The organism is Geodermatophilus sp. SYSU D00814 (genome assembly GCF_054050055.1).
On sequence record NZ_JBJGYP010000011.1, the window covers coordinates 113,680 to 160,975 of the forward strand.

At 74.8% G+C, this 47,296-nt stretch carries 51 protein-coding genes, 1 other RNA gene and 1 riboswitch (1 of these 53 cut by a window edge); of the genes, 36 read left to right on the plus strand and 16 right to left on the minus strand.

The features are described from left to right. Positions 1-485, minus strand: partial view of an ABC transporter substrate-binding protein gene (locus ACI780_RS10785; protein ID WP_456870267.1) — the 5' portion only. The gene continues 394 nt to the left of window position 1, outside the view; only the first 485 of its 879 coding nucleotides appear in the window; the start codon lies at positions 483-485; its stop codon lies off the left edge, out of view. Positions 486-630: 145 nt separating this feature from the next. Here ACI780_RS10785 and ACI780_RS10790 point away from each other — a divergent pair, with 145 nt between their 5' ends. Both ACI780_RS10790 and nadA read left to right on the plus strand, forming a co-directional pair. Then, positions 631-1,221 (plus strand): dihydrofolate reductase family protein, encoded by a 591-nt coding sequence (locus ACI780_RS10790; RefSeq protein ID WP_457002835.1) that lies wholly within the window; start codon positions 631-633, stop codon positions 1,219-1,221. Positions 1,222-1,324: 103 nt separating this feature from the next. Continuing rightward, positions 1,325-2,356: a quinolinate synthase NadA gene (gene nadA / locus ACI780_RS10795; RefSeq protein WP_457002837.1), complete on the plus strand. Its 1,032-nt coding sequence runs from the start codon at positions 1,325-1,327 to the stop codon at positions 2,354-2,356. A 68-nt stretch (positions 2,357-2,424) separates the two neighbouring features. On the opposite strand, the gene ACI780_RS10800 is transcribed toward nadA, so the two are convergent. Next, positions 2,425-2,715: an ArsB/NhaD family transporter gene (locus tag ACI780_RS10800; protein WP_456870270.1), complete on the minus strand. Its 291-nt coding sequence runs from the start codon at positions 2,713-2,715 to the stop codon at positions 2,425-2,427. Positions 2,716-2,735: 20 nt separating this feature from the next. After that, positions 2,736-3,491 carry a sulfite exporter TauE/SafE family protein gene (locus tag ACI780_RS10805; protein WP_457002839.1) on the minus strand — a complete coding sequence of 252 codons (756 nt, stop codon included), beginning with the start codon at positions 3,489-3,491 and terminating at the stop codon, positions 2,736-2,738. A gap of 24 nt (positions 3,492-3,515) precedes the next feature. On the opposite strand from ACI780_RS10805, the gene ACI780_RS10810 reads away from it, so the two are divergent. The 3 genes from ACI780_RS10810 (at position 3,516) to ACI780_RS10820 (ending at position 5,221) form a co-directional block, all read left to right on the plus strand. Next, on the plus strand, positions 3,516-3,875 hold the full coding sequence (locus tag ACI780_RS10810) for a DoxX family protein (protein ID WP_457002841.1): 360 nt from the start codon (positions 3,516-3,518) through the stop codon (positions 3,873-3,875). 73 nt (positions 3,876-3,948) lie between these two features. After that, positions 3,949-4,449 carry a DUF1203 domain-containing protein gene (locus ACI780_RS10815; RefSeq protein WP_456870273.1) on the plus strand — a complete coding sequence of 167 codons (501 nt, stop codon included), beginning with the start codon at positions 3,949-3,951 and terminating at the stop codon, positions 4,447-4,449. A 49-nt stretch (positions 4,450-4,498) separates the two neighbouring features. Next, on the plus strand, positions 4,499-5,221 hold the full coding sequence (locus ACI780_RS10820) for a PIG-L deacetylase family protein (RefSeq protein ID WP_456870274.1): 723 nt from the start codon (positions 4,499-4,501) through the stop codon (positions 5,219-5,221). Between the two features lie 76 nt (positions 5,222-5,297). Here the strand turns inward: ACI780_RS10820 and ACI780_RS10825 are convergent, their stop codons facing one another. Continuing rightward, a complete protein-coding gene (locus ACI780_RS10825) occupies positions 5,298-5,930 on the minus strand; it encodes a hypothetical protein (RefSeq protein WP_456870275.1) in 633 nt (210 codons plus the stop codon). Positions 5,931-6,204: 274 nt separating this feature from the next. Continuing rightward, positions 6,205-6,365, minus strand: a riboswitch (cyclic di-AMP (ydaO/yuaA leader). A gap of 203 nt (positions 6,366-6,568) precedes the next feature. On the opposite strand from ACI780_RS10825, the gene rnpB reads away from it, so the two are divergent. After that, positions 6,569-6,978, plus strand: an RNA gene (gene rnpB, locus ACI780_RS10830) — RNase P RNA component class A. A 120-nt stretch (positions 6,979-7,098) separates the two neighbouring features. On the opposite strand, the gene ACI780_RS10835 is transcribed toward rnpB, so the two are convergent. Together ACI780_RS10835 and ACI780_RS10840 are read right to left on the minus strand one after the other, a co-directional pair. Continuing rightward, a complete protein-coding gene (locus tag ACI780_RS10835; protein ID WP_457002844.1) occupies positions 7,099-8,712 on the minus strand; it encodes a S1 family peptidase in 1,614 nt (537 codons plus the stop codon). Positions 8,713-8,726: 14 nt separating this feature from the next. After that, positions 8,727-9,038, minus strand: a complete 312-nt coding sequence (locus ACI780_RS10840; RefSeq protein ID WP_457002846.1) for a trypco2 family protein — start codon at positions 9,036-9,038, stop codon at positions 8,727-8,729. A 390-nt stretch (positions 9,039-9,428) separates the two neighbouring features. Between ACI780_RS10840 and ACI780_RS10845 the strand changes: the two genes are divergently transcribed. The 11 genes from ACI780_RS10845 (at position 9,429) to ACI780_RS10895 (ending at position 20,281) form a co-directional block, all read left to right on the plus strand. Next, positions 9,429-9,596 carry a hypothetical protein gene (locus tag ACI780_RS10845; protein WP_457002848.1) on the plus strand — a complete coding sequence of 56 codons (168 nt, stop codon included), beginning with the start codon at positions 9,429-9,431 and terminating at the stop codon, positions 9,594-9,596. A gap of 205 nt (positions 9,597-9,801) precedes the next feature. After that, a complete protein-coding gene (locus ACI780_RS10850) occupies positions 9,802-10,365 on the plus strand; it encodes a dihydrofolate reductase family protein (protein ID WP_457002850.1) in 564 nt (187 codons plus the stop codon). A gap of 222 nt (positions 10,366-10,587) precedes the next feature. Then, positions 10,588-11,046 (plus strand): hypothetical protein, encoded by a 459-nt coding sequence (locus tag ACI780_RS10855; protein ID WP_456872491.1) that lies wholly within the window; start codon positions 10,588-10,590, stop codon positions 11,044-11,046. Positions 11,047-11,398: 352 nt separating this feature from the next. Beyond that, the gene (locus tag ACI780_RS10860) at positions 11,399-11,932 is read left to right on the plus strand and encodes a class F sortase (protein WP_457002852.1); all 534 of its coding nucleotides are present in this window, start codon (positions 11,399-11,401) and stop codon (positions 11,930-11,932) included. A gap of 90 nt (positions 11,933-12,022) precedes the next feature. Beyond that, complete coding sequence (locus ACI780_RS10865) at positions 12,023-12,607, plus strand: dihydrofolate reductase family protein (protein ID WP_457002854.1); 585 nt, start codon at positions 12,023-12,025, stop codon at positions 12,605-12,607. Between the two features lie 246 nt (positions 12,608-12,853). Continuing rightward, positions 12,854-14,122, plus strand: a complete 1,269-nt coding sequence (locus tag ACI780_RS10870; protein WP_457002856.1) for a hypothetical protein — start codon at positions 12,854-12,856, stop codon at positions 14,120-14,122. Between the two features lie 83 nt (positions 14,123-14,205). Then, entirely contained in the window at positions 14,206-14,730 is a 525-nt protein-coding gene (locus tag ACI780_RS10875; RefSeq protein ID WP_457002858.1) for a hypothetical protein, read from the plus strand. 181 nt (positions 14,731-14,911) lie between these two features. Beyond that, positions 14,912-17,131, plus strand: a complete 2,220-nt coding sequence (gene helR, locus ACI780_RS10880; RefSeq protein ID WP_457002860.1) for an RNA polymerase recycling motor ATPase HelR — start codon at positions 14,912-14,914, stop codon at positions 17,129-17,131. Between the two features lie 101 nt (positions 17,132-17,232). Next, the gene (locus ACI780_RS10885; RefSeq protein WP_456872497.1) at positions 17,233-18,684 is read left to right on the plus strand and encodes a family 14 glycosylhydrolase; all 1,452 of its coding nucleotides are present in this window, start codon (positions 17,233-17,235) and stop codon (positions 18,682-18,684) included. Between the two features lie 70 nt (positions 18,685-18,754). Continuing rightward, the gene (locus ACI780_RS10890) at positions 18,755-19,639 is read left to right on the plus strand and encodes an alpha/beta fold hydrolase (RefSeq protein WP_457002862.1); all 885 of its coding nucleotides are present in this window, start codon (positions 18,755-18,757) and stop codon (positions 19,637-19,639) included. 9 nt (positions 19,640-19,648) lie between these two features. Next, the gene (locus ACI780_RS10895) at positions 19,649-20,281 is read left to right on the plus strand and encodes a hypothetical protein (RefSeq protein ID WP_457002864.1); all 633 of its coding nucleotides are present in this window, start codon (positions 19,649-19,651) and stop codon (positions 20,279-20,281) included. Between the two features lie 69 nt (positions 20,282-20,350). Here the strand turns inward: ACI780_RS10895 and ACI780_RS10900 are convergent, their stop codons facing one another. Further along, positions 20,351-20,710: a hypothetical protein gene (locus ACI780_RS10900; RefSeq protein ID WP_457002866.1), complete on the minus strand. Its 360-nt coding sequence runs from the start codon at positions 20,708-20,710 to the stop codon at positions 20,351-20,353. Between the two features lie 112 nt (positions 20,711-20,822). Further along, on the minus strand, positions 20,823-22,220 hold the full coding sequence (locus ACI780_RS10905) for an amino acid permease (RefSeq protein ID WP_456872501.1): 1,398 nt from the start codon (positions 22,218-22,220) through the stop codon (positions 20,823-20,825). A gap of 242 nt (positions 22,221-22,462) precedes the next feature. Between ACI780_RS10905 and ACI780_RS10910 the strand changes: the two genes are divergently transcribed. Further along, positions 22,463-23,863: a TonB-dependent receptor gene (locus tag ACI780_RS10910; protein ID WP_456872502.1), complete on the plus strand. Its 1,401-nt coding sequence runs from the start codon at positions 22,463-22,465 to the stop codon at positions 23,861-23,863. 58 nt (positions 23,864-23,921) lie between these two features. Beyond that, positions 23,922-25,142: a serine hydrolase domain-containing protein gene (locus tag ACI780_RS10915; protein WP_457002869.1), complete on the plus strand. Its 1,221-nt coding sequence runs from the start codon at positions 23,922-23,924 to the stop codon at positions 25,140-25,142. Between the two features lie 9 nt (positions 25,143-25,151). Here the strand turns inward: ACI780_RS10915 and ACI780_RS10920 are convergent, their stop codons facing one another. Further along, positions 25,152-25,916, minus strand: coding sequence for a helix-turn-helix domain-containing protein (locus ACI780_RS10920; protein ID WP_456872504.1), 765 nt, complete (start codon positions 25,914-25,916; stop codon positions 25,152-25,154). A 182-nt stretch (positions 25,917-26,098) separates the two neighbouring features. Here ACI780_RS10920 and ACI780_RS10925 point away from each other — a divergent pair, with 182 nt between their 5' ends. From ACI780_RS10925 to ppk2, 5 genes are all read left to right on the plus strand, one after another. Continuing rightward, positions 26,099-26,935, plus strand: a complete 837-nt coding sequence (locus ACI780_RS10925) for an alpha/beta hydrolase (protein ID WP_456872505.1) — start codon at positions 26,099-26,101, stop codon at positions 26,933-26,935. 63 nt (positions 26,936-26,998) lie between these two features. Next, complete coding sequence (locus ACI780_RS10930; protein ID WP_456872506.1) at positions 26,999-27,394, plus strand: hypothetical protein; 396 nt, start codon at positions 26,999-27,001, stop codon at positions 27,392-27,394. A 35-nt stretch (positions 27,395-27,429) separates the two neighbouring features. Beyond that, complete coding sequence (locus ACI780_RS10935; RefSeq protein ID WP_457002872.1) at positions 27,430-28,887, plus strand: protein adenylyltransferase SelO; 1,458 nt, start codon at positions 27,430-27,432, stop codon at positions 28,885-28,887. Between the two features lie 25 nt (positions 28,888-28,912). Beyond that, positions 28,913-29,230, plus strand: coding sequence for a TfoX/Sxy family protein (locus tag ACI780_RS10940; RefSeq protein ID WP_457002874.1), 318 nt, complete (start codon positions 28,913-28,915; stop codon positions 29,228-29,230). A gap of 91 nt (positions 29,231-29,321) precedes the next feature. Continuing rightward, on the plus strand, positions 29,322-30,149 hold the full coding sequence (ppk2, locus tag ACI780_RS10945; RefSeq protein ID WP_457002876.1) for a polyphosphate kinase 2: 828 nt from the start codon (positions 29,322-29,324) through the stop codon (positions 30,147-30,149). A gap of 26 nt (positions 30,150-30,175) precedes the next feature. On the opposite strand, the gene ACI780_RS10950 is transcribed toward ppk2, so the two are convergent. Then, on the minus strand, positions 30,176-30,571 hold the full coding sequence (locus tag ACI780_RS10950; RefSeq protein WP_456872510.1) for a hypothetical protein: 396 nt from the start codon (positions 30,569-30,571) through the stop codon (positions 30,176-30,178). After that, entirely contained in the window at positions 30,564-31,526 is a 963-nt protein-coding gene (locus ACI780_RS10955; RefSeq protein ID WP_457002878.1) for an ABC transporter substrate-binding protein, read from the minus strand. Before ACI780_RS10955 ends, ACI780_RS10950 begins: the two co-directional genes overlap by 8 nt. Positions 31,527-31,676: 150 nt before the next feature. Between ACI780_RS10955 and ACI780_RS10960 the strand changes: the two genes are divergently transcribed. The 3 genes from ACI780_RS10960 to ACI780_RS10970 all read left to right on the plus strand — a co-directional run bounded on the left by ACI780_RS10960 (position 31,677) and on the right by ACI780_RS10970 (position 33,693). Next, a complete protein-coding gene (locus ACI780_RS10960) occupies positions 31,677-32,168 on the plus strand; it encodes a hypothetical protein (RefSeq protein ID WP_457002880.1) in 492 nt (163 codons plus the stop codon). Further along, a complete protein-coding gene (locus ACI780_RS10965; protein ID WP_457002882.1) occupies positions 32,165-32,806 on the plus strand; it encodes an SIMPL domain-containing protein in 642 nt (213 codons plus the stop codon). Before ACI780_RS10960 ends, ACI780_RS10965 begins: the two co-directional genes overlap by 4 nt. A gap of 155 nt (positions 32,807-32,961) precedes the next feature. Beyond that, on the plus strand, positions 32,962-33,693 hold the full coding sequence (locus tag ACI780_RS10970; protein WP_457002884.1) for a hypothetical protein: 732 nt from the start codon (positions 32,962-32,964) through the stop codon (positions 33,691-33,693). 20 nt (positions 33,694-33,713) lie between these two features. Here ACI780_RS10970 and ACI780_RS10975 read toward each other — a convergent pair whose 3' ends face one another. The 5 genes from ACI780_RS10975 to ACI780_RS10995 form a co-directional block, all read right to left on the minus strand. Continuing rightward, positions 33,714-35,204, minus strand: coding sequence for a DUF222 domain-containing protein (locus tag ACI780_RS10975; protein ID WP_457002886.1), 1,491 nt, complete (start codon positions 35,202-35,204; stop codon positions 33,714-33,716). A gap of 63 nt (positions 35,205-35,267) precedes the next feature. Then, the gene (locus ACI780_RS10980; RefSeq protein ID WP_456872516.1) at positions 35,268-35,534 is read right to left on the minus strand and encodes a DUF1905 domain-containing protein; all 267 of its coding nucleotides are present in this window, start codon (positions 35,532-35,534) and stop codon (positions 35,268-35,270) included. Between the two features lie 29 nt (positions 35,535-35,563). Next, complete coding sequence (locus ACI780_RS10985) at positions 35,564-35,896, minus strand: hypothetical protein (protein WP_456872517.1); 333 nt, start codon at positions 35,894-35,896, stop codon at positions 35,564-35,566. 13 nt (positions 35,897-35,909) lie between these two features. Continuing rightward, positions 35,910-38,204, minus strand: coding sequence for a putative bifunctional diguanylate cyclase/phosphodiesterase (locus tag ACI780_RS10990; protein WP_457002889.1), 2,295 nt, complete (start codon positions 38,202-38,204; stop codon positions 35,910-35,912). Between the two features lie 74 nt (positions 38,205-38,278). Then, a complete protein-coding gene (locus ACI780_RS10995; RefSeq protein WP_457002891.1) occupies positions 38,279-39,136 on the minus strand; it encodes an alpha/beta fold hydrolase in 858 nt (285 codons plus the stop codon). 146 nt (positions 39,137-39,282) lie between these two features. On the opposite strand from ACI780_RS10995, the gene ACI780_RS11000 reads away from it, so the two are divergent. The 9 genes from ACI780_RS11000 (at position 39,283) to ACI780_RS11040 (ending at position 47,240) form a co-directional block, all read left to right on the plus strand. After that, positions 39,283-39,951, plus strand: a complete 669-nt coding sequence (locus ACI780_RS11000) for a prepilin peptidase (protein ID WP_456872520.1) — start codon at positions 39,283-39,285, stop codon at positions 39,949-39,951. A gap of 184 nt (positions 39,952-40,135) precedes the next feature. After that, the gene (locus ACI780_RS11005; RefSeq protein WP_456872521.1) at positions 40,136-40,363 is read left to right on the plus strand and encodes a Flp family type IVb pilin; all 228 of its coding nucleotides are present in this window, start codon (positions 40,136-40,138) and stop codon (positions 40,361-40,363) included. An 83-nt stretch (positions 40,364-40,446) separates the two neighbouring features. After that, complete coding sequence (locus tag ACI780_RS11010) at positions 40,447-40,842, plus strand: TadE/TadG family type IV pilus assembly protein (protein ID WP_456872522.1); 396 nt, start codon at positions 40,447-40,449, stop codon at positions 40,840-40,842. Positions 40,843-41,027: 185 nt separating this feature from the next. Further along, a complete protein-coding gene (locus ACI780_RS11015) occupies positions 41,028-41,939 on the plus strand; it encodes a pilus assembly protein TadG-related protein (RefSeq protein ID WP_457002894.1) in 912 nt (303 codons plus the stop codon). A gap of 10 nt (positions 41,940-41,949) precedes the next feature. Further along, complete coding sequence (gene cpaB / locus ACI780_RS11020) at positions 41,950-42,762, plus strand: Flp pilus assembly protein CpaB (protein ID WP_457002896.1); 813 nt, start codon at positions 41,950-41,952, stop codon at positions 42,760-42,762. After that, entirely contained in the window at positions 42,759-43,949 is a 1,191-nt protein-coding gene (locus tag ACI780_RS11025) for an AAA family ATPase (protein ID WP_457002898.1), read from the plus strand. Before cpaB ends, ACI780_RS11025 begins: the two co-directional genes overlap by 4 nt. Continuing rightward, positions 43,946-45,370, plus strand: a complete 1,425-nt coding sequence (locus ACI780_RS11030) for a CpaF family protein (RefSeq protein WP_457002900.1) — start codon at positions 43,946-43,948, stop codon at positions 45,368-45,370. Before ACI780_RS11025 ends, ACI780_RS11030 begins: the two co-directional genes overlap by 4 nt. Then, positions 45,370-46,341, plus strand: a complete 972-nt coding sequence (locus ACI780_RS11035) for a type II secretion system F family protein (protein WP_457002902.1) — start codon at positions 45,370-45,372, stop codon at positions 46,339-46,341. Before ACI780_RS11030 ends, ACI780_RS11035 begins: the two co-directional genes overlap by 1 nt. After that, positions 46,341-47,240 carry a type II secretion system F family protein gene (locus ACI780_RS11040; protein WP_456872528.1) on the plus strand — a complete coding sequence of 300 codons (900 nt, stop codon included), beginning with the start codon at positions 46,341-46,343 and terminating at the stop codon, positions 47,238-47,240. The genes ACI780_RS11035 and ACI780_RS11040 overlap by 1 nt, the downstream gene beginning before the upstream one ends. Positions 47,241-47,296: the final 56 nt, after the last annotated feature.

Consider the following 47,296-nt stretch of genomic DNA (forward strand, 5'->3'; position numbering starts at 1 on the left):
AGGCTCGTGGCGCCGTCGGCCGCGGAGCCCGCCGTCGTGATGACCGCCTGGCTGACGGTGTAGTACGGCGAGGAGAAGTCGACGGCCTGCCGGCGCTCCTCGGTGATGGAGAACTGGTTGATGTCGAAGTCGAACGGCCGCGGGCCGGGCTGGATCGCGGCGGTGAACGGCACGCGGGTCCAGGTGACGTCGTCCTCGGCGTAGCCGAGCTGCTCGGCGACGGCGTAGGCGACGGCGGACTCGAAGCCCTCCCCGTTCTCCGGGGTGTCGTCGACGACCCAGGGCTCGTAGGCGGGCTGGTCGGTGGCGACGGTCAGCGTCCCCGGCTCGAGGGTGTCGAGCTCGTCGGGGGTGCAGGCGCCGGTCGCCGCCGACCCGCCGCCGCTGGTGGACCCGGCGTCGGTGGACTCCTCCTGCGGGGCGCAGGCCGCCAGCGCCAGCGTGGTGGCGGCGGCCAGGACGAGGGGGAGCGGACGACGGCGCATCGGGGGTCCCTTGACTCGGGGTGGGGTCGGCGCGCAGATCCTAGGGCGCCTCCCTTGCAGGACGGCCGGGTCCGGTCGTCAACCGATGAGTTGAGCAGCCGCCGGCGGTCCTCCCTGCACGCACGGACCAGGAGGAGGGATCGCGATGGGCAGGGTGGTCGTGTTCGCGGCGGTGTCGCTGGACGGGTACGTCGGCAGGGACGACGACATGCCCGGCCCGCTGTTCGACTGGTACGGCAACGGCGACGTCGAGGTGCCCCTCAGCGACCCGGACCGGCCCTTCCGGGTCACCGAGCCGACGGCGCGGTTCCTGCGGGAGCACGTGGCGAGGACGGCCGCGATGGTCTGCGGCCGCCGGCTGTTCGACCTCACCAACGGGTGGGAGGGCGTGCCGCCCGGCGGCGAGCACGTCTTCGTCGTCACCCACCGGCCGGCCGACGACTGGCCGCACGCCGGCACGGCGCCGTTCACGTTCGTGCCCGACGTGGCGACGGCGGTCGAGCGGGCCAGGGCGTTCGCCGGCGACCGGGACGTCACGGTGACCGCCGGGGACGTCGGTGGGCAGGCGCTGCGGGCCGGCCTGGTCGACCGCGTGGTGTTCGCCCTCGTCCCGGTCGTCCTGGGGTCGGGCAGGCCGTACTTCGGCACCGGCGGGCCGCCGGAGATCGCGTTCGAGGACCCGGTGGTGGTCCAGGGGTCACGGGTGACCCACCTGGTCTACGACGTCCGCCGCTGACGGGAAGCCGGCCGGGGCGCCGGGCGTTGCACCGGGCACCCCGCCGTCGCGGCCGGCGACGCCGCAGGGAGCATGAGAGCCCCGTCCCCCCGCGAGGAGCCCCGTGACCGCGACCACCGCGCCCGCCCCCACCGCCGCCGTCGGCGACGAGCGCACCCTGTCGCCCGCCGAGTTCGAGACCTGGGCCGCCGAGGTGCGCCGGCTGGCCGACGAGCGCGGCGCGGTCGTGCTCGCGCACAACTACCAGGTGCCCGAGATCCAGGACGTCGCGCACTTCACCGGCGACTCCCTCTACCTGTCCCGCGTCGCCGCGCAGACCGACGCCCGCGAGATCGTGTTCTGCGGCGTCCACTTCATGGCCGAGACGGCGAAGATCCTCTCGCCGGACAAGACGGTGCTGCTGCCCGACCACGCCGCCGGGTGCTCCCTCGCCGACTCGATCACCGCCGCGCAGCTGCGCGAGTGGAAGGCGGAGCACCCCGGCGCCGTCGTCGTCAGCTACGTCAACACCACCGCCGCGGTGAAGGCCGAGACCGACATCTGCTGCACCTCGTCCAACGCCGCCGACGTCATCCGGTCGATCCCCGAGGACCGCGAGATCCTCTTCTGCCCCGACCAGTTCCTCGGCGCGCACGTCAAGCGCGTCACCGGGCGGGACGACATCCACGTGTGGGCGGGGGAGTGCCACGTGCACGCCGGCATCAGCCCGGCCGACGTGCGCGCCCGGGTCGCCGCGCACCCCGACGCGGAGATCCTCGTGCACCCCGAGTGCGGCTGCACCACCTCCGTGCTCGACCTGGTCAGCCACGGTGACCTGCCGGCCGACCGCACCCGCGTGCTGTCCACCGGCGGGATGGTCGAGGCGGCGGCGCGCACGACGTCGGGCCAGGTCCTGGTGGCCACCGAGGTGGGCATCCTGCACCAGCTGCGCTCGCTCAACTCCGGGACGGCGTTCATCCCGATGAACGACCGCGCCGCCTGCCGCTACATGAAGATGATCACGCCGGAGAAGCTGCTGCACACGCTGCGCACCGGCGAGGGCGCGATCGACGTCGACCCCGACACCGCCGCCCGCGCCCGCCGCGCCGTCGAGGCGATGATCGCCATCGGCGAGCCCGGCCGCGGCGGCGAGTGAAGGACCCCGCTGCCCCCCATCGCTCGCAGGCTCGCGATCGGACCCTGCAGCGGGGCCGTTACAGCACCTCACCACTGGAGGGCGAGCCAGAGGGCGAGGGTGGCCGCGGTCAGGGTCAGCGGCACGGTCGCCAGGCCGACCGCGGCGAACCGGCCCGCGGTCGGTGCACCGGCCCCCAGCACCCGGCGCCACAGCAGGTCGGCCAGCGACCCGGTGTAGGTCAGGTTCGGGCCGACGTCCACGCCGATCAGCACGGCCAGCACCGCACCCGGGCCGACGGCGGCGGCCACCGGCAGCAGCGCCAGGGTCGCCGGCAGGTTGTCGACCAGGTTGGCCAGCACCGCGGTGACCACCGCCACGGTGAGCAGCGCGACCGGGGTCAGATCCGGGTGAACAGGTAGACCGACACCCCGACGCCGAAGACGACGATCAGCACGCGCAGCGGCGTCGCGGGGATGCGCTCGGCGATCCGGGCGCCGGCGAAGCCGCCCACCAGGCTGGCCGGGGCCGCGACGGCGACCACGGGCCAGGCGACCGGCCCGAAGAGCCCGAAGACGACGAGGGTCACCGTCGCGGTCACCGCGGACAGCGCCGACTTGAGCGCGTTGGCCAGTTGCAACCGGTGCAGCGCGGTCCCGAGGACGCCGACGAGGATCACCCCGAGCGCCCCGCCGAAGTAGCCGCCGTAGACGGTGGCGAGGAACAGCGCCACGTACAGCCACCACGGGTCGCGCGCGGCGGCGTCGTCGTCGCGGTCGGGCAGCCGCCGGGTGAGCAGCGGCTGCACCGCCAGCAGCAGGCTGGCCAGCAGCACCAGCACCGGGACGACGACGTCGAAGGCCTCGCTCGGCGTGGTCAACAGGAGCACGCTGCCCGCCGCCCCGCCGAGCACCGACACCGCGCCGAGGCGGGCCATCCGCCGGCCCTGGCCGGTGTACTCGCGGCGGAACCCGGCCATCCCGCCGAGGTAGCCCGGCCACTGCGCCACCGAGTTGGTCACGTTGGCCGCGACCGTCGGCAGCCCCAGCGCCACCAGCGTGGGGAACAGCACCAGGGAGCCGCCGCCGGCGATGGAGTTGATCACGCCGGCGCTCAGGGCGACCGCCGCGGCGATGAGGAGGTCGGCGGCGGACACGGAGCCGGAGCCTACGGTGACCCCGTGCGACCGCCCGCCCCCGCGACCTGGCTCGCCGCCGCCCTGGGCGGGTCCGGCGTGCTGCACCTCCTGCGGCCGCGGACCTACGAGTGGCTGGTCCCGCCCGAGCTCGGGGACGCCCGTGCCTGGGTGCTCGCGAGCGGCGTCGCCGAGCGGGCCGCCGCGGCGCTGCTCACCGCGCCGCCCACCCGGCGCGTCGGCGGCTGGGTGGCCGCCGCGCTGCTGACGTCCTTCGTGCCCGCGCACCTGCACCACCTGCGGGTGGCCCGCGGCCGGCCGGCCCTGCTGGCCGCCGGGCTCGTGCGGCTGCCGCTGCAGGTGCCACTGGTCGGTGCGGCGCTGCGCGTGGCCCGCGGGCGCTGACACCGGCGCCGGAGGTCCCTGCGGTGTCCGATTCCCGCCGGACCACGGGCCCGGCGACGACGACCGTGGAGGCATGACGACGACGCCCGTGCAGCCCGCTCCCGTGCTCACCGTGCACGCCATCGACCCCGCGGAGCTCGACGGGATCCGGCGCAGCGGGCGGGACACCGAGGGCAACGTCCCGGTGCCGTGGCCCGACGCGGCGGGGGTCCCGCTGCGGTGCTGCCTGCGCCGCGCCCGCCCGGACGACGAGGTCTGGCTCGTCGCCCACGCCCCGCTGCGCGGGCGGTCCCCGTGGCGGGAGGTGGGTCCGGTGTTCGTGCACGCCCGGCCGTGCGAGGGGTGGGCCGAGACCTCCGGACTGCCCCCGGAGTTGCGGCAGGGGCCGCGCGTGCTGCGCGGGTACCGGGAGGACGGGTCGCTGGACTACTCGGCGATCCGGGTCGTCCCCGAGGGCGAGGACGTCGAGGACTCCCTCCAGGAGCTGCTCGCCGACCCGGTGGTGCACGAGGTCCACGTGCGCGCCCTGGCCGAGCAGTGCTTCACCTACCGGGTGCGCGCGGCCGGCCGCTGACCCCCGCGCGCGTCGCCCCGGCCGCGGTCGACCCGGGCAGACTGCCGGGATGGTCGAACCGCTGCCCGACGACTGGGAACGCGCGCTGGTCGTCGTCGCCCACCCCGACGACGTCGAGTACGGCTGCGCGGCCGCCGTCGCCGCCTGGACCGCCGCCGGGCGCGACGTCCGCTACGTGCTGGCCACCAGCGGGGAGGCCGGCATCGCCGGGCTGCCGCCGGAGGCCGCCGGGCCCCTGCGCGAGCGGGAGCAGCGGGCGGCCGCGGCGGCGGTGGGGGTGTCGGTGGTGGAGTTCCTCGGCCACCCCGACGGACGGCTCACCGAGGGGCTGGACCTGCGGCGGTCGCTGGCCGCGGCGGTCCGCCGGCACCGCCCGGAGCTGGTGGTCACCCTGCACTTCGGGGAGACGTGGACGCCGCCGGGCGTGGCCCCTGCCTACTGGAACAGCGCCGACCACCGCGCGCTGGGCCGCTCGGCCGTCGACGCCGTGGGCGACGCGGCGAACGAGTGGATCTTCCCCGAGCTCGCCGACCCGGAGCCGTGGCGGGGCGTGCGGTGGACCGCCGTCTCCACGCCGGTGGGGGTGACGCACACCGTCGACGTCACCGGCGTCGTCGACCGGGCGGTGGCCTCGCTCGCCGAGCACCGCCGCTACCTGCAGGCGCTGTCGGACGACCCGGTCGAGGAGCAGGCGCGGCGGCAGGTCGAGTCGGCGACCCCGGCCGACGACGCCGGGCGCCGGCTGACCGGGTTCACGCTCTACGCCGGCTGACCGTCGTCGGGGCTCTCGCCGCACGGGGAGGACGAGGACGCGGCCCCGGGGGGCTCGGGGCCGCGTCCTGCGCCGGTCAGGGGTTGAAGCTGACGTGCACGTGGTCGTAGTGGTTGGCGGTGATCGACCCGCGGTCCTCCATCGCCTGCCAGCCGGAGCCGCCGATGATGAAGATCCGCTGCTTCCAGATGACGTACTCGACGCCGAACTGCTCGGCGTTGTCGATCACGTACTGGGCGACGGCGTCACCCTTGGCGGAGTCGGCGTAGACCATGAAGTCCGCGGCGAGCTGCTGGGTGGGGGAGTGGCCGGGCCGGGTGAGGACCGTGGAGACCCCGTGGGTCGCGGTGACGTCGGCGACGACGGGGCGGACGTGCTCGGCCCACGCGCTGTACGCGGTCGAGGTCGGGGTCGGCTTGCCGCTCAGGTCGGTCGAGACGGGCAGCGAGACGGCCGGCGCCGGCGCCGCCGCCCCTGCCGGGACCGCGGGAGCGGGGGCCGGGGCGGGAGCCGCCTCGGGTGCGGGGGCCTCGGCCTGGGCGGTGGCCGCCGTCCGGTCCCAGCGGTCCCAGCCGCGGTCCCAGTCCCGGCCCCGGTCCCAGTCCTGGGCCTGGGCGACGGACTGCCCGGCGAGGCCGAAGACGACGGCGAAGGCGCCGACGGTCAGGGTCCGGCGGACGCCGGTGCGGCGGTGGGTGTTCGAGGGCATGGTGAAGAGAACTCCTGACGATGGTCCGCGGGGACGCCGCTGGGACGCGGCGGGACCCCGTCGCGGATGAGGGGGAACCGGGGGGGACGGACAGGCGCCGTCGGGCCCCACGTGGAGGCCGTGCCCCGGAGGGCAGGGCCGACGCGGGAACCGTCGGGTCCGTGCTCGTCCACGCGGCGACCGGCCGGCGTGCGGGCGGGTCGCGGCGGTGGTGTCTGGAGGGCGAGGCGCGCGAGGGCGAGGCGCCACTGCGGCGCACCTCGGTGCAGATCTCCCTTTCTCCCGTGGCCGCCTACCGGGTCAGCTGACGGGTTCGGGCGGGGATGCGCCCTACCCGCCCCCGAGCGGGGCTCGGGAGGCGGGACTCACCCCAGTGGTGCGGTGGGTCCCCGGTTCGGGTCCACGGGCGTGGCCCCGACTCGGCGGCATCCGGCGCGGTTCCCCCGGTCGGGGGACTCGACGACCGGCCGGACGCGGCAAACCGTAGAGGGCTTGTGCACTCGTGCCAACTCCAGGGCGGTGAACTGGAGGAGTTGGCAGGTGGCCGACGGCGTGTCGCGTCGCGCTGCGCGTGTCGGTGGCAACGGGACGTCGCGGAACCCCGTCGGGTGGCCCCGTAGACTGACCGGCACGACGGACGAGTCGGCCGGGCGGTCGCGTCGGCGGGGGAGACCCCGTCGCCGAGGAACGTCCGGGCTCCATAGGGCAGGGTGGTCGCCAACAGCGACCCGGGGTGACCCGCGGGACAGTGCCACAGAGAACAGACCGCCAGCGTTCGCGCTGGTAAGGGTGAAACGGCGGTGTAAGAGACCACCGCACACCGGGTGACCGGTGTGGCTCGGTAAACCCCACCCGGAGCAAGGTCGAGAAGGGACGGCGGACGGGTGACCGGCCGGCGTCCCGCGCAGGCGTTCGAGGGCTGCCCGCCCGAGGCCTGCGGGTGGACCGCTCGAGCCCGCCGGCAACGGCGGGCCTAGATGGATGACCGCCCATCGGGAGGCCGCGAGGCGCCCGAGGACAGAACCCGGCGTACAGGCCGACTCGTCCGTCGTCCTCCGCTACGCCCTGGACGCACTATGAGTACGTTGACTGCAGCTCCCGGATGACAAGCCAGGCGCAGAGTGGCTCGTTCTCATTGGAGCACTCCGCGTCACGTCGATCTCGTCATTCAGATGTCGTTCAAGCCAGCGCGCCCGACCTGTGTGAGGGTCAGGCGGTAGTCGCGTGCCCAGCGGGCCCAGCCTTCGGTGATGAGAGCATTGACGAGATCGTAAGTCTTCGCCTGGATCTCTGGCACCGCACCCGTGAAGTCGGGATGGTGGAGGTCCACTTCGCCGGATTGCAGCATCTTCAGCATCGTCCGTTCGAATGGGCCGAGATTCGTGAGGATCGTCCCCAAGCCGGGGTCAAGGTGTTCTTGCAGTGTCGCATAGTCGCGAAATCCGAGCAGTGTCATGGCGATGTCCCGCTCCTCGTCGGTTCGCTCGTCGGCCGGCAGCGACAGTCCTTGCTCGCGCAATTTGCTTCTAACGGCGTAGGCGCGGTGGAAAGCATACTTGGAGGTCTGGCGCACCTCCTCTGACCGTGTAGCGTCCTGGTCGGCGAGTTTCCTGCGTATCCACGAGCGCTCGGTAGCGAGACATTCGGCCGCCCCTGCCAAGCCCTGATCGATCATCGAGGCGACCATCGAGTGATCGGCGAGTCGGGTCGCGGCTCGCAGTCGACGAAGACCGTCCTCGCAGATCTTCGCTGCCCGTAATGCGGTACTCGGGCTTCCCATGGCGCGTACCCGCTCTAGGACTTGGATGACGGTCTCGTACCCCGACGCCAAGTCCACATCTTCTGGGCCCTCGACGAGGATGGAACGAGTGAGTGTGCGCTCATCTCTCTCGCCGCCGCTTGCCTCGACAAGGAGTCTGCCCGAGGTCCCCACCTGATCGGCGTCCACGAAAGCGGCATGGATCTCGACCTGCGGAGTAGCCGAGGCGGATCCGTGTTGCGGCTGGCTGTTGCGGACACCAGAGAACGAGTAGCTGAGTGTTGGCCAACCGTCCACTCTGACGATAAATGTGGCTGTGGACAGCAAGGGCACACGTGATGGCCCATGCAACTCCAGTCGGCTGCGTGTCGTCGTGCCCACCCGCCTCGGAGCCCATTGCTGATCCAGCAAGATGCCTGCGTCCGTGGTCAGACTGGCGAAGGTGGGATCATCAAATAGGGGTGCGAGGGGTCTTGCCTCGATCGAACTCGCGTCGTCCGGATTCAACAGGCGGCGCTGCACCGCCACGAGTCGGTCAAGGCTGAAAACCGCTGCCCCAGACATCCCAGTCCAGCCAGACCGTATGTTGCCGCCCATTCGAGTTGGCTGTAGTACGAGGTTGTTGTCCGGTGACGTGTCCGACGGTTCAAACGTGCCGCGTACCAGTCGGCCGCCCTCCAGAAGAGCGCCATCGGTTCCCCGCTCAGTTGACCACAGTGGCCAGCCGTACATCTCGAAAGTCATGCTGTCGCGGCCGACCGGCTCCACCAGGCCGATCGTCACAGGAGGCAGTTCCCCCAGATCCTCGCAGTGCAGGATGGCGACATCGGCGCTCGGGAATCGTTCGACCAGAGTCGCGGGTCGTGTGAGCGACGACGTGCGCGGTCGGATGGCAAGCTCACCGGTTCTCAGGAAGTGCTCGCACGTCAGGATCAATCGTGCGCCCAGTGCGTAGCCGCTCGCGCGCTGCTTGCCGCCCTGCAACACTGCGACGGCTCGGTCCGGGTCGAAGGGTGCCTCCAACCATGACATGGCAACTAGTCCCGGCCGGTGAGCAATGGACCACCACCAGGAGTCCGCGGAGTCAAGGGAACGAGAATGCGATGCGTGGCCGAGCGATTGGATGTTGCATTCGCCTCGGCGTTGACGACCCAAAACTTGACTCCGCCTGACGCGCCGATCTCACGCTCCACCGTTACGGAGAACTCGACTTCGATCTCGCCGACCTCGAATCGGATGCCCTCGTCTTGGGCGCTCAAGACGGATGCAGCCAGTTCACGTCTGAGTTCGCCGATGGCCTCGTTCAAGGTCACAGGCGCAAGGAATCCACGGGCGTCCTCGGTGGTCATGGTCAAGGTTACCGCCCAGCAACGCGCCAGTAAATGCCCGCGTGAGCGGAAGAATCCGCCGCGGTCGGCCCACTGATCAGCGAGGAGCCTCGGGATCGCTGGCCCGTGGCAGGTCCTCGAGCACGCAACTCCGCTGAGAGGTGGTGACCTCAACCTCGTCGGTTCCGACGTTGCTGGTTGACGATGTCTTGGGGAGGACGACGCGCCCGCGGCAGCAGCAACAAGCACCGGTCGACACGGCGAGTCATTCCGAGGTGCCGGCCGACTCGGCCGTCGTCCCTTTCATCCGCCTGCTGCCTCGAGTGGCGTGGAAATGCCCGCCCCGCCGACCCCGCTCGACGCCGCAACCTCCGCCCGGTCACCCCGCCGGTGTGGCGGCTGCGCTACGGCATGACCCCCTGGCGCACCAGCACCGGAGCCGACTTCTACGACCTCGCCGTACTGGCCGACGTGCTGACGCGGCGGGTCGACGACGACTCCGGCGAGGCGACCCGTCAGCCGTGGCGCACCGATGGGGCACGTCAGGGGCACATGACGTCGAAACCAGCCGAGGGCTGATGACAGCCGTCAGAAGGTGCTTACGCAGGTCAGAGGATGTACGGCTCAACCGGCCAGGTCGCAAGCCCGGCGAACGCCGACCTGCGCTTTGAGGTGGCGCCGGCATACGCTTGGCCGAGTCGTGCCCAGGTGCGGCCCGACCGATGAGTCGTCCGCGCCGTGCCGGTCCGTACCGCGGGAGGCCGACTCACGGGAGGCTGGCAGCGTGCGGCGACTGACCTTCGGCATGAACGTGAGCCTGGACGGCTACACCGCCGCGCCCGGCGACGACCTCGGCTGGAGCGTGCCGAGCGACGAGCTGTTCCAGTTCTGGTCCGACCGGGTGGGGGCGACGGGCACGGCGCTGTACGGACGCCGACTGTGGGAGGCGATGAGCTCCCACTGGCCGACCGCCGACCAGCAGCCGGGTGTCACAGCGGCGCAGGTCCAGTTCGCCCACCGCTGGCGGGACATGCCGAAGGTGGTGTTCTCGTCGACGATCAGCGCGGTCGACGGGAACGCCCGCCTGGTCACCGGCGACGCGGTCACGGAGATCACTCGGCTCAAAGCCGAGGACGGTGGCCCGATGGACATCGGCGGCGCCACCCTCGCCGCGGCGGCCATGCGGGCCGGGCTGGTGGACGAGTACGTGCTCGTCACCCACCCGGTCCTCGTGGGCGGCGGCAGACCGTTCTTCACGGCCCTGGACAACTGGGTGGACCTGAGCCTCGTGGAGACCCGGACGTTCCCCGACGGCGTGCTCCTGACGAGGTACGAGACCAGGCGCTGAGCACGCCGACCTCGAGTCGGCCCGGGCTCCGGTCACCCGAGGGCACGAAGCGATGTGGTGCTGCTCCTGGGACGCCTGGGACTGGCGTGTCCGCGCCTGGCGAGAGTCGCCGGACCTCGAGCCAATCACTGGCACAAGTGCTTCCAGAACACGCCGTATCGGAACGGTTTCGCCGTGTGAGGGTGGCATCCACCTCGCCCCACAGCTCTTGGAGTCTCGATCATGCGTCGTACCACCACCGCCGCCGCTGGTGTCCTGTTCACCGCGGCCCTGTCCTTCGGCTTCGCCGGCACGGCCCAGGCCGCCGACCTGAACTGCCTGGAGGACTTCCAGTACCAGGAGGACGCCCAGGCCGTCTACGACCAGGACCCGAGTGACCCCAATGGCCTCGACGGGGACGACAACGATGGCCGCGCCTGCGAGAGCCTCCCGTCGAGGGGGACGAGCACCACGACCGGTGCCACGACCGGTGCCACGACGGGCGCAACGACGGGCGCCGCGACCGGTGGCGCGACCGGTGGCGCTCAGGTCGCGACCCGCCCGGCGGGCGCCGTTGCCGCCGGCGACGGCAGCGCGTCCGACGAGGCCAGCGCCCTGCCCTACGTCCTGGGCGGCGTCGCCCTGACCGCGGCCGGTGGGGCTGCCTTCGCTGCCCGGCGCAGCTCCCGCGCGACCGTCTGACCTCCGCGACGTGCGGCACCGCGCACCCGACACCCGCCCCGGCCACACGGTGGCCGGGGCGGGTGTCGCGGTGCGCATCGTCGCGGCGTACCCGCCACCGCCTCCGCCACCGCCTCCGCCACCGGTCGCGGGGACGTCGACCTCCGACGCTGAGCTGCAGGCTCTCCTCGCCCGGCCGCCTCGGGTCACCCGCTACGGACGGCCCCGTGGCCGCACGGTCCGGACCGCCCGGCCCCGCGCGGCCCGGGCCTGGGCGGGCACCTCCGCGGTGCTCGCGGCCGCGGGTGTCGCTGCGATCGTCGTCCTGCCCCAGGACGCGAGCGACCCCGTCCGACTCGACGTCCCCCTCGCCGTGGACGCCCCGACCGCGACCGCGACCTCCTCCGCGCCTGCTGCCGAGGCGATCAGTCCTGCGGCCAGCGCAGGACAGCTGCCGGCCAGCACTCCCCGGCGGGTCCAGATCCCGGCCCTGGGGGTGACGTCCCGGATCATGCAACTCGGCCTGGAGCGGGACGGCTCCATGGAGGTCCCGCCGGGTGCCTATCCGGTCGGTTGGTACGACGGCAGTCCCACGCCCGGCCAGCTCGGGCCCGCGGTCCTCGCCGGTCACGTCGACTGGGACGGCGAGCCGGGGGCCTTCTCCGGGCTGCGGGAGCTGCGCCGCGGGGACACCGTCGTCGTCGACCGAGCCGACGGCAGCGTCGCCACCTTCCGGGTCGACCGCGTCGAGGAGCACCCCAAGGACGACTTCCCGACGGAGGAGGTCTACGGCGACATCGACCACGCCGGCCTGCGCCTGATCACCTGCGGCGGGACGTTCGACGAGGACACGGGCGACTACCGGGACAACGTCATCGTGTTCGCCAGCCTCGCGGCCGTCGGCTGACAGTGCGCGCAGCGGGCTGTGCGCGATGAGTCGGGCCGGGGTCGCCGGTCTGCACCCCGACACCGACCGCCGGCGCCCGAGGAGACAGCCGTGACCGCCGTCTACACCTTCGACGTCCTCTGCACTCTCGACGGCTTCGGCTCCTACGGCGAGGGCGGCGACTGGGGCGGCTTCTGGGGCAAGCAGGGCCCCGAGTTCCTCGACCACCGCCTCGCGCAGTACCGGCAGGAGCAGCGGCTGGTCCTCGGAGGCAACACCTACCGGGAGTTCGTGGCGCTGCTGGACCCGCTCACCGAGGAGTCCGCGGCGAAGGACCCGCTGAACACCCGGATGCGGACCCTGCCGACGACGGTGGTCTCCTCGACGCTCGAGGGTGCGCTCGACTGGCCGGACGCGACCCTGGTGAGCGGGGACGCCGTCGACGTCGTCGCCCGGCTCAAGGAGGAGTCGGACGTGCCGCTGCGCTCGCACGGCAGTCTGTCGATGAACCGCTCGCTGATGGCCGCCGGGCTGGTCGACCGCGTGCAGGTGACCGTCTTCCCGGTGATCTCCGGCCGCACCGGGACGGACCCGGTCTTCGCCGGCGCGGCCGACTTCGACCTCGAGCTGCTGGAGAGCCGCACGCTCGACGGCCGCACCCTGGAGCTCGTCTACCGGCCCACACTGCACGGCTGACCCCCCTGCGTCACCACGCCGTCACTGCGGGCAACCCGCGCGCCACGGCTGCCGACCGCGTACCGCTCCGGGGGCCGTGCCGGCCGGGCGACCGGCATCCTGCCGCTGTCACCGGCCGTGCCGGTGCGTGGACCTGCTGGGGGACGGATGCCTGCGGCACCGAGATCGTCGCCGGGCGGCTCCTCGGGCCGCGGCGTCGCGTCGCGCCGCTCCCGCGGGACCCGTGCCGCCCGGCGCGGGTGGCACGTGCCCGACCGCGTCCCCCGGCGCCTGCCCCTCGTCGACCGTTTCCTCGCGGAGTTCGCCTCCGGCGAGCGTCCGTTGGCCCACCACGCCGCCCTGTTGGTCCAGCACCAGATGGGCACCGTGGTCCCGATGGTGGCCGGCCTGCTCACCCTCGGCCTGCGGGCGCGTGACGTCTGGTGGGTCGACGTCCCCTACAGCGCCAACCGGACGGTGCAGCGACACCTGGCCGCACTGGGGATCCCGGAGCCACACTTCGCGTCCCCCACCCACAGCCTCCTTGAGCCGTACCGGCCGGGTCAGGTCCGGCGGGTCGCCGCAGCACTGGTCGACGCCGACGCCGTGCTCCCGCCGGGGGTGCCGCTGCTCGTCCTGGACGACGGCGCCTACGTCCTGCAGGCACTCGCCGCCGGGCTGGTCGGCGTCCAGCGGCCGCTGTGCATCGTCGAACAGACGACCCGCGGGGTCATGCACGTCCGGGAGGAGTCGTCGGTCGCCGCGGTCGCCGCCACGGTGCCGGTCGTCGACGTCGCCGAGTCGCTCCCCAAGCGTGCGCTCGAGGGGCCCTGCATCGGACGCTCTGTCTGGGAGAGCCTGCACCGCAGGCTCCGGGAACGGTCGACGCTCACGGACCGCTCCCGGGTCCTGGTCGTCGGTGCCGGGGTCGTCGGCCGCTCCGTGGCCCAGGCCCTCGTGCAGGTGGCCGGTCTGCGGCGCGACCAGGTCGCGATCGCGGACCCCGCTCCGGGACCGCGCGCCTGGGCGCAGGCGGCGGGGCTGCCCGTCTGGGATCGTCGCTCGTCGGACGGCGGCCCCAGCCGGCACGGTCTCGACGTGGTCGTCGGCTGCTCCGGCCATCCCTCCTTCGGGCCGGCCGACGTCGACGAGGTGGAGGACGGCGCGGTCCTGGCGAGCGCCTCGTCGGGGGACGAGGAGTTCTCGAGGCAGGAGCTCCTCGCGGCAGCCGACTCGGTGACGACGAGAGGGAGCGAGCCCGACGCCGCGTCCGTGCACGACGACCTCGTGCTGACCTTCGCGGACCGGACGGTCACGCTGCTGAACTCCGGGTTCCCCGTGAACTTCGACGGGCGCGTCAACACGGTCCCTCCCCGCTACATGCAGGCGACCCGCATCGCGATGATCGGTGCGGCCGTGCAGGCGGTGTCGTCCGGCGAGCCGGGACTGCAGCCGCTCGACGAGGCCGTCGTCCGCTGGCTCATGGCGCACTGTCCGCCCACGTCCCACCTGCTGGCGCCCGGGGGACAGGGGTAGCCGTGCCGATCCGGTCCCGTCGAGCTACCCCTCCACCCCCGCTCCCGGGCGGTGCGGTCGAGGAGCGACAGCTGATCTGGTCGATGATCGTGGAGATCGGGCTGTACGAGCGGCACTTCAACCAGATGCAGTCCACCTACCGGACGCTCGCCTCGACCTGGCTCCTCGGACTGTTCGCCGCCGCCGGGTTCCTCCTCGGCAAGGAGGGAGCCGAACTCCCCCTCGACCCCAGCGCCGTCCTCGCGCTGCTGGGCGTGCTGGCCGCCGTGGGGATCACCCTCCTGTGGCTGCTCGACCTCCGGGTGTACGCGGCGCTCCTGCGGACGTACTTCGACGCCGGTGTGGAGCTGGAGAGCCAGCACCCCTGGCTGCCGGCCGTGCGGACCACCATGCTGCGGGAGCGGCTGAGCCCCGGGCCGAAGGTGGCCCGCTACTACACGGCGGGCGCCACCGCGTGTCTGGTCGTCTCGTCGATCGGCGCGCTGGGCGCACTGGGATCGCCGGCGGTCCGGCTGCTGGTGGCCGGTGGCTACGTCCTGGCCGGCGCCGCCGTCGTCATCGGCTTCGGGACGATGTCGGGCCGGGCCCGGAGGCAGTCCCAGAGGTAGCCCGGGACGGCGGTTGCGGAGGAGGGGACACCCGCTCCCCTCACCTCCAAGCTATAGCGCACCCGGGGGCTTGCGGCAAGACCCGGGTCGGGGCGCACACTCGCCGGCCGAGGCCCTGACCTGCGAGAACGTCCGCCTGCCGAGCGGCGGGACGGGGTCGGGCCCGGACGGGAGTCCCCACGTGCGTCCCCTGACCACCACCGCCTTCGACCTGCCCGACCACCTCTCCGCCAAGGCCGACCCGGCGCTGATCGCCGACGACGAGGCCTTCTTCGCCGACGTCGCCGAGAGCCTCGAGCGCACCGTCGCCGACCTGTCCGCCCGGCTCGACGCCGAGCGCCGGGCACCCGGCGGGCACGGGCAGGCCGCCCTCGACCGGGACCTGGAGGTCCACCGGCTGACCGCCCGGCTGCGCACCCTGCGCCGCTTCGGCCTCGACCTCTGCCTCGGCCGCATCGTCCGGACCGACGGCTCCGAGCCGGTGTACGTCGGACGGCTCGGCCTCACCGACGGCGCCGGCCGCCGCCTGTTGGTCGACTGGCGCTCACCGGCCGCCGAGCCCTTCTTCGGCGCCACCCACGCCGACCCGATGGGGCTGGCCAGCCGCCGCCGCTACCGCTGGACCCGCGGCAGGGTCACCGACTACTGGGACGAGGTGTTCACCCCGGACGGGCTGGAGGGGCACGCCGCGCTCGACGACCAGTCGGCGTTCATCGCCAGCCTGGGCAGCACCCGCTCGGCCCACATGCGCGACGTGCTCGGCACCATCCAGGCCGACCAGGACGCGATCATCCGCGCCGGGTCGGCCGGCGCCCTCGTCGTCGACGGCGGTCCGGGGACGGGCAAGACCGTGGTCGCCCTGCACCGCACCGCCTACCTGCTCTACTCCGATCCGCACCTCGGTGCCCACCGCGGCCGCGTGCTCTTCGTGGGACCGAGCGAGCCGTACCTCGCCTACGTCTCGGACGTCCTGCCGAGCCTGGGGGAGGAGGGCGTGCAGACCTGCACCGTGCCGGGCCTGGTCCCCCAGGGCGCCAGCGCGGGCCCCGAGACCGACCCGGCGGTGGCCCGCCTCAAGGCCGACGCCCGCATGGTTCGGGCGATCGAGCCGGCGGTGCGGCTGTACGAACAGCCACCCACGGACGGCACGGAGGTGGTGACACCCTGGGCCACCGTCGCGCTGGACGCGGACGACTGGGCCGAGGCGTTCGACGCCCGCGACCCCGCTGCGCCGCACAACGAGGCCCGCGACCAGGTCTGGGACGCCCTGCTGCGCATCCTGGTGGACAAGCTCAGGGACGAGCTCGGCGAGGACGACGGCGAGGACGACGACGGAGCCGAGGAGGAGTTCGACGCCTACGGGCTGGCTCCGGAGGACCCGGACGCCGCGTACCGGCGGGCCCTGGCCGCGAACCGCGAGCTGGTGCGCGCCTTCGGCCGGGCCTGGCCGCTGCTGGAGGCGACCGACCTGGTCGGGGACCTGTGGTCGGTGCCCGCCTACCTCCGCCGGTGCGCGCCGTGGCTCACCGCCGGCGAGGTCGCGGTCCTGCAGCGCGCGGACCCGCACGCCTGGACGCTCGCCGACCTGCCGCTGCTCGACGCCGCCCGGCAGCGCCTCGGCGACCCGGAGACCTCCCGGCGCCGCCGGCGACAGGAGGCCGCGGTCGCCGCCGACCGGCTGCGCATGGCCGACGTGATGGCCGACCTGATCGCCACGGACGACTCGGACATGAAGGTGATGTCCATGCTCCGCGGCCAGGACCTGCGGGGAGCCCTGGTCGACGACGCCGCGGCGCCCTCCTCCGACCCGGACCTGCTGGCCGGACCGTTCGCGCACGTCGTCGTCGACGAGGCGCAGGAGCTGACCGATGCCGAGTGGCAGATGCTGCTGCTCCGCTGCCCGTCCGGCAGCTTCACCGTCGTCGGCGACCGCGCCCAGGCCCGGCACGGCTTCCCCGAGTCGTGGGAGGAGCGGCTGCGGCGGGTCGGCCTCGACCGGGTCCGCACCGCCTCGCTGACCGTCAACTACCGGACGCCGGTGGAGGTCATGGCCGAGGCCGAGCCGGTCATCCGGGCCGCGCTGCCCGACGCCAACGTGCCCACCTCCGTCCGCAGCACCGGCGTCCCCGTCGTCCACGGCCCGGTCGCACGGCTGCGGCCGCTCCTCGACGCCTGGCTCGCCGCGCACGGCGAGGGGACCGCCTGCGTCATCGGGGACCCGACGTTCGCGCCGACGCCGCGGGTCCGGTCGCTGACGCCGGTGCTGGCCAAGGGGCTGGAGTTCGACCTGGTCGTCCTCGTCGACCCCGACCGCTTCGGCGACGGCGTCGAGGGGGCGGTCGACCGCTACGTCGCGATGACCCGCGCGACCCAGCAGCTCGTCGTCCTCACCGGCGGCTGAGCGGGGCGCCGGGCGCGTCGTGGCGGGACACGCCGGGGGGACGACAACGACCGGAAACCCCCCTGTGACCGGACCGTGACCGGCTGGCAGCATGCCGGGCCGTGAGACGAACCACAGTGATGCTCGCCGCCCTCGGACTGGTCGTCGCCGGCGCCGGGACCGCCCAGGCCGCGCCCGCGGACGGTCCCGTGCCGCCGGGGCCCGTCGCCCTGGACAACCCGGAGTTCACCGCCAACGTCATGGCGCCGCTGAAGGTGACCGACTGGGCGGACTTCGAGTCCGACCTGGAGGCCGTCGCCGCCTACGGCGTGGATGCCGTCAGCGTCGACGTCTGGTGGGGCGACGTCGAGGCCGCCGGCGACAACCAGTTCGACTGGACCTACTACGACCGGGTCTTCGACGTCATCACGTCGAAGGGTCTCGACCTCGCGCCGATCCTGTCCTTCCACCAGTGCGGCGGGAACGTCGGCGACGACTACACCAGCCTGCTGCCGTCGTGGCTGTGGCCGAAGTACGAGGGCCGCAGCTACCAGGGCATCAAGCTCGGCCCCAACGGCCTGCAGCACAGGAGCGAGCAGGGCAACTACAGCCCCGAGACCGTGCAGGGCTGGGCCGACCAGGTCGTCATGAACGAGTACCGGGACTTCACCCGGGCGTTCCAGCAGCGCTACGGCGACGTCTACGCCGACGAGGTCGTGGAGATCAACGTCTCCCTCGGCCCGTCCGGTGAGCTGCGCTACCCCTCCTACAACAGCCACGACGTCGGCACCGGCTACCCGACCCGCGGCGCGCTGCAGTCGTACTCCCCGCTGGCGATCCGCGACTTCCAGAAGTCGATGGTCAAGCAGTATGGGTCGCTGCGGGCGGTCAACCGCGCCTGGGGCACGGACCTGCGGTCGGTGGACCAGATCGCCCCGCCGGCCGACGCCGAGACGTTCTTCACCAGCAAGGCCTACTCCGACACGCAGTACGGCCGCGACTTCGTCGACTGGTACAACGGCTCGCTCGTCGACCACGGCGAGCGGGTGCTGACCACGGTCATCCGCACGCTGGGGAACGAGTTCCCGCAGGCGGACATCGGCTACAAGGTCCCGGGCATCCACTGGACGATGACCAACCCGCTGCACCCGCGGGCGACCGAGGTGACCACCGGGCTGATCCAGACCAGCGTCGACGAGAACTCGTGGGCGACCGGCCACGGCTACGCGCGGATCATCGAGCTGGCCAACCGCTTCGACGGCGGCCCGCGCGAGGTGGTCATGCACTTCACCGCGCTGGAGATGGACGACCAGGACTACCCGCCGCAGTACTCGCTGGCCCAGACCCTGGTCCAGTGGATCGGTGACTACGCGTTCCGCGTCGGCGTCGAGCTCAAGGGCGAGAACGCGCTCAGCGGCGGGGTCACCTGGGACGGCGGCTGGGACAACATCAACGAGGCCTTCGACGGGTGGGGCTACCTCGGCCTCACCGTGCTGCGGATGAACGACGTGGCCGGGGGGACCGGGGCCACCCGGTACGCCCAGTTCATCCAGAAGTACAGCCCCAACCGCTGACGGCTGCGAGGTCGGGGCGTCCGCGTCGCCGCGGACGCCCCGGCCCCGCCCCGGGACCGAGGGGAGCGACGTGACCGGGACCGCGCACGCCCGCGGACCGAGGACCGGGTACGCGCCGGTCAACGGGCTGCGGATCTACCACGAGGTCCACGGCCCCGACCAGGACGCCGACCCGGACCCCGACACCAGTCCGGTCCTGCTGCTGCACGGCGCGTACATGACCACCGGCGATCTCGGGCCGCTGGTGTCGGCGCTGGCGGCCACCCGTCGCGTCGTCGTGCCGGACCTGCAGGCCCACGGCCGCACCGCCGACGTCGACCGGCCGATCACCTACGAGGGGCTCGCCGACGACGCCACGGGCCTGCTGGCGCACCTGGGCATCGAGCGCGCCGACGTCATGGGTTTCAGCATGGGCGGGGCGGCCGCACTGCAGGTGGCGATCCGCCACCCGGAGGTCGTCCGCACGCTCGCCGTCGTCTCGGCGTCGCACGCGAGCGCCGGCATGCAGCCGGAACTGCTCGCGATGATCCCGGGCATCACCCCGGAGGTGTTCGCCGGGTCGCCGATGGAGGCCACCTACCGAGCCGTCGCCCCCGACCCCGGGCACTTCCCGGTCCTGGTCGAGAAGCTCAAGACCCTGGACGAGACCCCCTTCGACTGGCCGGCCGAGGACGTCGGGCGCATCACCGCGCCGACCCTCCTCGTCGCCGGGGACGCCGACGCGATCCGCCTCGAGCACGTCGTCGAGCTCTTCCGCCTCCTCGGCGGGGGCGCGATGGGCGACCTGTCCGGCCTCCCGCGGGCGCGGCTGGCGATCCTGCCGGGGACCACCCACTTCATGCCCCCGGGCAGCGGTGTGCTGGACCGCCTCGACTGGCTGGTGCCCATGCTCCTCGCGCTGTTCGACGCGCCACAGGAGGGACCCGAGGGGGTCACCCCCGGCCCCGCCGGGTAGCCGCGGGGCATGGACCTGCTCGCCCTGCCCCGTGCCGTCACCGCCTCCGCTCTCGCGCTGGGGACCGCAGTGCGCGGCGCACGGGTCTTCCACCCCCGGGGGCGGGCCTCCACCGGCACCGTCGAGACCGACGGCGGCGGCACCTGGGGCGCGCGGCTGCTCGACGAGGCGGCCCGCCACGACGTCGTCGTCCGCCTCTCCCGCGGGGCCGGGCTGCCCGAGCCGCTGCCCGACGTCGTCGGCCTCGCCGTCCGCTTCGACGGGCAGGGGAGGGGCGGCGGCCCGCTCGACGTGCTGGTCAACACCGCCGGCGGCCCGCCGGTGCTGCGGCACCTCTTCCTGCCGCAGCCCCTGGGGCGCACCTTCTCCTCCGTGCTGCCGTACCGCACCGGGAGCGGCCGGCTGGTCCTGCTCGGGGCGCGCGACGACGGCAGCGGGCAGGGGTGGGAGCTGCTCGCCGCCACGCTGGCCGGCGGCTGGACCCGGTGGGGACACCTGCGGCTCGGTCCGGCGGTGCCCGCCCCGGCGTCCGAGGAGCTCCGGTTCGTCCCGACCCTGGGCGCCGACGACCTGCAGCCGGTCGCGCTCTTCCGCGCCGTGCGCGACCTGTCCTACCGGGAGAGCCAGGCGCTGCGCCGCTGAGGTCGGCGCCCGGCCCGGGTCCGACTCCCGGAGGCCGCACTCCGGACGCGGACCCGCGTCGTGGTGACGTCAGCCGAGGGTGCCGCGCTCGGTGATCCGGCCCGACGGCGTCACGACGAGGGTGCTCGATGCACCTCGGAGCACGAGGGTCCGCTCGGCGGAGTACTCGGCGGGGGCCTGGCCCTGGATCACGTAGCGCACCTGGCCGGACGGGGTGAGCACCACCACGCAGGTGTCAGCGGTGATCGGTTGGGTGATGCCCGTACCCGGGATGCTCTCCGTCTCCCCGCTCTCCGGGTCCGGCGCCCAGCCGCACTCCGGCCGGAGGACCTCCGCCGGCTCGGCGGAGGCGGGTGGTGCGGTCCCGAGCACGGCGACCGAGGCCACGCCGACCACCAGTCCCAGCCGTGCCGTTCGACGAGCGCGCATCGGTCCTCCCCTCAGCACCGGGCACGGGGCGCCGACCCCGCGGTCCGATGATGGGCACGTCCGCGGGGGCTGACAAGCGGTCCCCGCGTGGGGAGGGGCGGCCCGGGCCGCCTCAGACGTCGGCCTGCCGCCGGTGGTGCGGGCTGTCGGGGTCCAGCAGCGAGTGCCGGCGGCCGTAGCCGACGTAGATGACCAGGCCGATGAGCAGCCAGACCCCGAAGCGCAGCCACGTCTCCCAGTGCAGCTGGGCGATGAGGAACACCGAGGCCACCACCCCGAACGCCGGCACCAGCGGCATGAGCGGCAGCCGGAACGTGCGGGGGGCGTCGGGCCGGGTGTAGCGGAAGACGATCACGGCCACGCACACGACGACGAACGCGGACAGGATCCCGATGTTGGTCAGGTCCGCCACGGCACGGATGGGGAAGACGCCGGCGAGCACGGCCGCCGCGATCCCGGCGATCCAGGTCACCCGCTGCGGGGTGCCGCTGCGGTCGACCCGCGCGAACCACCGCGGCAGCAGCCCGTCGCGGCTCATGGAGAACCAGACGCGGGTGACACCGAGCAGGAACGTCAGCATCACGGTCATGATCGACAGCACGGCGAACACGGAGATGATGCTGGCGATCACCGGCAGGCCCACGCCCTCGAACGCCGAGGCGAACCCGGCGGTGGGATCGATGTCCCGGTAGTCCTGCATGCCGGTGAGCACCAGGGTGGCGGCCACGTAGAGCAGCATCGCGATCACCAGGGACAGGATGATCGCCTTGGGCATGTGCTTCTTGCCGTCCTCGGCCTCCTCGGCGGCGGTGCTCATCGCGTCGTAGCCGAACACCGCGAAGAACACGGTGGCCGCGCCGGTGAGCACCGGGCCGAAGCCCGAGGGCATGAACGGGTCGTAGTTGCCGACGTCGATGTAGAACACACCCAGCCCGATGATGAACAGGATCAGCAGGATCTTGATCCCGACGGCGATGAGCTCGAACCGGCCGAAGGCCCGCGTGCCGCGGCTGAGGATGAACGTGACGAGCAGGCAGATCAGGACGGCGGGGACGTTGACGACGCCGCCCTCCTCGGCCGACGCGGTGACCGCCGTCGGCAGGCTGAGCCCGAGGCCGTCGAGCAGCGCCTCCAGGTAGCCGGAGATGCCGATCGCCACGACCGCGACGATGGCGATGTACTCCAGCAGCAGGTCCCAGCCGATGAACCACCCGATGAGCTCGCCGAGGGCCACGTACCCGTAGGTGTAGGCCGACCCGGCCCGCGGGATCATGCCGGCGAACTCCGCGTACGACAGCGCGGCCGCCGCGGACGCCAGTCCGGCGATCAGGAAGGCGACGAGCACCGCCGGGCCGACGCCGGGGTTGTCGGCGTCGCCGTGGGCCACCAGCCCGGCGAGGGAGAAGATCCCGACGCCGATGATGCCGCCGACGCCGATCGCGGTCAGCTGCCACAGGCCCAGGCTCTTCGCGAGCGCCCCGCCGCCGCCCTCCGCCTCGATCTCCTCCATGCGGTCCACCGGCATGCGCCGCCAGACCGATCGACTCGTGGACTGCCTGGCCGAAGTGCTCATGGGGCTCCTCGTCGTCGCCGGGTCCCGGGCGCGCGGGTGACGCAGGTGGCCGCCCAGGTTCCCCACACTCCCGGGCGGTGCGCAAAACGAGGGACCGGGCGCGGGCCGTCCGCGCGCGGGTGCCGCGCCGTGGACCAGCGACTACGCTCGCCGCCACCCTGGCGAGGACGGAGCCCGCGATGGACGCCGGCGTGGACACCCTGCAGAAGGCCCTGCGGATCAACCTCGACCCCCGCTGGTACGGCACCATCGCCGAGATCGGTGCCGGCCAGGAGGTCGCCCGGTGGTTCTTCCGGGCCGGCGGCGCGGCCGGCACCGTGGCCAAGACGATGTCGGCCTACGACATGGCGGTCAGCGACGCCGTCTACGGCAAGAGCGACCGCTACGTCTCCAAGGGCCGGCTGCAGGCGATGCTGGACCACGAGTACCAGCTCAACATCGACCGGCTGGGTGACCAGCGCGGCGACGACACCGCCTTCTTCGCCTTCGCCGACACGGTGGTGGCCCGCAGCTACCGCGGCGGCAACGAGTGCCACGGCTGGATGGGCGTGAAGTTCCAGTCCCACCCGCGCGACGAGCCCAGCCAGGTCGTCGTCCACGTGCGGATGCTCGACGACGAGGCGCCGCAGCAGCAGGAGGCGCTGGGCGTGGTGGGCGTGAACCTGCTGCACGCGGCCTTCTTCCAGCACCACGAGCCCGAGAAGCTGCTCGCGAGCCTGCTCGACCAGCTCGGCACCGGCCGCATCGAGATCGACATGGTCGAGATGAGCGGCATCGAGTTCCGCACGGTCGACAACCGGGTCATGGCGCTCACGTTGGTCCAGCTGGGCCTGAGCGGGGCGGCGATGTTCGGCCCCGACCGGCGGGTCCTGCAGCCCAGCGAGGTGCTGCGCAAGAAGGCGATCCTGGTCGAGCGGGGCAGCTTCCGCCCGCCGACGGTGGTCAACATCGACATGCTCGAGGCCGCGCGGGCCGAGTTCGAGTGCGACCCCGCCGTCGCCGGCCGCGACGTCCTGGTGCTCACCGAGCTGACGATGGCCAACCTGCGCGCCGGCGGGGACGTCGTCGACCGCCGGGACTTCCTCGCCCGCGCCGATCTGCTGGCCGCCTGCGGGATGACCGTGCTCATCTCCGACTACGTGGCCTACCACCGGCTCGCCGCCTACCTGGCCTGGCGCACCGACGGGCGGATCGGCATGGTCATGGGCGTCCCGAGCCTGCTGGACCTCTTCGACGAGTCCAGCCACGCCGACCTGCCCGGCGGCATCCTCGAGAGCTTCGGCCGGCTGTTCAAGAACGACCTGCGGCTGTTCGTGCACCCGATGCTGCGCGACGGCGAGGTGACCACCGTCGACACCGTCTCGGTGGGGGAGCAGCTGCAGCCGCTCTACGACTACCTGGCGCGGCGGGGGAGCTTCGTCCACCTGGACCGCTACAAGCCCGAGCACCTGCCGATCCTGAGCCGGGACGTGCTCAAGCGGATCCCCACCGACGACCGGAGCTGGGAGTCGATGGTCCCGCCGGAGGTCTGCGAGCTGATCAAGCAGCGCGGCTTCTTCGGCTACCGGCGCGACCGCTGACCCCGCACGACCGCCGGCGTCACCGGCGCCGGCGTCCCGTCCCAGAAGGAGGACAGCCATGACCCACACCACCGGGGACCAGCGCCTCGACGCGCGCTTCGCCGCCGACGCCGACGGGGTCCTCGACCGCACCGTGCACGCCGAGGCGCCCGTCGCCGGGGTGGTCGCCTTCGTCACCGACCGCGACGGCGACGTCTACGAGGGCGTGGCCGGCGAGCGCAGCCTCGGGTCCGGCGTGGCGATGACCCCCGACACGGTCTTCGCGCTCTTCTCCACGACCAAGGCCGTCACCGCGACCGCCGCGCTGCAACTGGTCGAGGACGGCCGGCTCGACCTCGACGCCCCGGCGCGCACGTACGCCCCGGCCCTCGGCGAGGTGAAGGTCCTCGACGGGTTCGACGCCGACGGCTCGCCGCGGCTGCGCGACCCCCGGCGCGAGGTGACCACCCGGATGCTGCTGACCCACACCGCCGGGTTCGGCTACGACTTCTTCAACGAGCACTACCGGCGCATGGCCGAGGAGCACGGCCAGCCCAGCGTCATCACCGCCTCCAAGGCGGCGCTGGCCACCCCGCTGCTGGCCGACCCGGGGGAGCGGTGGGAGTACGGCAGCAACATCGACTGGGTGGGGCAGGTGGTGGAGGGCATCACCGGGGAGCGCCTCGGGGACGTCTTCGCCTCCCGCGTCTTCGCGCCCCTGGGCATGCACGACACGACCTTCGAGCTGACCGACGCGCTGCGGACCCGGCTGGCCGGCATGCACACCCGCGGCGAGGACGGGTCGCTCACCCCGATCGAGTTCGAGCTGCCCTCGTCGCCGGAGGTGCACATGGGCGGCCACGGCCTCTACGGCACGGTCGGCGACTACACGCGGTTCATGCGCATGTGGCTCAACGACGGCCGCGGCGAGCACGGCGTCGTCCTGCAGCCGGAGACGGTGCGGATGGCGGTGCAGAACCACTGCGGCGACCTCAAGGTGACCGCGCTCCCGGGTGTCATCCCGTCGCTGTCCAACGACGCGGAGTTCTTCCCCGGGGTGTCCAAGTCGTGGTCGCTGCCGTTCATGGTCAACGACGAGCCGGCCCCCACCGGCCGGCCCGCCGGCGGGCTCGGCTGGGCGGGCCTGGGCAACCTCTTCTACTGGATCGACCGGGACAACGGGTACGGCGGCTTCTGGGCCACCCAGGTGCTCCCGTTCGGGGACGCGACGTCCTTCGGCGGCTACCTGGAGTTCGAGACGGCGCTGTACCGGTCGCTGGAGGCGCGCCCGGTGCCGTGACGGGAGCCGTCAGCGGGGCGCGGCCGCGCGCCGCCATTCGCGCGGGCTCGTCCCGTAGGCGGCGCGGAACCGCCGGGCGAAGTGGCTGGGGTCGGCGAACCCGCAGGCGCGGGCGGTGGCGGCGATGGACCGCTGCCGCCCGGCGGGGGAGGCCAGCCGGGCCCGCGCGGCCTCCAGCCGCTGGGCGATCACCTCCTGCTCGAGGCTCGCGCCGGCCGCGGCGAAGGCCTTGTAGAGCTGGCGGACCGAGACGCCGTGCGCCCGCGCGACGGCGGCCGGGGTGAGGCCCGGGTCGGTCAGGTGCCGGGCGACGTGCGCCCGCACCCGGACCACGAGCGTGTCCGGCCGCACGGGGGGGCCGGACCCGCTCCCGCCGGCCGCGGACACGAGCAGCGCGCGGACCAGCTCGACGGTGGCCGCGCCCAGAGCCGCCGCGCCCGGGTCGGCCGACAGCCCGGCGGCGTCGTCGGCGATCCGCTGCAGGTGCGCCCGCACCAGCCCGTGCAGCGGGCTGGCCCGCAGCCGGGGCGCCGCGCGGCGCACGACGTCGGCGGGCAGGCCGAGCCGGTCGAGGGGGACCAGCAGCGCCCTGGAGGCGCCGCCGCGGTGCGGGAAGGCCAGCGCGACCAGCGGCGCCCCGTCCCGCGCCCCCGGCCGACGGGACCGGCCCGCGCGGGACTGCGCCGCGTCGGTGGCCAGCAGCACCGCCGTCCCGTAGGGGAAGGTCCCGTCGGCGTCGGCGCCGGCGAGCCGGGCAGTGTCGCTGAGCAGCATCGCGCCGTCCTGGGCCTCGACCGGCTGACGTCCCCCGCGGACGCCGCCGAGCCTGGCAGAGCCGGGCCGCCACCGGAACCCGCCGGTGTGCAGGCAGGAGCCGCAGTCGTGCACGCAGGGCCGCCCCGGCGGACCGGCCCGCTGCCAGGCTCCGGCTGACCGGCCACCACCGAGGGAGCGACGTGACCACTCCGACCGCACCGGACACCATCGTCCTGATCCACGGCTTCTGGGTGACCCCGCGCAGCTGGGAGAACTGGAAGGCGCACTACGAGCAGCGCGGCTTCCGCGTGCTCACCCCGACCTACCCCGGCTTCGAGGTCGAGGTCGAGGCGCTCAACGCCGACCCGACGCCGATCGCCGAGGTCACGCTGCCGGCCATCGTCGACTCCGTCTCCGACGTCGTCCGCGGGCTGGACCGGCCGCCGGTGCTCATCGGCCACTCCGCCGGCGGCACCATCACCCAGCTGGTGCTCGACCGCGGCCTGGGCGCCGTGGGGGTGGCGCTCAACTCGGCGCCGACCGAGGGGGTCAAGCTGCTGCCGCTGTCGCAGCTGCGCTCGACCTGGACGGTGTTCAAGAACCCGGCCAACCGGCACCGCGCCGTCGGGCTGACCGAGGAGCAGTGGCACTACGCGTTCACCAACACCTTCAGCGAGGAGGAGTCGCGCGCGCTGTACCGGCGGTACCACGTCCCCGCCTCGGGCCGGATCCTGTGGAACTCGGTGCTGGCCAACCTGATGCCCGGCCCGCAGGACGCGCACGTCGACTACGGCAACCCGGCCCGGCCGCCGCTGCTGTTCGTCTCCGGCGGGGAGGACCACATCATGCCGCCGTCGATCCAGCGCTCGAACGCCGCGCACTACCACGGCACCGCCGTGACCGAGATCCGCGAGTACCCGGGCTACGCCCACCTGCTGCCCGCGCAGGAGGGGTGGGAGCGCATCGCCGACGAGGTGCTGGACTGGGCGCTGGCGCACGCGACGGGGTCGCGGCCGGAGGTGGCCGGCGCGCAGTGACGCGCGGCCGACGCGGCGCCGCACCTGCTGGCGGTCCGGGCCCCGGTCGTCGATCATCCCGGGATGACGGTGATCGCACTGCCGAAGCCGGGCCGGTGGGTGTGGGACGCCCGCGACCGCACGCGCGCGCTGCGCGTCTCCCCGCACCCGGAGCAGGGCCTGCTCAACCTGAGCCTGTGGCGCGACGACGTCTGCGTGGGCACCGTCAAGCTGCGCCCGGACGAGGTGTCCGGGCTGGTGGCGGCGCTGTCGGACGGGCTGGCCCGGCTCGCCGCCCCGCCCGCGCCGCCGGTGCCCTCGGGGCGCGACGCCGATGTCGTCGCCGACGTCGTCGCGCTGGAGACCCGGCTGGCCGCCGTCGAGTCCCGGCTGGCCACCGACCGGCTCCCCGTCGGCCGGCTCGTGCGCTCCCTGGCCGGGCAGGCGCAGCAGCGGATCTCGGGGCTGCTCCGCGGCTGACGCAGCCGCCCCGCCCCGCTCGTACGCTGACGAGGGTGAGTGTCGCCCCCGCCCTGACCGTCGCCCTCGGCGACCGCTTCGCCCGCGAGCTGCCGGAGATGGCGGTCCCCTGGCAGGCGGCCGAGACGCCCGCCCCGCGGCTGCTCGCCCTCGACGAGGAGCTCGCCGCCGAGGTGGGCCTCGACCCCGCCGCGCTGCGCGGCCCCGAGGGCATCGGCCTGCTCACCGGCACCGTCGTCCCCGAGGGCGCGCGCCCGGTGGCGCAGGCCTACTCCGGCCACCAGTTCGGCTACTACAACCCGCGCCTGGGCGACGGGCGGGCGCTGCTGCTCGGCGAGCTCGTCGACACCGCCGGCCGGCTGCGCGACCTGCACCTCAAGGGCTCCGGCCGCACCCCGTTCTCCCGGGGCGGCGACGGGCTGGCCGCGGTCGGGCCGATGCTGCGCGAGCACGTGGTCAGCCGCGCGATGCACGCCCTCGGGATCCCGACCACCCGCTCGCTCGCCGTCGTGGCCACCGGCCGGCCCGTCCGGCGGGAGATGCTGCTGCCCGGCGCCGTCCTGGCCCGGGTCGCCGCCAGCCACCTGCGGGTCGGCAGCTTCCAGTACGCGCGGGCCACCGGGGACGACGGCCTGCTGCGCCGGCTGGCCGACCACGCCATCGCCCGGCACCACCCCGCCGCGGCCGACGCCGGCAACCGGTACCTCGCACTGTTCGAGGCCGTCGTCGCCGCACAGGCGTCGCTGGTGGCGCGGTGGATGCTCGTGGGCTTCGTGCACGGCGTCATGAACACCGACAACGTGACGATCTCCGGCGAGACGATCGACTTCGGGCCCTGCGCGTTCCTGGAGCGCTACGACGAGGACACCTGGTACAGCTCGGTCGACCAGGGCGGGCGCTACCGCTACGGCAACCAGCCGCTGGTGGCCGAGTGGGACCTCGCCCGGCTGGCCGAGGCGCTGCTGCCGCTGCTGGCCGACGAGCAGGAGCCGGCGGTCGAGCTCGCCGTCGAGGCGCTGCACCGGTTCCGCCCGGCCTACGACGCCGCCCTGCTGGCCGGCTGGCGGGCCAAGCTCGGCCTGCCCGCGGGTCTCGACGACGACGTCGTCCGCGGCCTGGTCGACGACCTGCTGGCGCTGCTCCGGGCCAACGAGGTCGATCTGACCGGCTTCGCGCGGCGGCTGTCGGCGGCCGCACGGGGCGACGCCGAGCCCGCGCGCGGCCTGGTGCTCGACCTCGCCGCCGCCGACGCCTGGCTGCAGCGGTGGCGGGCGCTGGGTCCCGACGCCGACGCGATGGACCGGGTCAACCCGGTCTACGTCCCGCGCAACCACCTCGTCGAGGAGGCGCTCGCCGCGGCGACCGCCGGGGACACCGGGCCGTTCGAGCGGCTGGTCGAGGTGGTCAGCCGCCCGTTCGAGGAGCGCCCCGGGCTGGAGCGCTACGCCGAGCCCGGCCCGGCCGGCCCGTACGTGACCTTCTGCGGCACCTGACCGACGCGCGGCCGGGACCCCAGCCGTGCCCCACGACGCCGTGACCGCCGAGCGGGTCCGCCGGCTGCTGCCCGGCGCCGTGGAGAAGCGGATGGTCGGCGGCGGCCTGTCGTTCAACGTCGGCGGTCACCTGGTCTGCGGCGTCACGGCGACCGCGCTGGTGGTCCGGGTCGGCGCCGACGCCGTCCCGGCCGCGCTGGCCGAGCCGCACGTCGAGCCGATGGTGCTCGGCGGTCGTCGGGTGCGGGCGTTCGTCCTCGTCGGGCCCGCCGGTTTCGCCGACGACGCCGACCTCGAGCGGTGGGTGCGGCGCGGCCTGGCGTTCGCCTCCGGGCTCGGCTGACGGTGCGGCCGGCCGGCCCGTACACGGCCTCCTGCGGCACCTGACCGCCCGCTGCGGTTGCCCCGCCGGGGCGGCGGGTCGATGCTGCGGCATGGCCAAGCCCAAGGCCTCGGTCGAGGAGGCCCCCCAGGCGACCCGCAAGGTCGACAGCGCGTTCTACGAGAAGGAGATCGCCCGGCTGCAGGTGGAACTGGTCAAGCAGCAGGAGTACGTCCGCGCGAAGGGCCTGCGCGTCGTCGTCGTGTTCGAGGGCCGCGACGCCGCCGGCAAGGGCGGCGCCATCCAGCGGATCACCGAGACGGTGAACCCGCGGGCCACCCGGGTGGTGGCGCTGCCGGCGCCGACCGAGCGCGAGCGCGGGCAGTGGTACTTCCAGCGCTACGTCGAGCACCTGCCCACCCGCGGCGAGATGGTCCTGTTCGACCGGTCCTGGTACAACCGCGCCGGCGTCGAGCGGGTCATGGGCTTCTGCACCGACGAGGAGTACGAGGAGTTCCTCCGGTCCTGTCCCGAGTTCGAGCGGATGCTCGTCCGCAGCGGGATCACCGTGCTCAAGTACTGGTTCTCGGTCAGCGACACCGAGCAGGAGAAGCGGTTCCAGGCGCGGCTGCACGACCCGACCAAGCGCTGGAAGCTCAGCCCGATGGACCTCGAGGCCCGCAACCGCTGGGTCGAGTTCTCGAAGGCGAAGGACGCGATGTTCGCCGCCACGGACATCCCCGAGGCGCCGTGGTGGGTGGTCGAGGCCGACGTGAAGAAGCGGGCGCGGATCAACGTCATCGCCCACCTGCTCGACCAGGTGCCCTACGAGGACCTCACTCCCGAACCACCGGAGCTGCCGCCGCGCCCGCCCGTCGACGAGCACTACGTGCGCCCGCCGATGGACAGCCAGCGGTTCGTGCCCGACGTCGTCCCCTGACGGCGTGCGGGCCGCCGGGAGGGCGCTCAGCCGCTGCGGGCGGCGGAGAGCGCGGCGCGCACCCAGGTGAGGGCGGCCTCCGGGTCGGCGAAGGTGCGCTGCGGGTAGCCCGGCCCGTGGCCCGCCGCCTCGCCGTCCCGGGTGAGCGAGCGGTACCGGCGCTCGTCGAAGACGTCGGCCCAGGCGGCGATCGCGGGTACGCGCGCGGGCAGGTCCTCCGCGGCCCAGCGCTCCAGCGCCGCCCGGCCCTCGGCGGTCGGGGCGCCGAGCCGGCGGCGGTCGAGGACCACCCCGAAGCGGTCGCCCGCCGAGCCCACCGCGGTCGCGACCAGCTCGACGTCGGCCGCCGTCAGCCGGCCGACCAGGGCCACGTGCAGCACGCCGTCGTCCCACCGCGCGGTCGAGGTCACCGGCTCAGGCACCGGTGAACTCCGCGAAGCGGGCCGCGGCCTCCCCGGTGGTGGCCGGCTCGCCCTCGCCGAGCAGCGCGGCGCGCAGGTCGCCGAGCACCCAGTCCACCGAGAAGGCCGACGCCGACAGCCAGACCTCGCCGCTGACCTCGTGCACCGCCCCACCCTGGACGGCCCGCAGGCCGGGCCACAGCGGCGAGCCGGTGAGGCCCTCGGTCCGGTAGGGGCCGCCGGAGAGCAGGAACAGCTCGTCGCCGTCGTGGTCGGGCAGCGTCTCGGCGGTGAAGAGGGCGAACGGGCTGGCCGGGTCGCCCGGCTGCTGCTGCGCGGGAGGGCGCGCCAGGCCGGCCTCGGTGAGCAGCGAGCCGACGGCGGTGGCGGTGGGCGGGGAGAAGAAGCCGCCGTTGTCGCCGACGACGGAGGTCACCGCGCCCGCCAGCCCGGCGGCGTCGAGGTCCGCGGCGAGGGCGGCGGTCTCCTCCGCCAGCCGCTCCCGCAGGCCGGCGGCCTCGTCCTCGCGGCCGAGCGCCGCGGCCACGGTGGACAGCTGCTCCTCCCAGCCGGCGGTGTAGTCGACGACCGTGGTGGGGGCGACGGCCTCGAGCTGCTCCCGGGCCGAGACCGTCGTCGGGATGGAGACGCCGATGACGACGTCCGGGTCGGCGGCGGCCACCGCCTCGAGGTCGAGCTCGGACCCGTACGGCTGCGTGGCCACGCCCAGGTCGTCGAACACCGCCGACGTCGACTCGTACTCGAACACCTCGAGCACGAGGTCCGGCTCGACGCCGAGGGTCAGCGCGTGGACCGCGGCGAAGTCGTCGAGCGCGAGGACGACCCGGTCCTCGGCGGGCGAGCCGCCGGCGGAGTCGGTCGCGGCGTCGGCGCCGGAGCCGCAGGCGGTGGTGCTGCCGAGCAGGACGAGCAGACCGGTGGCACGGGTGGCGGTACGGGTACGGAGGAACGGCACCCGGTAGTCATAGTGAGGCAAGGCTGCCCTCACAAGCTCCTGGCGGGGACGTTCTCGATCCGCTTGCCGAACGCCGGGTCCGCGGCGGCTGCGGATGGCGTCCGCGGGACCTACGCTCGGGCGGCCGGACGCGGCGGAGGGGGCGCAGACATGGACCGGATCCCGGACTCGCTGCCGGTGCTGAGCCGCGGCCGGCACCGCAGCCCCGCGCACGGCGCCTGCTTCCTCGAGTACACCGCGCTGCTGGCCGGCGAGCCGTTCGGCGACGCCCCGCGGTGCGTCGACGAGCAGCTCGCCGCGGTGCTGCGGCACGCCAACGACGTGCTGTCCGCCGCCGACCGGCCGCGCCTGCTCCCGCTGCTCGGGCGCGCCATCGGGCTGGTCGCCGACGACGCCGTCCGGCTGCGGCGCGACGTCGCCGGGCGGGTGGCCGCGGCGGTCGGTAGCCCGCCGTCGCCCGAGGAGCGGCGGTGGGTGGCCACCGGCGCGGTGGACCGGCTGTTCTGGTCGCTGATGCTCGAGCCGGCGCCGGTGAGCACGTCGGCGGCGTGGGTGGCGCGGCTGCTGGAACGGCTGGACCTGCTGCACGGCTGCTACGAGGCGGTGCTCGCGGCCCCGGTGGGGGCCGGACCGCGGGGGTGAGCGGCCCGCGCGCCGTCGTCCGCGTGCGCGGGGAGTCGACGGCCGAGCACCCGCCCGACGTCGCGGTGCTGTCGGTGTCGGCGAGCGCGACGTCGCCGGACAGCCGTGAGCGAGCCCTCACCGAGGCCTCGGAGGTGACCGCGCGGCTGCGCGCGGCGCTCGAGGGCGCCGACGGCGTGCGCCGGGTGGTGCTGTCCCGGGTGTCGGTGCACGAGCGGTCCGCCTGGGACCCTGCTGCCGGCCGGCACGAGCCCGCCGGGTGGGAGGCGACCGTGGGCGGCTCGGTCCGTGCCGACGCCGGCGCCGCGGAGACCCTGGCCGAGGTCGTCGCCGCCGCGGGTGCGGGGATCGGCGGGGTGGCGTGGGAGCTCGACGACCCCGCCGCCGCGCGCCGGGCGGTGCGCCGCGCCGCCGTCGAGGCCGCCCGCGAGGCCGCCGACGACCTGGCCGACGCGGCCGGCCGTGGCCTGGGGCCGCTCCTCGAACTGGCCGACGCCGGCCTGTCGTCGGCCGCGGCCCCGGAGTCGATGGCCGTCATGGCGCGCGGCTCCCCGGACGGCGGGCCGGGGTTGACCCTCGACCCGCGGGACGTGACCGTGTCCGCCGTCGTCGAGGCCACCTACGCCCTCGACGACTGAGCCGTCCGTGCCATGATCGGTGCGGTCGGCGCCGGCCCCCGCCCGGGGACACCCGCCGGCCCCGACCCGCGGCGCACCCGCGGGGCTCCCGCGCCGGCCCGGCGATCCAGCACCGGCACCCCGCGGGGCCCCGCAGGTGCCCGCGCGAGGACGCCGTGACCGCTCCCACCACCCGCCCGCCGTCGCCCTGGCCGGGCTCCCGCCACGAGACCGTGCACCGCTGGCAGCTCGACGACGTCGTCGCGCTGGCCGACGTCGTCGCGCGGCTGGGCGCGCTGGCCGCCGAGCTGCGGGCGGCGCACGCGGCCGGCTGGACGCCGGTGCGACCGATGCGTGACGGCCACCTGCTGGCGACCCGGCCGTCCCGCCGCGAGCGCGCCCGCGGTGCCGTCGCCGTCGTCCCCGGGCCGGCCCCGTCGCTCCGGGGCTGGCGGGTGCGGGTCGTCGACGAGCTCCCGCTCCCCGGGGACGCGGTGCTCGACCTCGCTGCGGTGCCGCGGACGCCGGTGCTCGGCTGGGCCGGCGGGGGACCACGCCACGTGGCCGGGCCGCCGGTCGAGCCGGCCGTGCTGGCCGAGCTGGCCCGCCAGGTGTCGGCCGCCCAGGCCGGGTCGCGGAGGTGGGCCCTGGTGCCGGCCCGGGTCGGTCCGGCCCGCGGCGTCGTGGCGGAGGGGAGTGCGCTGCGGGTGCACGCCGTGACCGACGGCGCGCTGGTGCGCACCGTCGAGGCGTTCTCCTTCCGCCACGCCACGGATCGGGCGGTCACGCTGGCTGACGCCGCCGCGGCCTACGAGCGGCTGGCCCGTGTGGCCGGGGCGATGGCCGCGGCGGGTGGGCGGCTGACCGACTCCGACGACGGTCTGCTGGTCGTCCGCTACGGCCGCTGACGCGGCCCCCTCGGGGCCGGTCAGAAGGGCGGCGGGTCGTCGTCCGGGTCAGGCGGTTCGTCGGCTTCCGGTGGTGGCTCGGGTGTCGGCGGTGGTGGTCGCAGGCCCGGTGGCCGGGTGGTGCGGGTGACGCCGGACGGTGCGGTGACGGTGAGGGTGCCGTCGGGACCCATCTGGAAGCGCCAGCCGCGGGCGAAGGTCTTCACCCGGTGATGCGAGCGGCACAGGCAGCACAGGTTGGCGCAGTCGGTGGGCCCGCCGGCGGCGTGGGGGAGGACGTGGTCGGCGTCGGCCCAGCCGACCCGCTGCCCGCAGGTGGGCATCCGGCAGGTGCGGTCGCGGGTGCGCACGAACGCCTGCTGCTCGGCGGAGGGCGTGTAGCGGTCGACCGGGTCGGGCCGGTCCAGAACGGGACAGTTGCAGGCGCCGTCGGGGTGGTGAGGGCAACCTCGCCGCGCCAGCCTCCGCAGCCGGTTCAGCGTCGCGGTGGCCCGGAGCGTCCCGTCGTCCTCGGTGAGTGCGACGGTCACCGAGCCACCGTCGGGCGCCTGCACGCCGAGGGCGTCCAACTGGTGCAGCAGTTCGCGCAGGTGGGCGGCGGTGATCGGCAGCCCGTTCACCTCACCGGCCTGGTCCGAGCGGCCGGCCAGGGCGGCGAGGGTGGTGGCGATCTGCAGGTGCGCGGTCACCGCCGGACCGGCCTGCCAGGGGCGCTGCAGCAGGTCGGCGAACACGGCGGTGCGCAGCTGCCCGATCGGCCGCGGATCCCCGTCGGCCTTCAGCATCCGGGCGAGTGCGTCGACGGTCGCGTGGCAGGCGGCGGCCACGTCGGTGGGCAGGTCGGCGGCGAGGGTGCTCATCCCGTCCGACGCCGACGGGTAGACGCGCACATCCGAGCGCCGTTCGGCGGTGCTGCGCCGTTCGTCGATGGCCTCCGAGTCGGCTTCCAGCAGCAGCTCCAGCGCCCGCTTCTTGACCTTGCCGACGGTCAGGCCGGCGGCCTCGGGCAGCACGGCGGCCTCGATGCGGCGGGCCAGGGCGGGGGCGGTGTGCTGCAGCACGTCGACCAGCGCCTTCGCGCGGGCCTCGTCCAGCTCCCCGGCGGCGAGTGCGGCCCAGGTGGCGGGCAGCCGTTCGCGGTAGGTCCAGGCGCGGGTGGCCAGGTGGTTGGCGGTACCCCGCCCGCAGTTGAGCACCACCGCCAGCTCGGCGGTGAAGAACTCCGACACCCCCGGCAACTCGCTATCCGGCTTCCACGACCCGCGGCGAGCACCGGGAGCACCGGGCGGCGGGTCGTCGCCAGCGGGGGAGTCGTCGGCCAGGCCCAGCACCAGCTCGGCCTCGTAGGCGGCGTCCATGGCCTTACGGGTCTGCAGGCGCTGCAGTTCGGCGGCCTTCTGCTCCCGCGACAGCACCGCCACCGGCAGCCGCTGGACCGTCACCGGTCGCTCGAGCAGCACACCGGCGAGCGCCCGCTCCACCGGCGACACGTACTCAGCGACCTCCTCCACGACCCCGAACCTACGCACGAGGTACGACAGTTCCCGCAGGTCAGGAGCCTGGTCGCCGGACACTCACATCCGGGAGGGGTCGACCTCGACGTCGACGGTCACGACGTCGCCGTCGTCCTTGCCGCGGCGGACGCGGGCCGGGACGGGCAGCAGCCAGCCGGCGCGTCGGTCGCGCCAGACGCTCGTCGACCAGGTCCGCCCGTCGACGGTGGCGGTCACCGGCACCCGGCCGAAGGCGCCGGCGGAGTCGGGCGCGTGCTCGGCCGGCACGGGCGCGAAGACCCAGCTCGCCGCACCGGGCCAGCGCACGAGCGTCGCGTCGAAGGGCACGGGCGCAGTCTGCCGGGGAGTGGGACGGTTCAGCCCAGGAGGAACAGCCCGAGCGCGGCGAGCGGCAGGGCCACGAAGAGGAAGACGCCGACGGGGCCGAGGGCGGAGGGTCCCGGTGGCTGCTCGGTGTCGCGCTCCGGACCGAGGCCCAGGAAGGCGCGCTCCGCTGCCGTGTCGGCGCGCGAGAGCAGCGTCCCGCCGGTCACCGTGGAGAGCCCGGCGAGGACGAGCAGCGAGATCCCCAGCCGCGACCCGAACCCGCCGCCCCCGACCGCGACCCAGACCCCGGCCGCGGCGAGGCCGAGGACGACGCCGGCGAGCACGAGCACCAGGGCCTGCCCGAGCCCGCGGAGGACCACCACGGCCCGACGCTACTCAGGCCAGGGCCGCCGTCCAGTCCGGCGTGCCGAGGGGGGCGCCCGCGCGCAGCAGGGCGACGAAGTCGGCCACCGGCACCGGCCGGGCGAAGACGTACCCCTGGACGACGTCGCACTCCAGGTCCGCGAGGACGCCGGCGGTCGAAAGGTCCTCCACGCCCTCGGCCACCACGGTCAACCCGAGGCCGTGGGCGAGGGCCACGGTGTGCTGCACGATCAGCGCGGCCGCCGGGTCGGCGCCGAGGTCCTGGGTGAGGGACCGGTCGAGCTTCAGCTCGTCGGCGGGCAGCCGGCGCAGGTACCCGAGCGAGCTGTAGCCGCTGCCGTAGTCGTCGATCGAGGTGCGCACCCCGAGGTCGCGCAGCTGCTGCAGGACCTCCCGGCCGCGCTCGGCGTCGGTCACGAGGGTGTCCTCGACCAGCTCCACGGTCAGCGCGGCGGCCGGCAGGCCGTGCCGGGCGAGTGCGGCGGCGACCTTGTCGGGCAGGTCCAGGTCGGTGACGTCGGCGGCGGACAGGTTCACCGACACCGGCACCGGGTGCTCGTGCCACCAGCCGGCCGCGGCGGTCAGCGCGAGCTCCAGCACCGCGGCGGCCAGCGGGCGCAGCAGCCCGGCCTGCTCGGCCGCCGGGAGGAGGTCGCCGGGCCCGATCAGGCCGCGGGTCGGGTGCTGCCACCGGACCAGCGCCTCGACGCCGACGACGCGGTGGTCGGCCGCGTCGACCTGGGCCTGCAGGTGCACCAGCAGCTGGTCGGTGGCCAGCGCGTCGCGCAGCTCCTCCATGGTGTGCAGCCGGTCGCCGGTCTCGGTGCCGGGCTCGGGCAGGTAGACCCGCACGCCCTCGCGCGAGGTCTTGGCGGCGTACATGGCGACGTCGGCGCAGCGCAGCAGGTCGGTGACGTCGGCGGCGGGCACGGGTGCGGTGGCCACCCCGATGCTCGCGCCCACGTGGACCCGGATGGACTCCAGCGGGAAGGGCTCGGCCAGGCACTCCTGCACCCGCCGCGCCGTCCCCAGCGCGTCGCTCAGGGTGGCCTCGGGCAGCAGGACGGCGAACTCGTCGCCGCCCAGCCGCGCGGCCAGCGCACCGGGACCGGCGGCCTCGTGCAGCCGCGGCGCGATCAGCCGCAGCAGCGCGTCGCCGGCGTTGTGGCCCAGGCTGTCGTTGACCTCCTTGAAGCCGTCGAGGTCGAGCAGCAGGAAGGCGGCCGGCCGCCCTGCGGTCGCGGTGGCGAGGACCTCGGCGGTGTGCTCCAGCAGCGCGCGGCGGTTGGGCAGGCCGGTGAGCTCGTCGGTGCGGGCCTGGGCGTGCACCTCGTGGAAGCTGCGCACCTCGTGGAAGGTCATCGCGGTCCGGGCGATGCCGGTGACGATGCAGCCGACGGCCGTCCACATCGCGGCGTCGGGGTAGCGGCCGCCCCAGCCGGCGGCCAGCAGGGCCAGGCTCGCGACGTTGCACGCCGCCGGGACGGCGAGCACCCGCCAGCCCACGCGGGACCCGGCGGAGCGCAGCACCGGCCGGGCCGGCGCCCGGGTGCGCTCGGCGGCCAGCGCGAGCAGCAGGGCGCCGGCCAGCCAGGTCAGGTCCAGGGGGCCGCCCTCGACGTAGACGCCGGCCGCGGCCAGGTCGAGGTGGACGATGTCGCCGACGAGGTTGGCCGCGATGCCCGCGCCGAGCAGCAGCAGGACCGGCTCGCCGCGCAGGCCGAGGATGGCGCCCACCGCGACCAGCAGGGCCAGCAGCAGGACGTCGGCGATCGGGTAGGCGAGGTTCACCGCCACGGCCGCGGGGTCGCCGTCGGTCAGGGCCAGCGACGGGCCGAGCAGGACGCTGACGGCGACCGCCGTGGCACCCAGCGCGCCGATGACGCCGTCGAGCCACATGCTCGGGTGGAACCGCGGGACCGATGCCCGGATCAGGGCGATGAGCCCGACGTAGAGCGCGGGGTAGGCGGCCAGCCAGCAGGCGTCGGCCCAGGACGGGTAGGGCTCTTCCGGCAGCTGCGCGATCACCAGGGTGTAGACGAGGTTGCCGGTGACGGTGCACAGCAGGGAGATCGTGATCGCGCGCCACGCCGTCGCCTCGCGCGGCCGGCGGCGGGCGGCCTGCAGGCACGCCACCGCGGCCCCGACGAAGACGAGGTTGTAGAGGACGACGTCGTACAGCGGGGCCCACGGGGCCCCGGCCGGCCGCGGGCCGACGCCCGTCGCGAAGACGGCGAGGGCGCCGGCGCTCACGGCGAGGGGCCGGCGGGAGGTCCCCGGCAGTCGGCGCGCGACGTCTCTGGTCACGGGGAGGGGATCGGTCGATCCTGCCCGCCCTTGAGGGCACGCACACGGCGGCCTCCCCCGTCGGGGGTGCCCGGTCAGGCCCGCGCGAGCGCGGTGAGCACCTCGCGCGCCCGCGTCCAGAGCAGCGCACCGCCCTCGTCGTCGAGCACCGTGCGCCGGCTGTGCGGGAAGCGTGCGGCCAGCGCCGCGCCGAGGTCGGGGGAGTGGACGGTGCTCGTGTCGAGCGCGCCGTACCAGAGGTGCACCGGGACGGCGACCTCCTCGGGGCGCACCGGCCAGGGCCCCAGCGCGGTGACCAGGTCGCGCGCGTAGCCGGCCGGGCCCTGCGCGAAGCCGTCGGCCAGTGCCGCGCGCACCGCGGCGCCCAGGCGGGTGCCCTCGTAGCGCGCCCGGTCGACGGGCGCGGCCGTGGAGACGATCACCTGCCACAGCCAGTCGGCGTCCGCGACGCCGGCGACCTCCCGCTCGACGCCGGCGGGGTCGGCCTCGACGGCGTCGAGCAGGCCGGCCACCTCGGGCACCAGCAGGTGCCGCTGGGCCCGCAGGTCGTCCTGCCCCGCGACGAGGGCGACGGCGTCGACGAGGCCGGCGCCGGCCAGTGCCGCCGCGAACGGGGCACCCTGGGAGAAGCCGACCCCGAGCACCCGGCCCGGACGCAGGGCGCCGACCAGGTGGCGCACGTCCGCGACCCAGGTGGCGTGGCTCTTGTGCGGGTCGGGCGAGGACCGGCCCAGGCCGGGGCGGTCGAGGGCCAGCAGCCGCAGGCCCAGGCCGCCCAGGAGATCGGTGCCGAACCCGAGGACGCCGCTCATCCCGGCACCGGGGACGAACAGCACCGGCCGCCCGTCCGGCGGGCCCCACTCCGACCAGGCGAGGTCGCGGCCGTCGGGCAGCCGGATCGCGCGAGGGGTGCCGGCGACGTGCTCCTCCACGCCGGTGATCGTCGCAGCCCGGGGCGGGCGGGACGGGTGGGCCTGCCGTGGTGCGCGGGGCGGCGTCCCCGCGGGGTGGGCCCGGGTCGCCGCCGCGGCTGTGCCACCGTCCTGCCCGTGCCCGTCCCCCGCTCCCGGACCGCCCGGTGACCGCCCTCGGGCTCGTCGCCGTGGCCCTGGCCGGCGCGGGGGTCGGCCACCTGGTCGACCGGGCGGCGGCCCGCTTCCCGTGGCCCCGCCCGGCGACGGTGGGCGCCGTCCTCGGCGGGCGCGGGGGAGCGGCCCCCCGGGGCGTGCTGGAAGCGGCGACGGCGGCGCTGTTCGCGCTGGCCGCGCTGCGCTTCGGGCCGACGGCGGAGCTGCCGGCGTGGCTGTGGCTGGCGACCGCCGGCGTCCTGCTCGCCGTCGTCGACCTGCGCGAGCGGCTGCTGCCCAACCGCGTGGTGCTGCCCGCGCTCGCCGGGGGCGCGGCGCTGCTGTGCCTGGCGGCCGTGGCCGGCGGCGCGTGGGACGCGCTGCTGCGGGCCGTCCTGGCGGCGGCGGCCCTGTTCGCCGTCTACCTGACCATGGCGCTCGTCTCGCCGGGCCTGGGCATGGGCGACGTCAAGCTCGCCGCCCTGCTCGGCCTCTACCTCGGGTGGCTCGGGTGGCCGGCGGTGGTCCTCGGGGCGCTGGCCGGGTTCGTGCTGCAGGCGGTCGTGGCGCTGGCGCTGCTGGCCACCCGGCGGATCGGGCTGCGCGGGGAGCTGCCCTTCGGTCCCGCGATGCTCGCCGGGGCCGCACTCGTCGCCGCGGCCCCCGTCCTGCTGTCCTGAGCGCCCGCGGGCGGTGACGCCGCGTCACCCCGTCCCCGATCGGTTGCCCCGGCCGGTGGACCGGTGTCGCGCGATCCGGTGGAAGACCCTCAAGCCGGCGAATGCACCGCCCGACACCCCTGGCGTGCGCCGCGACGCCGGGTCGACCGACCCCGGCCGGACGGCACCGTCCCAGGGAGTCCCCGTGCTGAACCCGTTCACCAACCCGCTGGCCGCCGTCGTCACCCTCTACTCCTTCGTCGAGGACCGCGTGAAGCGGGAGGAGAAGGGCGCCACCGCCGTCGAGTACGGCCTGCTGGTCGGCCTGATCGCCGTCGCGATCATCGCGACCCTGCTGCTGGTCGGCCCGCAGCTCAAGGAGCTCTTCCAGTCGGTGGTGGACGGCCTCACGAAGGCCAACGCCGCCAGCTGAAGCACACGCACCGGGCTCCGGGCGTCGTGGCGACGACAGGTCGCCACGACGCCCGGCCGTGTCGTCGAGGGAGGAGGAACGGGATGAGGGAGCGACTGCGTGCCGAGCGCGGCGCCAGCGCCGTGGAGTTCGCGCTGGTCGTGCCGCTGCTGATCGTCCTGGTCCTCGGGATCATCGAGTTCGGCCACGCCTTCCAGGTGCAGGGGACGCTGTCCGCGGCGGCCCGCGAGGGCGCCCGGGTCATGGCCCTGCAGAGCAACCCGGCCGCCGCCCGCACCGCCGTCCGCGACGCCGCCCCCACGCTCGACCCGGGGATCACCGACGCCCAGATCGTCATCACGCCCGCCGCGTGCCCGACCACTCCGACGACCACCGCCAACGTGCGCGTGACCATCCGCTACCCGATGCCCTTCCTGACCGGCTTCTTCGGCAGCGGCGTCGACCTGACCGGGACGGGGGTCATGCGGTGCAACGGCTGATGAAGGACCCCTCCGCCCCCCGCCCCTCGCAGGCTCGCGGCGGGGCCCTGCGGAGGGGCCGTTCCAGCACCTCACCTGCCCCCCGCCACTCGCAGGCTCGCGGCGGGACCCTGCGGAGGGGCCGTTCCAGCACCTCGCCTGCCCGCCTGCGGCGGCGGCTGGCCGGCGAGCACGGCGCGGCCGCCGTGCTCCTGTCGGTCCTGCTCGTCCCGCTGCTCGGCTTCACCGCCATCGCCGTCGACGTCGGCGCCCTCTACGCCGACCGGGCCCGGCTGCAGGTGGCCGCCGACGCCGCCGCCCTCGCCGTGGCCCGCGACTGCGCCCGCGGCGCCTGCGGGAACATGCAGGCCACCGCCCAGGAACTGGTCGACGCCAACAGCGTCGCCGATGCCGGCGCCGGGGCGCCCACCGCCGCACCGCCGGTGCTGCAGAGCGCCCCCACCCGCGTCACGGTCACCGGCAGCGCGCCCCGCGAGCACTGGTTCGCCCCGCTCATCGGCCACGACGCCAGCTCGGTGTCGGCGACGGCGACGGTCACCTGGGGCGCGCCCAGCGGCGGGACGGCCGTGCTGCCGCTGATCTTCTCGTGGTGCGAGTGGCAGGCCCAGACCGGCGGCGGCGCGCCCTCGGGCACCACCGAGCGCACCATCGTGCTGCCCAAGAAGTCCGACACCGGCTGCACCGGGCCCTCCCGCATGTTCGTGCCCGGCGGCTTCGGCTGGCTGGACACGGGCGGCAGCTCCTGCAAGGCGACCACCCGCATCGACCGGCGCTACGACTCCGAGCCTGGCAACAACCCCTCCCAGGGCTGTTCCGTCGGCGACGTCGGGGCCCTGGTCGGCCGCACGGTGCTCCTCCCGATCTTCGACCAGGCCGGAGACACCGGTAGCCACGCCTGGTACGAGGTCTACGGCTACGCCGCCTTCCGGATCACCGGCTACCACTTTGGCGGCCAGTTCGACGTCGGCCAGCCCTGCAACGGCGAACAGCGCTGCATCCGCGGCTACTTCACCCGCTTCGTCGACGCCTCCGGCGCCTTCGACACCAGCACCGACGCCCCCGACCTGGGCGCGGCCATCCTCCGACTGATCCGATAGGGGCTCCGACGTGAGACGCCGACTGCTCGCCGCCGTCGCGGCGCTGGTCCTCGTGGCCGCCGGCACCGTGGTGCTGCTGGCCTACGTGCGCGGTGCCGACGCCCGCGCGCTCGCCGGGGTGCGCACCGTGCAGGTGCTCGTGGTCGACCAGCCGATCCCCGAGGGCACCCCCGCCGAGGAGGTGGCCGGCCTGGTCCGCACCGAGCTGCTGCCGGTCAAGGCGGCCGTCGACGGGCGGGTCACCGGGCTCGAGGAGCTCGCCGGCCAGGTCGCCACCGCCGACCTCGCCCCGGGGGAGCAGCTGCTCGCCGCCCGGTTCGCCGCGCCCGAGGACCTGCAGGCGCCCGGCACCGTGCCGGTGCCCGAGGGCCTGTCGGAGGTGAGCCTGGTGCTCGAGCCGCAGCGCGCGGTCGGCGGCCGGCTGACCGCCGGCGACGAGATCGGCGTCTACATCTCCATGGAGCTGCAGGGCAACATCGACGCCGACCCCGACGACGAGCAGATCGGGACCACGCACGCCACCCTGCACGGCGTCCTGGTCACCCAGGTCCAGGGCGCCCCCGCGCCCGCCGCCGCCGACGGCGGGGACGTGGAGACCGCCTCGGCCACCAGCGCGGCCCCGACCGAGAACGTGATGGTCACCGTGGCCCTGCCGGCCCGGGAGGCCGAGCAGGTCGTGTTCGGCATGGAGCACGCGAGCGTGTGGCTGTCCCTGGAGCGCGAGGGCACCGACACCTCCGGCACCCGCGTCGTCACCCAGGGGAACGTCTACGGCGACCTGCTGGCCGCCCTGGGCAGCGTCGCGGCGGAGGCGGCGGAGTGAGCCGCGTCGTCCTCGCCGGGGCCGCCGACGACCTCCGCGCCCGCGTCGAGGTCGCCGTCGACGGCGACCTGCAGGTGCTGCCGCCGGGCCGGCTGCCCGCCGACCCGGGCCGGCTGTTCGAGCTGCTCGCCGACGGCGAGCTGCCCGACGTGCTGCTCGTCGGCCCGCTGGCGCCGCTGCAGGAGGTGCTCACGCTCGCCGCGCGACTGGACGTGCAGTGCCCCGGGACCAGCGTCGTGCTGGTCGCCGAGCCGACGCCGGAGCTGTGGCAGGCGGCGATGCGCGCCGGGATCCGCGACCTGCTGCCCCCGCAGGCCGAGCCGGCCGACGTCGCGGCGGCCGTGGAGCGGGCCGGCGCGGCCGCCGCCGACCGGCGACGGGTGCTGCGCCCCCTGGAGGAGACCGCCCGGTTCACCGGCCGCGTCATCACCGTCGCCTCGCCCAAGGGCGGGGTCGGCAAGACGACGGTGGCCACCAACCTCGCCGTCGGCCTGGCCGCCACCGCCCCGCAGGGGACCGTGCTGGTCGACCTCGACGTGCAGTTCGGCGACGTCGCCTCCGCGCTCGGCCTGGTGCCCGAGTACACGCTGCCCGACGCCGTCCACGGCCCGGCCAGCCAGGACACGATGGTCCTCAAGACCTTCCTCACCCAGCACCCGAGCGGGCTGCTCGCCGTCTGCGGCTCCGACTCCCCGGCCGCCGGGGACACGGTGACCGCCGGCGACGTCGCCCGCCTGCTCACCGCGCTGGCGCGCGAGTTCCGCTACGTCGTCGTCGACACCGCCCCGGGGCTGTCGGAGCAGACGCTGGCGGCCATCGACGGCGCCACCGACGTCGTCCTGCTCAGCAGCATGGACGTCCCCGGCGTCCGGGGCCTGCGCAAGGAGGTGCAGGTGCTCGGCGAGCTCGGCATGATCCCGGCCGGGCGGCACGTGGTCATGAACATGGCCGACCCGAAGGGCGGGCTCTCGCAGCGCGACGTCGAGTCCGCGATCGGCACCGGGGTCGACGTCGTCGTCCCGCGGTCGGCGGCCGTCCCGGCCTCCACCAACCAGGGCGTGCCCATCCTGGCCAGCGGCCGCAAGGACCCGGCGGCCAGGGAGCTGCGCGCGCTGGTGTCCCGCTTCTCGGCCACCCCGCTGGTCAAGCCCGGCCGCTACCGCGCCAAGCACCGGGCGGCGTCGTGAACCTCGCCTCCCGCCTGGCCGCCGCCAAGGGCCGCCCGGCCGAGTCCACCACCCTGCAGAAGCCCGTGCCGGCGGCACCACCGGTGACCACGGCTCCCCGCCCCGTCCCCGCGGCCGTCCCCGCCCCGCCCACTGACGCGCTGACCCGGCTCAAGGACCGGGTCGCCAAGGCGCTGTTCGAGCGGATGGGCGCGCGGCTCAACGACCCGTCGCTGTCGGAGGAGCAGCTGCGCGGGATCGTCCTCGGCGAGCTCGACGTCGTCGTCGACGAGGAGAAGGTGCCGCTGTCGGCCGACGAGCGGGCCCGGCTGACCGCCGAGCTGGCCGACGACGTGCTCGGCTTCGGCCCGCTGCAGCGGCTGCTCGACGACCCGAGCGTCACCGAGATCATGTGCAACGGCCCCGACGCGGTCTACGTCGAGCAGGGCGGCAAGCTGGTCCGCTCGGGCGCGCGCTTCACCTCCGAGGAGCACCTGCGCCGGGTGATCGACCGCATCGTGTCGCGGGTGGGACGCCGCGTCGACGAGTCCTCGCCGATGGTGGACGCCCGCCTCGCCGACGGGTCCCGCGTCAACGCGATCATCCCGCCGCTGGCCTTCAGCGGCTCGACGCTGACCATCCGCAAGTTCGCCAAGGACCCCTTCGGCGTCGAGGACCTCATCGGCTTCGGCACCCTCTCGCCGGAGATGGCCGAGCTGCTGCACGCCTGCGTGGAGGCCCGGCTCAACATCATCGTCTCCGGCGGCACGGGCACCGGGAAGACGACGCTGCTCAACGTCCTGTCCTCGTTCATCCCCGAGGGCGAGCGCATCGTCACCATCGAGGACGCCGTCGAGCTGCAGCTGCAGCAGGCGCACGTGGTCCGCCTGGAGTCCCGCCCGCCCAACATCGAGGGCCGGGGCGCGGTCACCATCCGCGACCTGGTGCGCAACAGCCTGCGGATGCGCCCCGACCGCATCGTGGTGGGGGAGTGCCGCGGCGGTGAGTCGCTGGACATGCTGCAGGCGATGAACACCGGCCACGACGGCTCGCTGTCGACGGTGCACGCCAACTCACCGCGCGACGCGATCGCCCGCCTGGAGACGCTGGTGCTCATGGCCGGCATGGACCTGCCGCTGCGGGCCATCCGCGAGCAGATCGCCTCCGCCGTCGACGTCGTCGTCCAGCTGACCCGGCTGCGCGACGGCACCCGGCGGGTCACCCACGTGACCGAGGTGCAGGGCATGGAGGGGGAGACCGTCACGCTGCAGGACGCCTTCCTCTTCGACTACTCCGCCGGCGTCGACGCCGCCGGCCGCTTCCTGGGCGCGCCGGTCGCGACCGGGGTGCGGCCGCGCTTCACCGACCGCTTCGAGGAGCTCGGCATCCGGGTCTCCCCGTCGGTGTTCGGCGTGCCGGCGCGGGCGCGGGGGTGGGGCTGATGTCGCCGGCATCGATCTCCCCGGCGCTGGCGTCCCCGGGGGTGCTGCTCCTCGGGCTGCTGCTGGTCGGCGGCGGGCTGGCGCTGCTGACCCTGGGCGCGGTGCCGCCCGGCCCGCGGCGCGTCCCGCTGGCCCGGCTGGACCCCTCGATCGCCCCACCGCCGACCCTGCTGTCGAAGGTGACCGCGCAGGCCTCCGGCGGCGTCGAGCAGGTCATCGCCCGGCGCGGGGGCGTGGCGGCCGGCGCGGCGGCCCTCGAGCGGGCCGGCATCGGCCTGCCGCTGGCCGAGGTCGTGCTCCTGACCGGGCTGGCGGCGCTCGTGCTCGGCGCGGCCGGCTGGCTGCTCGGCGGGGTCGCCGCCGGGCTGCTGCTCGCCGTGCTCGCACCGGTGGGCGCGCGGGTGCTGGTCCGGCTGCGGACCGGCCGCCGGCAGGCCCGCTTCGCCGACCAGCTCGACGACGCCCTGCAGCTGATGGCCAGCAGCCTCCGCGCCGGTCACAGCCTGCTGCGCGCGATCGACGCCGTGGCCGAGCAGGCCCCGGCACCCATCGGCGAGGAGTTCGCCCGGATCGTGAACGAGACCCGGGTGGGCCGCGACCTCGGCGCCGCCCTCGACGAGGTGGGCGAGCGCGTCGACAGCGACGACTTCCGCTGGATCGCCCAGGCCATCGCCATCCAGCGGGAGGTGGGCGGCAACCTGGCCGAGGTGCTCGACACCGTGGCCACCACCATCCGGGAGCGCAACGCCATCCGCCGTCAGGTGAAGGCCCTGTCGGCGGAGGGGCGGCTGTCGGCCTGGGTGCTCATGGCCCTGCCGGTCGGCATCGTCGCCTTCCTGTCGGTGACCAACCCCGCCTACGTCGCCACGTTCACCGAGTCCCTGTCCGGCTGGGTCATGGTGGCCGTGTCGCTGGGCCTGCTGCTCGTCGGCGGGCTGTGGCTCCGCAAGACCGTGCGGATCCGGTTCTGATGGGCACCGTCCCCGCACCCGTCCTCGCCGCGACGCTCGCGGTGGCCGTCGGCGTCCCGCTGCTCGGGTGGGCGCTGGTGGCCCGCCCGCAGGACGCCGCCGCCCGGTCCCGGGCCAACCTGACCCGCGGGCTCGACGTGGCCGGGGCCGGTGCCCGGGCCGCCCGGGCCCGTCCGGGGGTGCTCGGGCGCCTGGTCTCCCTGCTCACCCCCGCGGGCACCGTGGCCCGGCTCGACCGGCTGGCCGGCGCGGCGGGGCGACCCGCCGCCTGGCCGGTGCAGCGGCTGGTCGCCGCCAAGCTGGTGCTGGCCGCCGTCGCGGCCGTCCTCGGGCTGCTGGTGGTCGTCCGCAGCCCCGGGCCGCTGTCGGTGCTCATGGCGGTCGGCGTGACGGTCGTCGCCTACGTCGTGCCGGAGCTGCTGCTGCACAGCCGCGGCCAGGAGCGCCAGCAGGCCATCGGGCTGGAGCTGGCCGACACCCTCGACCAGATGACCATCGCGGTGGAGGCCGGCCTCGGCTTCGAGGCGGCCATGGCCCGGGCCGGGCGCACCGGGCGGGGACCGCTGGCCGAGGAGCTGGTGCGCACGCTGCAGGACATCGGCGTGGGGCAGCCCCGCCGGGAGGCCTACCTCGCGCTCGCCGAGCGGACGGGGGTGGAGGACCTGCGGCGGTTCATCCGGGCGGTCGTGCAGGCCGACGTGTACGGCGTCTCCATCGCCGACGTGCTGCGCACCCAGGCCGCCGAGATGCGGCTCAAGCGCCGGCAGCGGGCCGAGGAGAAGGCCATGCAGATCCCGGTGAAGGTCATCTTCCCGCTGATGCTGTGCATCCTGCCGGTCCTGTTCATCGTGCTGCTCGGACCGGCCGTCATGGACATCGTCGACGCCTTCAGCGGCTGAGCGCCGGCGTCCCGGTCGGTGCACGTCCGCGGACGTGCACCGACCGGGACGCCGGC

What these genes read in the sequence shown, in the direction of transcription:
- ACI780_RS10790 (WP_457002835.1), top strand. Translation starts at nt 631, where the DNA reads ATGGGCAGGGTGGTCGTGTTCGCGGCGGTGTCGCTGGACGGGTACGTC.
- ACI780_RS10815 (WP_456870273.1), top strand. Translation starts at nt 3,949, where the DNA reads ATGACGACGACGCCCGTGCAGCCCGCTCCCGTGCTCACCGTGCACGCC.
- ACI780_RS10820 (WP_456870274.1), top strand. Translation starts at nt 4,499, where the DNA reads ATGGTCGAACCGCTGCCCGACGACTGGGAACGCGCGCTGGTCGTCGTC.
- ACI780_RS10825 (WP_456870275.1), bottom strand. Translation starts at nt 5,930, where the DNA reads ATGCCCTCGAACACCCACCGCCGCACCGGCGTCCGCCGGACCCTGACC.
- ACI780_RS10840 (WP_457002846.1), bottom strand. Translation starts at nt 9,038, where the DNA reads ATGACCACCGAGGACGCCCGTGGATTCCTTGCGCCTGTGACCTTGAAC.
- ACI780_RS10845 (WP_457002848.1), top strand. Translation starts at nt 9,429, where the DNA reads ATGACCCCCTGGCGCACCAGCACCGGAGCCGACTTCTACGACCTCGCC.
- ACI780_RS10855 (WP_456872491.1), top strand. Translation starts at nt 10,588, where the DNA reads ATGCGTCGTACCACCACCGCCGCCGCTGGTGTCCTGTTCACCGCGGCC.
- ACI780_RS10875 (WP_457002858.1), top strand. Translation starts at nt 14,206, where the DNA reads ATGATCGTGGAGATCGGGCTGTACGAGCGGCACTTCAACCAGATGCAG.
- ACI780_RS10895 (WP_457002864.1), top strand. Translation starts at nt 19,649, where the DNA reads ATGGACCTGCTCGCCCTGCCCCGTGCCGTCACCGCCTCCGCTCTCGCG.
- ACI780_RS10900 (WP_457002866.1), bottom strand. Translation starts at nt 20,710, where the DNA reads ATGCGCGCTCGTCGAACGGCACGGCTGGGACTGGTGGTCGGCGTGGCC.
- ACI780_RS10905 (WP_456872501.1), bottom strand. Translation starts at nt 22,220, where the DNA reads ATGGAGGAGATCGAGGCGGAGGGCGGCGGCGGGGCGCTCGCGAAGAGC.
- ACI780_RS10910 (WP_456872502.1), top strand. Translation starts at nt 22,463, where the DNA reads ATGGACGCCGGCGTGGACACCCTGCAGAAGGCCCTGCGGATCAACCTC.
- ACI780_RS10915 (WP_457002869.1), top strand. Translation starts at nt 23,922, where the DNA reads ATGACCCACACCACCGGGGACCAGCGCCTCGACGCGCGCTTCGCCGCC.
- ACI780_RS10920 (WP_456872504.1), bottom strand. Translation starts at nt 25,916, where the DNA reads ATGCTGCTCAGCGACACTGCCCGGCTCGCCGGCGCCGACGCCGACGGG.
- ACI780_RS10930 (WP_456872506.1), top strand. Translation starts at nt 26,999, where the DNA reads ATGACGGTGATCGCACTGCCGAAGCCGGGCCGGTGGGTGTGGGACGCC.
- ppk2 (WP_457002876.1), top strand. Translation starts at nt 29,322, where the DNA reads ATGGCCAAGCCCAAGGCCTCGGTCGAGGAGGCCCCCCAGGCGACCCGC.
- ACI780_RS10960 (WP_457002880.1), top strand. Translation starts at nt 31,677, where the DNA reads ATGGACCGGATCCCGGACTCGCTGCCGGTGCTGAGCCGCGGCCGGCAC.
- ACI780_RS11010 (WP_456872522.1), top strand. Translation starts at nt 40,447, where the DNA reads ATGAGGGAGCGACTGCGTGCCGAGCGCGGCGCCAGCGCCGTGGAGTTC.
- ACI780_RS11035 (WP_457002902.1), top strand. Translation starts at nt 45,370, where the DNA reads ATGTCGCCGGCATCGATCTCCCCGGCGCTGGCGTCCCCGGGGGTGCTG.
- ACI780_RS11040 (WP_456872528.1), top strand. Translation starts at nt 46,341, where the DNA reads ATGGGCACCGTCCCCGCACCCGTCCTCGCCGCGACGCTCGCGGTGGCC.